The organism is Rheinheimera metallidurans, from assembly GCF_036983985.1.
Taxonomy (GTDB): Bacteria; Pseudomonadota; Gammaproteobacteria; order Enterobacterales; family Alteromonadaceae; genus Alishewanella; species Alishewanella metallidurans.
Map to the genome: position 1 here is coordinate 648,377 of NZ_JALAHQ010000001.1, position 57,671 is coordinate 706,047.

Annotated in this window: 53 protein-coding genes and 5 tRNA genes (1 of these 58 cut by a window edge); 31 read left to right on the top strand and 27 right to left on the bottom strand. The window is 43.7% G+C overall.

Annotation, left to right across the window (positions count from 1 at the left end; genetic code table 11):
* Positions 1-9: 9 nt before the first annotated feature.
* Positions 10-86: transfer RNA gene (locus MN199_RS03105), tRNA-Asp, on the top strand.
* A 41-nt stretch (positions 87-127) separates the two neighbouring features.
* Here the strand turns inward: MN199_RS03105 and MN199_RS03110 are convergent.
* From MN199_RS03110 to MN199_RS03130, 5 genes are all read right to left on the bottom strand, one after another.
* On the bottom strand, positions 128-826 hold the full coding sequence (locus MN199_RS03110) for a substrate-binding periplasmic protein (RefSeq protein WP_132582235.1): 699 nt from the start codon (positions 824-826) through the stop codon (positions 128-130).
* Between the two features lie 88 nt (positions 827-914).
* Positions 915-2,561: a phosphoethanolamine transferase gene (locus MN199_RS03115; protein ID WP_335738374.1), complete on the bottom strand. Its 1,647-nt coding sequence runs from the start codon at positions 2,559-2,561 to the stop codon at positions 915-917.
* A 73-nt stretch (positions 2,562-2,634) separates the two neighbouring features.
* Complete coding sequence (locus MN199_RS03120; RefSeq protein WP_335738375.1) at positions 2,635-4,023, bottom strand: histidine kinase dimerization/phospho-acceptor domain-containing protein; 1,389 nt, start codon at positions 4,021-4,023, stop codon at positions 2,635-2,637.
* Entirely contained in the window at positions 4,013-4,681 is a 669-nt protein-coding gene (locus MN199_RS03125) for a response regulator transcription factor (RefSeq protein ID WP_335738376.1), read from the bottom strand. The genes MN199_RS03120 and MN199_RS03125 overlap by 11 nt, the downstream gene beginning before the upstream one ends.
* A 5-nt stretch (positions 4,682-4,686) precedes the next feature.
* Positions 4,687-5,391 (bottom strand): phosphatase PAP2 family protein, encoded by a 705-nt coding sequence (locus tag MN199_RS03130; protein WP_132582243.1) that lies wholly within the window; start codon positions 5,389-5,391, stop codon positions 4,687-4,689.
* 128 nt (positions 5,392-5,519) lie between these two features.
* Between MN199_RS03130 and MN199_RS03135 the strand changes: the two genes are divergently transcribed.
* Complete coding sequence (locus MN199_RS03135) at positions 5,520-7,526, top strand: LTA synthase family protein (protein ID WP_335738377.1); 2,007 nt, start codon at positions 5,520-5,522, stop codon at positions 7,524-7,526.
* Positions 7,527-7,546: 20 nt separating this feature from the next.
* Here MN199_RS03135 and MN199_RS03140 read toward each other — a convergent pair whose 3' ends face one another.
* From MN199_RS03140 to MN199_RS03160, 5 genes are all read right to left on the bottom strand, one after another.
* Positions 7,547-10,609, bottom strand: a complete 3,063-nt coding sequence (locus tag MN199_RS03140) for an efflux RND transporter permease subunit (protein WP_335738378.1) — start codon at positions 10,607-10,609, stop codon at positions 7,547-7,549.
* Positions 10,606-11,682 carry an efflux RND transporter periplasmic adaptor subunit gene (locus MN199_RS03145; RefSeq protein WP_335738379.1) on the bottom strand — a complete coding sequence of 359 codons (1,077 nt, stop codon included), beginning with the start codon at positions 11,680-11,682 and terminating at the stop codon, positions 10,606-10,608. Before MN199_RS03145 ends, MN199_RS03140 begins: the two co-directional genes overlap by 4 nt.
* Before the next feature lie 138 nt (positions 11,683-11,820).
* On the bottom strand, positions 11,821-13,032 hold the full coding sequence (locus MN199_RS03150) for a methyl-accepting chemotaxis protein (RefSeq protein ID WP_335738380.1): 1,212 nt from the start codon (positions 13,030-13,032) through the stop codon (positions 11,821-11,823).
* A gap of 139 nt (positions 13,033-13,171) precedes the next feature.
* Entirely contained in the window at positions 13,172-13,573 is a 402-nt protein-coding gene (locus MN199_RS03155; protein ID WP_335738381.1) for a rhodanese-like domain-containing protein, read from the bottom strand.
* Between the two features lie 50 nt (positions 13,574-13,623).
* Positions 13,624-14,379 (bottom strand): sulfite exporter TauE/SafE family protein, encoded by a 756-nt coding sequence (locus MN199_RS03160; RefSeq protein WP_132582253.1) that lies wholly within the window; start codon positions 14,377-14,379, stop codon positions 13,624-13,626.
* A 114-nt stretch (positions 14,380-14,493) separates the two neighbouring features.
* Between MN199_RS03160 and MN199_RS03165 the strand changes: the two genes are divergently transcribed.
* The gene (locus MN199_RS03165) at positions 14,494-15,387 is read left to right on the top strand and encodes an MBL fold metallo-hydrolase (RefSeq protein WP_335738382.1); all 894 of its coding nucleotides are present in this window, start codon (positions 14,494-14,496) and stop codon (positions 15,385-15,387) included.
* A gap of 357 nt (positions 15,388-15,744) precedes the next feature.
* On the opposite strand, the gene MN199_RS03170 is transcribed toward MN199_RS03165, so the two are convergent.
* From MN199_RS03170 to MN199_RS03220, 11 genes are all read right to left on the bottom strand, one after another.
* Entirely contained in the window at positions 15,745-17,583 is a 1,839-nt protein-coding gene (locus MN199_RS03170; RefSeq protein WP_335738383.1) for a M2 family metallopeptidase, read from the bottom strand.
* 83 nt (positions 17,584-17,666) lie between these two features.
* The gene (locus MN199_RS03175; RefSeq protein WP_335738384.1) at positions 17,667-19,469 is read right to left on the bottom strand and encodes an ABCB family ABC transporter ATP-binding protein/permease; all 1,803 of its coding nucleotides are present in this window, start codon (positions 19,467-19,469) and stop codon (positions 17,667-17,669) included.
* Positions 19,470-19,623: 154 nt separating this feature from the next.
* A complete protein-coding gene (gene fadE, locus MN199_RS03180) occupies positions 19,624-22,101 on the bottom strand; it encodes an acyl-CoA dehydrogenase FadE (protein ID WP_335738385.1) in 2,478 nt (825 codons plus the stop codon).
* Between the two features lie 240 nt (positions 22,102-22,341).
* Complete coding sequence (locus tag MN199_RS03185) at positions 22,342-23,091, bottom strand: DUF3108 domain-containing protein (RefSeq protein ID WP_335738386.1); 750 nt, start codon at positions 23,089-23,091, stop codon at positions 22,342-22,344.
* Positions 23,075-23,722, bottom strand: coding sequence for a phosphoribosylglycinamide formyltransferase (gene purN / locus MN199_RS03190; protein ID WP_132582263.1), 648 nt, complete (start codon positions 23,720-23,722; stop codon positions 23,075-23,077). Before purN ends, MN199_RS03185 begins: the two co-directional genes overlap by 17 nt.
* 8 nt (positions 23,723-23,730) lie before the next feature.
* Positions 23,731-24,774 carry a phosphoribosylformylglycinamidine cyclo-ligase gene (gene purM / locus MN199_RS03195; RefSeq protein ID WP_335738387.1) on the bottom strand — a complete coding sequence of 348 codons (1,044 nt, stop codon included), beginning with the start codon at positions 24,772-24,774 and terminating at the stop codon, positions 23,731-23,733.
* A 78-nt stretch (positions 24,775-24,852) separates the two neighbouring features.
* Positions 24,853-25,260: a hypothetical protein gene (locus tag MN199_RS03200; RefSeq protein ID WP_335738388.1), complete on the bottom strand. Its 408-nt coding sequence runs from the start codon at positions 25,258-25,260 to the stop codon at positions 24,853-24,855.
* Positions 25,261-25,267: 7 nt separating this feature from the next.
* Positions 25,268-26,164: a LysR family transcriptional regulator gene (locus MN199_RS03205; protein ID WP_335738389.1), complete on the bottom strand. Its 897-nt coding sequence runs from the start codon at positions 26,162-26,164 to the stop codon at positions 25,268-25,270.
* A 24-nt stretch (positions 26,165-26,188) separates the two neighbouring features.
* The gene (cmoB, locus tag MN199_RS03210; protein WP_132582271.1) at positions 26,189-27,154 is read right to left on the bottom strand and encodes a tRNA 5-methoxyuridine(34)/uridine 5-oxyacetic acid(34) synthase CmoB; all 966 of its coding nucleotides are present in this window, start codon (positions 27,152-27,154) and stop codon (positions 26,189-26,191) included.
* Between the two features lie 8 nt (positions 27,155-27,162).
* Positions 27,163-27,888 (bottom strand): carboxy-S-adenosyl-L-methionine synthase CmoA, encoded by a 726-nt coding sequence (cmoA, locus tag MN199_RS03215; protein ID WP_132582273.1) that lies wholly within the window; start codon positions 27,886-27,888, stop codon positions 27,163-27,165.
* A 55-nt stretch (positions 27,889-27,943) separates the two neighbouring features.
* Positions 27,944-28,780: a DUF72 domain-containing protein gene (locus MN199_RS03220; protein ID WP_335738390.1), complete on the bottom strand. Its 837-nt coding sequence runs from the start codon at positions 28,778-28,780 to the stop codon at positions 27,944-27,946.
* A 66-nt stretch (positions 28,781-28,846) separates the two neighbouring features.
* Here MN199_RS03220 and MN199_RS03225 point away from each other — a divergent pair, with 66 nt between their 5' ends.
* From MN199_RS03225 to MN199_RS03310, 18 genes are all read left to right on the top strand, one after another.
* Positions 28,847-31,660 carry a transporter substrate-binding domain-containing protein gene (locus tag MN199_RS03225; RefSeq protein WP_335738391.1) on the top strand — a complete coding sequence of 938 codons (2,814 nt, stop codon included), beginning with the start codon at positions 28,847-28,849 and terminating at the stop codon, positions 31,658-31,660.
* A gap of 86 nt (positions 31,661-31,746) precedes the next feature.
* Complete coding sequence (gene aspS, locus MN199_RS03230) at positions 31,747-33,525, top strand: aspartate--tRNA ligase (RefSeq protein WP_335738392.1); 1,779 nt, start codon at positions 31,747-31,749, stop codon at positions 33,523-33,525.
* A gap of 67 nt (positions 33,526-33,592) precedes the next feature.
* Complete coding sequence (locus MN199_RS03235; RefSeq protein WP_335738393.1) at positions 33,593-34,336, top strand: YebC/PmpR family DNA-binding transcriptional regulator; 744 nt, start codon at positions 33,593-33,595, stop codon at positions 34,334-34,336.
* Between the two features lie 2 nt (positions 34,337-34,338).
* Positions 34,339-34,863, top strand: coding sequence for a crossover junction endodeoxyribonuclease RuvC (gene ruvC / locus MN199_RS03240; protein WP_132582283.1), 525 nt, complete (start codon positions 34,339-34,341; stop codon positions 34,861-34,863).
* A gap of 37 nt (positions 34,864-34,900) precedes the next feature.
* The gene (ruvA, locus tag MN199_RS03245) at positions 34,901-35,521 is read left to right on the top strand and encodes a Holliday junction branch migration protein RuvA (protein ID WP_132582285.1); all 621 of its coding nucleotides are present in this window, start codon (positions 34,901-34,903) and stop codon (positions 35,519-35,521) included.
* A 3-nt stretch (positions 35,522-35,524) separates the two neighbouring features.
* On the top strand, positions 35,525-36,535 hold the full coding sequence (ruvB, locus tag MN199_RS03250) for a Holliday junction branch migration DNA helicase RuvB (RefSeq protein ID WP_132582287.1): 1,011 nt from the start codon (positions 35,525-35,527) through the stop codon (positions 36,533-36,535).
* Between the two features lie 573 nt (positions 36,536-37,108).
* Positions 37,109-37,525, top strand: coding sequence for a tol-pal system-associated acyl-CoA thioesterase (gene ybgC, locus MN199_RS03255; RefSeq protein WP_418338072.1), 417 nt, complete (start codon positions 37,109-37,111; stop codon positions 37,523-37,525).
* Positions 37,515-38,204, top strand: coding sequence for a protein TolQ (tolQ, locus tag MN199_RS03260; RefSeq protein WP_472511577.1), 690 nt, complete (start codon positions 37,515-37,517; stop codon positions 38,202-38,204). The genes ybgC and tolQ overlap by 11 nt, the downstream gene beginning before the upstream one ends.
* A complete protein-coding gene (tolR, locus tag MN199_RS03265; protein ID WP_132582293.1) occupies positions 38,204-38,635 on the top strand; it encodes a protein TolR in 432 nt (143 codons plus the stop codon). The genes tolQ and tolR overlap by 1 nt, the downstream gene beginning before the upstream one ends.
* Before the next feature lies 1 nt (position 38,636).
* Entirely contained in the window at positions 38,637-39,554 is a 918-nt protein-coding gene (tolA, locus tag MN199_RS03270; protein WP_132582295.1) for a cell envelope integrity protein TolA, read from the top strand.
* Entirely contained in the window at positions 39,551-40,897 is a 1,347-nt protein-coding gene (gene tolB, locus MN199_RS03275; protein ID WP_243695562.1) for a Tol-Pal system beta propeller repeat protein TolB, read from the top strand. The genes tolA and tolB overlap by 4 nt, the downstream gene beginning before the upstream one ends.
* Before the next feature lie 44 nt (positions 40,898-40,941).
* Positions 40,942-41,460 carry a peptidoglycan-associated lipoprotein Pal gene (gene pal, locus MN199_RS03280; RefSeq protein WP_132582297.1) on the top strand — a complete coding sequence of 173 codons (519 nt, stop codon included), beginning with the start codon at positions 40,942-40,944 and terminating at the stop codon, positions 41,458-41,460.
* A gap of 27 nt (positions 41,461-41,487) precedes the next feature.
* Positions 41,488-42,285, top strand: a complete 798-nt coding sequence (gene ybgF / locus MN199_RS03285; RefSeq protein WP_335738394.1) for a tol-pal system protein YbgF — start codon at positions 41,488-41,490, stop codon at positions 42,283-42,285.
* A 146-nt stretch (positions 42,286-42,431) separates the two neighbouring features.
* A tRNA-Lys gene (locus tag MN199_RS03290) sits at positions 42,432-42,507 on the top strand.
* 26 nt (positions 42,508-42,533) lie between these two features.
* Positions 42,534-42,609: transfer RNA gene (locus MN199_RS03295), tRNA-Lys, on the top strand.
* A 17-nt stretch (positions 42,610-42,626) separates the two neighbouring features.
* Positions 42,627-42,702: transfer RNA gene (locus MN199_RS03300), tRNA-Lys, on the top strand.
* 71 nt (positions 42,703-42,773) lie between these two features.
* Positions 42,774-43,832, top strand: a complete 1,059-nt coding sequence (gene nadA / locus MN199_RS03305) for a quinolinate synthase NadA (protein WP_335738395.1) — start codon at positions 42,774-42,776, stop codon at positions 43,830-43,832.
* A 124-nt stretch (positions 43,833-43,956) separates the two neighbouring features.
* A tRNA-Ser gene (locus MN199_RS03310) sits at positions 43,957-44,046 on the top strand.
* Between the two features lie 124 nt (positions 44,047-44,170).
* Here the strand turns inward: MN199_RS03310 and MN199_RS03315 are convergent.
* Positions 44,171-44,890 (bottom strand): 2OG-Fe(II) oxygenase, encoded by a 720-nt coding sequence (locus MN199_RS03315; protein ID WP_335738396.1) that lies wholly within the window; start codon positions 44,888-44,890, stop codon positions 44,171-44,173.
* A gap of 133 nt (positions 44,891-45,023) precedes the next feature.
* Positions 45,024-45,575, bottom strand: coding sequence for a DUF3617 domain-containing protein (locus MN199_RS03320; RefSeq protein ID WP_335738397.1), 552 nt, complete (start codon positions 45,573-45,575; stop codon positions 45,024-45,026).
* A gap of 280 nt (positions 45,576-45,855) precedes the next feature.
* On the opposite strand from MN199_RS03320, the gene bdpA reads away from it, so the two are divergent.
* The 3 genes from bdpA to MN199_RS03335 all read left to right on the top strand — a co-directional run bounded on the left by bdpA (position 45,856) and on the right by MN199_RS03335 (position 48,496).
* Positions 45,856-47,352 (top strand): BAR domain-like protein A BdpA, encoded by a 1,497-nt coding sequence (bdpA, locus tag MN199_RS03325; protein ID WP_335738398.1) that lies wholly within the window; start codon positions 45,856-45,858, stop codon positions 47,350-47,352.
* Positions 47,353-47,505: 153 nt separating this feature from the next.
* Entirely contained in the window at positions 47,506-47,691 is a 186-nt protein-coding gene (locus tag MN199_RS03330; RefSeq protein WP_132582353.1) for a hypothetical protein, read from the top strand.
* A gap of 97 nt (positions 47,692-47,788) precedes the next feature.
* A complete protein-coding gene (locus MN199_RS03335; RefSeq protein WP_132582355.1) occupies positions 47,789-48,496 on the top strand; it encodes a DUF445 domain-containing protein in 708 nt (235 codons plus the stop codon).
* Between the two features lie 51 nt (positions 48,497-48,547).
* On the opposite strand, the gene MN199_RS03340 is transcribed toward MN199_RS03335, so the two are convergent.
* Positions 48,548-49,732, bottom strand: coding sequence for a dipeptidase (locus MN199_RS03340; RefSeq protein ID WP_132582357.1), 1,185 nt, complete (start codon positions 49,730-49,732; stop codon positions 48,548-48,550).
* A gap of 230 nt (positions 49,733-49,962) precedes the next feature.
* On the opposite strand from MN199_RS03340, the gene MN199_RS03345 reads away from it, so the two are divergent.
* On the top strand, positions 49,963-50,346 hold the full coding sequence (locus tag MN199_RS03345; protein WP_335738399.1) for a cytochrome b562: 384 nt from the start codon (positions 49,963-49,965) through the stop codon (positions 50,344-50,346).
* Positions 50,347-50,409: 63 nt separating this feature from the next.
* On the top strand, positions 50,410-52,602 hold the full coding sequence (locus MN199_RS03350) for a M3 family metallopeptidase (protein ID WP_335738400.1): 2,193 nt from the start codon (positions 50,410-50,412) through the stop codon (positions 52,600-52,602).
* Positions 52,603-52,685: 83 nt separating this feature from the next.
* On the opposite strand, the gene MN199_RS03355 is transcribed toward MN199_RS03350, so the two are convergent.
* The gene (locus tag MN199_RS03355; RefSeq protein ID WP_335738401.1) at positions 52,686-53,390 is read right to left on the bottom strand and encodes a YebC/PmpR family DNA-binding transcriptional regulator; all 705 of its coding nucleotides are present in this window, start codon (positions 53,388-53,390) and stop codon (positions 52,686-52,688) included.
* A 228-nt stretch (positions 53,391-53,618) separates the two neighbouring features.
* Here MN199_RS03355 and MN199_RS03360 point away from each other — a divergent pair, with 228 nt between their 5' ends.
* Genes MN199_RS03360 through MN199_RS03370 form a run of 3 tightly spaced genes read left to right on the top strand, consistent with a single transcriptional unit; the run spans position 53,619 to position 54,723 of the window.
* Entirely contained in the window at positions 53,619-53,873 is a 255-nt protein-coding gene (locus tag MN199_RS03360; RefSeq protein ID WP_335738402.1) for a hypothetical protein, read from the top strand.
* 44 nt (positions 53,874-53,917) lie between these two features.
* The gene (locus MN199_RS03365) at positions 53,918-54,436 is read left to right on the top strand and encodes a hypothetical protein (protein ID WP_335738403.1); all 519 of its coding nucleotides are present in this window, start codon (positions 53,918-53,920) and stop codon (positions 54,434-54,436) included.
* The gene (locus tag MN199_RS03370; protein WP_335738404.1) at positions 54,433-54,723 is read left to right on the top strand and encodes a hypothetical protein; all 291 of its coding nucleotides are present in this window, start codon (positions 54,433-54,435) and stop codon (positions 54,721-54,723) included. Before MN199_RS03365 ends, MN199_RS03370 begins: the two co-directional genes overlap by 4 nt.
* On the opposite strand, the gene MN199_RS03375 is transcribed toward MN199_RS03370, so the two are convergent.
* Positions 54,720-55,058: an MGMT family protein gene (locus tag MN199_RS03375; protein WP_335738405.1), complete on the bottom strand. Its 339-nt coding sequence runs from the start codon at positions 55,056-55,058 to the stop codon at positions 54,720-54,722. The two genes, MN199_RS03370 and MN199_RS03375, sit on opposite strands and share 4 nt — an antisense overlap.
* Before the next feature lie 173 nt (positions 55,059-55,231).
* Between MN199_RS03375 and MN199_RS03380 the strand changes: the two genes are divergently transcribed.
* On the top strand, positions 55,232-55,819 hold the full coding sequence (locus MN199_RS03380; RefSeq protein WP_335738406.1) for an HAD family hydrolase: 588 nt from the start codon (positions 55,232-55,234) through the stop codon (positions 55,817-55,819).
* 102 nt (positions 55,820-55,921) lie between these two features.
* Positions 55,922-56,911 carry a GGDEF domain-containing protein gene (locus MN199_RS03385; protein ID WP_132582375.1) on the top strand — a complete coding sequence of 330 codons (990 nt, stop codon included), beginning with the start codon at positions 55,922-55,924 and terminating at the stop codon, positions 56,909-56,911.
* On the opposite strand, the gene MN199_RS03390 is transcribed toward MN199_RS03385, so the two are convergent.
* Positions 56,908-57,671: the final stretch of a transglycosylase domain-containing protein gene (locus tag MN199_RS03390; protein ID WP_335738407.1), read on the bottom strand. Its footprint extends 2,308 nt past the window's final position; only the last 764 of its 3,072 coding nucleotides appear in the window; its start codon lies off the right edge, out of view; it ends in the stop codon at positions 56,908-56,910. The two genes, MN199_RS03385 and MN199_RS03390, sit on opposite strands and share 4 nt — an antisense overlap.

A 57,671-nucleotide genomic window follows, 5' to 3' on the forward strand; every position in this document is an offset into this window, starting at 1 on the left:
GTGTACAGCGGAGTGGTAGTTCAGTCGGTTAGAATACCGGCCTGTCACGCCGGGGGTCGCGGGTTCGAGTCCCGTCCGCTCCGCCATTTCACTTTGTTTTACTCACTTTTCTAATATTAAAAACTATTTAATCAGCTAGATAGCTTAGCTGTCTGTCACTCGCGTAGCGTTGCAGAGTTTCGCTAATATAGGCTTTATATGGCGAGTGGTCTGATACTACATAGTGGCCATTAATAGTCTCTAATAATTGACGTTTATAATGTTTAGTCGATGCTAAATTATGTTGCTGTAAATAATAATTAAAGGGTGCCTCGTAGGTAATTAGCGCACTGCTGCGCCCTTTTAAGAACATTTCTACAGCGCTAATGCTATCGGGCAAGTCAATAAAGTTATACCCCTGATTCTGCAATATTTGTCGTTGACCGTGGTAATCAAAGCTACGAATTGCCGCTATCGTTGGCTGTGGCTCACGCATAACAGATACAGCCTGTGTCAGTAAAACTAAGTTCATTCTTGCGTAGGGTGGTTCGATAAAGCTTACGTTTTCCGGTAACGCTAACGTATATTTAATATTGATGGTTAAATCTATTTCACCAGTTTCTAGCATTTTATAAAGCCGCGCAGGAGTAGCGCACACAGTAGTAACTTGTATATTTTTGTTTTGTAAAATATCTCGGGTTAAGTCAACTGCACTACCGTTGCAAATAGCGGCTGAAGCGCTAATAAAATAAGGCGGGAAATGATGAACACCCATACGAATTTCATTATCTGCCGCAATAGTAGTAAAGCTTGCGAGTAATAGTAGTAATATCAGTGTTATGCGCATAGCTATTTATCATACTGTGAGATATTAAGCATAGTAGCTTACCGTTGCCAATTGACAACGGTTCTGCATAATTTTTGTCTAATATATGTTAAGCGGTACTATAACAACCATGAAAAATATTCTGCGTCGGTCTTATTGCACCAGATTCTATGCGCAACCAGCTAAGTACTGAGTCAAATACCATATCGTGGCTGCCTGCTTGTGCCGCATTTTGTTGTAGGCAATCTGTTTTTAGCGCCGTGTTTTTAATTGTTTCAGCTGAAAACCACATTAGTAACGGTACCTTAGTTTGCGCTTCTGGTGCCATCCAGTAGGGTAAGCCGTGTAAGTAAACACCGTTCTCACCAAGCGATTCTCCGTGATCTGAAACATACAGCATAGATGTATCAAACTCAGTTGAAAGCTCTTTTAGTAGCTCAATAGTGGCGTTTAGTAAGTCATCGGTAGCTAAAATGGCATTGTCGTACGCATTAATAATATGCTCGGTTTGGCACTGATTCAGTAGGTTGCTTTCGCATTCAGGTGCAAATTGCTTTTGCGTTGCTGTACTGCGTTTATAGTATTCTGGGCCATGGTTGCCTTGCTGATGCAGAACAATAAATATCGGGGTAGCCGCTGATTTTTCCGCTAGTAACTTCTGTTTTAAGCCATTTAACAACACCAAATCAGAGCATTCGCCAGCCGTACAGTTTGCATCACGGGCAAAGCTTTGATCTTGCTCTACCCGGTCACACATGCTTTTGCAGCCGGAATTGTTGTTACGCCACATTACCTTTACGCCGCTACGTTTTAGAATGTCGAGTAAGTTGTCTGAGTTTTTTGCCAATGCTTCGTTATAGTTTTCGCGGTTAAGATAACTAAACATACAAGGCACAGATACGGCGGTGGCTGTACCGCAGGAATCAATAGCGCCGAAATTGACAATGTTTTGTTTAGCAATACGTGGTGTAGTGCTGCGTGAGTAGCCGTTAATGCCTAGATGATCTGCCCGTACTGTTTCGCCTAACACCATAATAACTAGCTGTGGTTTACCGGTGCCGAGAATAACTTGCGCATCTTCGCCATGGTGTACGAAGCTTTGGCTGGTTGGTACTGCTGTTTTATCATGAAGAGTGCCAATAACCGCATTAAGGATATTAAAGGGTACGGCTTGATGCTTAAGGTAACGGTGCTCTCTAAATAATGAAGAAAAGCTTTGATACTGCGTTATTACTAAAACAGCAATCATTGCGACAATACTTAACATTGCCAGACTGTAGCGCAGCACTGTGCGTTTAGACCCGACTTTGTGGTGCTTAGTCCAGATAATGAGTAAAGAGGGGAGAACAAAATAACCGGTAAAATAAGGCAGCATTGCCCAGTTAAATAAACCGTAGGCTTCATGGCTATCGGTTTCTAAGGCATTTAGTAACATGCTTTTATCCATTAACATGCCGTATTGCAGCATAAAATACTGGCAGCCAGTGGAAAGTAAGAGTAAGCCGATTAGCCAAGTTTTTTGTAATCGACCAACGCCAAATAATTGGCAAATGAATAGATTTAATAAAAACAGTAGGCTTACCAATACTAATGTGAGCGAGCTATCACCTAGTGGCCAAATGCTGTGTATAAAGCTTTGATTAAAAGCCAGAGTGAGTAACGCAGCAACAGCGATATTAGTTAATAACGATGATACTACTGGCCTCTTATATGGCCGAGCCGGGGCGGTTGTTACTGATAGCGTATCTGCTGACATGGGATCACTGCATATAAAACCTGTAATATATGTAGTGTAAAAGCGGTTTCTTAAGAGGGTCTTAACTCAGTAACTAACTACAGAGCGTAATAGGCAGACGCAGCATAATACTGACTTCGCTCTGGTGTGAAGTATCAAAGGCTATACTGCCACCATGCAACTCCATAATACGTTTTACAATAGATAGCCCAAGGCCTGAACCATCGATATGTTGATGGCTTTGGTGGCGGAAAAAACGATTGCCCATGTTCTGTAAATCAGGTGCTACTGAGCAGGGGTTTTTTACGGTAATAGCTAAAATGTTGGCTAGCGCTATGTTTGCTGATATTGCTACGCTGGCATTGTGTTCAGAATATTTGCTCGCATTATCAAATAGATTACGCAGTGCCGATTGCAGCAGTATGGTGTCGCCGCTAATGACTAACTCGGGTTTAATATCAATATGCCAACTTACTTTTTCCAGTAACGGTAGCCGCATTTGTGATAACGCATCTTGCACTAATGTTATTAGTGGTGTGGTCGCGCGATGAATGTCTTGTATCCGTTCTAATCGGCTAAGTGTTAATAATTGGTGTACTAGATGAGTCATGCGTTTGCTACCATCGACAATAGCGCTAGCTGCTTCAGTGATCTGCTCAGGTGTTGCCGCGTTTTGCAAATTTTGTGCGTGTAGCTGCAAGATGCTTAGCGGCGTTCTTAGCTCGTGTGCGGCGTCAGCAACAAAATGTTTTTCCTGTTGTATGTAGTGTTTAACGCGTGCGATAAGTTGGTTGATAGCGTGTTGGATCGGTTGCAGTTCTACCGGCTGCTTTAATGTAATTTCAGTAAGCTTTTCGGCGTGCTTTTCGGCTACGCTTTGTTGTAAGCGATTTAACGGATAAAGTATCAGCTTAACCACAAGATAGATAAGAACGCTCAGCGGCAGAATCATCACCAATATTGGTCTAATTTGCGCCAATGCAATATGTTCGCTCATTTCTTGGCGCACATCTTCACGTTGAGCGGTAAATACCCATAAATCGGGTTGCTGTAACAAACTAAAGCTAATCCAATGAACGCCTTGCTCAACCAGTTCGTGGTAGCCTTGCTCCGTTTGCGGTTCGGGAAACTGCGATACGTTTTCTGATGCCATAATAAGCCGGTCAGCTTGCCATACTTGAAACGCAATTTTACGTTCATATTTATGGCCGGTTTGACGCCGCTCTTGCGCTGAGGTTAGGTTCTCACCGGTATCGGTAAATTCGGGTACGGTAATAATCAGTGGCGTGTCAGTTGAAAACTCAGGCATTGCAGTTAACATGGTGCTGACTAATCTTGCGTTGCGCGCTAGCTGAGCATCATAAATTTCATCCAGTTCATGCATAGCGTCGTTATAGGACACCAACGCGGTGAAGCTAAGACTACTAATCATAATTAGATTAATAACAATAATTAGCCAAACTTTAATACTATTAATCTGCATAATGACTATTAAGCATGTAACCAACACCTCGGATGGTTTTTATTAGTTGCGGGTCTAACTTTTTGCGCAAACTATGAATATGCACTTCTATAGCATTACTTTCAGTTTCACCATCCCAGCCATGGCATAGCTCTTCTAACTGCCTGCGAGATAATATTCGGTCTGGTTGCAGCATAAAATCTTTTAGTAACATACATTCGCGCCGGGTTAACATAACATGCTGGCCGCGGTGTAAACATTGTAAATTGCCAAGGTCTAAACTGACATCCGCGACAGTTAATAAATCATCTCGGCGCACCGCGTTACGGCGGCTTAATACTCTAATTCGTGCCTCTAGCTCTAACACATCAACCGGCTTTACTACGTAGTCATCAGCGCCATTGTTAAACGCGGCTAGTTTAGTTTCCACTTCGTCTTGCGCGGTTAGCACCAATACTGGCAAAGTATGTCCAGCTTTGCGCAGCGTTTTTAATACGTCTATCGCAAAACCATCTGGCAAGCCTAAGTCTAAAATTAGCAACGAAAAGTTACTGTCTGCAAGGGCCAGCAATGCTTGTTTACCATTGATACAATGTTCTGGTTGATAACCCATATGCTTTAAACTGGTTATCATGCCCTTGGCTAAGGCTATATCATCTTCAACCAATAAAATTCGCATTAGTGTTATTTGCCTATTACCGCACTGGGTGTACTGCAAACTAGCTTAAAGCACAGCTTAGCGCAAAGCAAACACAGGATAAACGTAGTGATGTCGTGTGATAAAAAATGCGCGCCGCGTAACTGCTGAGCTATACCTAATATTAAGCCGAACACTAAGCCTACCGCTAAACCTAAATAGCGCCAACGCGGTAGTTGTTGCTGAAAAAAGAAAAATAATGCAACCCAAGCATAGCCTACACTGGCATGGCCAGCCGGAAAGCACTGCTGGTATGAAAGATAATTCGGGCGGTGCTGAAATAAGTGGATATAGGGTTCGGTGCCACCGAACAGTGCCAAATCCCACGGACAAGCAATATTGGTAATGGCTTTTAGATAAGCGACTAAAGCGAATGAGCCGATAAGCGACAAGCTTAGTGCGATATAACTACGTACGGTTTTTGTATTACTCGGCACGCGATTGATAAGGTGGTACAGCGTTAATAGCAGCACCACCGCACAAAATATATAGTTAAGTTTACGCGCACCTCTATGCAATACATTTTCGGTTAACCAGTGATGTTGCAATGCCCAGTGCTGCCCTTGCAAGATGTAAAGTTTGTTAGCTAACCAAATATCGCCACCGCCACTATCTAGTAGCAACAAGGCTAAAATATATAGCAACAAAATTAACAGTACCTTGCGGTCAGTGATAAAAGATCGAATTACCATAATGGTATAAACTCAGGCAGTTATTATGTGTGCACAGTATTAAAATAGTGTAAATCAGTAATCTTAAGATGGGCTTAAGTAAAAGTTTTTAGTATATTAAAAAAAACTATACTGAAGTATTTATTACTGTGACCAAAACAATATTAACGCGTGTGTTGGGCCCCTATTATCAGTTGTTTATCATGCTGTTACTGATGGTATTACTGTTAACTTTTAGTCGAGTTGGCTTGTTTATTTGGCAGTTTGACCGAGTTAGTGCAACCGGCGCAATATGGCCACTGTTGCTACAAGGTGTGCGAGCCGACCTTATTCTAGTGGGCTTGTGGTTAGTTATACCGGTGCTGTTAGCGCCAGTTTGGGGCAGAGCCGCAAGCTTTGTTAGCTGGCGTAGCTTTTGCCATATTTGGGCCTTACTTGGCTTACTGACTGTAATTTTTATCGAAATATCTACACCGCAATTTATTCTGCAATACGATATTCGTCCTAACCGCTTATATATTGAGTATTTAAAATATCCTAAAGAAGTATTTAGTACGTTATGGCATGGTTTTAGAACTATGTTGCTAGCGGGTATTGCGGTTACTGCACTATTACTCTGGCTAGCAAATAAAGTATTACTTAACGCTAAACGTAGTGTCGCACCTTATAACAACAAAACCTTATGGCTTAGTTGGCCATTAGTGGTGTTTGTGGTGTTTGCCATGGTGCGTTCAAGTACCGAGCACCGACCTGCCAATCCAGCTTTATTTGCCGTTACCGGTGATGCACTGGTTAATTCGTTGGTGATCAGTTCGCCTTACTCGGTGCTGTATGCCATATACAGCTTAAAGCATGAAGCTAGCGCTAGTGAAATATACGGCAAGCTAGAGCAAAAACAAATGCTAACGTTAGCGCTAGACTGGCCATGGCTAAAGCAAGCAGAGTTTGATCGTCAGCATCCTACCTCGCATTTTCGTCAGGCAAGTACAGCGCCAACGCGACCGCTAAATTTGGTGATTATTTTAGAGGAAAGTTTAGGTGCTACCTTTGTTAAGTCGTTAGGTGGTGTACCAGTAACGCCAGAGCTTGAACAGTTAAAATCGGAGGGGTGGTGGTTTGAAAACTTGTACGCTACCGGCACACGTTCGGTGCGTGGCATTGAGGCGGTAATTAGTGGCTTTATGCCAACCCCAGCCCAAAGCGTGGTGAAATTATCGTTAGCGCAGCAGAATTTTTATACGCTTGCCTCTACGTTGTCAGAGCAGGGCTACCAGACTAGCTTTGTTTATGGTGGCGAAGCTCATTTTGATAATATGCGTTCATTTTTTACCGGTAATGGCTTTGCTGAAGTTATTGACCAGCAAAAAATTGATAACCCAGTATTTGTTGGTAGTTGGGGCGCCAGTGATGAAGATTTATTTCGCGCCGCGCATCAACACTTTACAAAAATGCACCAGCAAGGCCAAGTATTTTTCAGTTTAGTGTTTAGCTCGTCAAATCATGAACCCTTTGAGTTTCCTGATGGCCGTATTAGTTTGTACGAACAACCAAAAAATACCGTTAATAACGCGGTTAAATATGCCGATTATGCGATGGGGCAGTTTATTGCACAGGCGAAACAATCCGCTTACTGGCAGGATACGGTGTTTTTGATTGTTGCAGACCATGATAATCGCGTGTACGGCAGTAATTTAGTGCCGGTAGAAAAGTTTCATATTCCAGGTTTAATTTTAGGTGCGGGTATTACGCCTAAACGTATAACGCCAGTTGCCAGCCAAATTGATTTGGCGCCAACATTACTTTCACTTTTGGGTATATCAGCAGAAACACCCCTAATTGGTCGTGACTTTAGCAAAGACGATACAAGCCCCGGGCGCGCATTGTTGCAGTTTGATCAGTACTTTGCGCTGATGGAAGAAAACAACTTAACCATACTGCGCCCAGAAAAAACGCCAATTGCAGCGAGTTATGACCCAATAACAAAGCGCTTAACGGCTACTGCTCAGCCGGTTAGTGACGCGCAGCATAACAAAACCTTAGCTCAAGTATTACTGCCGTCGTTTTTATACCGGCAGCAGCTATATCGCAGTGCTAAGCCACTTGTTAATAAAAAAGAAAGTATCGTTATTGCGGAAAATACCCCTACGGCTAACTAGCCTTAGGGGTAAGTTGTTACTTAGTTAACACCGCGCTTTAGTAGCTTTTCACCTAGCACTAGCATGCATGGCGTTAAAAACAGCGTTAATACAGTAGCAAAGGTTAAGCCTCCGGCAATAGCGCTGGATAGCTGTGTCCACCACTGGGTAGACGGTGCACCAAAGCCAAGGCTTGGCTCTAATAGGTTAACGTTTACTGCTAACACCATTGGCAGTAAACCTAGCACCGTGGTAATCGAAGTTAGTAATACTGGGCGTAAACGCAGGCAGCCGGTTTCAAGCGCGGCATTCACCGCAGATAAGCCGGTGCCACGCAGCTGGTTATAGGTATCAATAAGCACAATATTATTATTTACCACTATACCGGCTAGGCCAATAATGCCCATACCCACCATAACAATACCGAAGCTTTGGCCATTAATCAGTAAGCCCAGTAACACGCCGGCAGTAGAGAAAACAATGGCTGATAAAATTAATATTGTTTGATACCAGCTATTAAACTGCACTAATAAAATCATCAACATCATAAAAATAGCAGTGGCAAAAGCGCCAAGTAGAAACACCATAGATTCTTGCTGATCGGCACTTTCGCCAGCTGTTTTTATATGCACATTATCGGGCACCTTCATATCACTGGCTAGTAAGGCTTTTAAGCGCTCAGTAACTTGTGCACCCGGTGCTAAATCCGCTTTGATGGTTACGGCACGATTACCATCGATACGTTTAACCACACTGGTTTTTGGTGCTGGGACTAAGGTAACAAAATTACTTAGCGGTACTAAGCCACGCGGTGTTTGAATAGTTAAACGGCCAAGTTGATCGAGTGAGCGCCAGCTTTGGGGAAAACGTACCCGAATATCCACTTCGTCTCTGGCATATTCCGGGCGAAATTTTGCCAGCAATAAGCCGTTACTCACCATTTGTACTGCATTACCCACGCTTAACACATCGGCACCAAAACGGGCTGCAGCGGCGCGGTCAACCTCTAATCGCCATTCAATGCCGGGTAAGCTGCGGTCGTCTTCAATATCAACAAAGCCGCCCAATTGCGCCATCTTACTGGTGAGCTCACTAACAACCCGTTCGGTAGCCGCAGGGTCTAAGCTGCTAACTTGTAGCTCAATCGGTTTGCCTCCTGATGGCCCTTCTTGTTGCTGGCGAAACTCGAGTATTACGCCCGGAATGTCGGCGGTAAGAGTGCGCATTTCATTTAGGATCTGCGCCGCTTTTCGCCGTTCGTGCCAGTCAATAAACTGAAACTGTAATGTGCCAACCACGTCAGCGGCCAGTTCGCCGCCACTGCTACTGGCTAATGAGCGAGCGTAGAGTGCTTTTACTTCAGATAAACCCAGCAGACGCTGCTCTACTTTTTTTAGCAGGGCGTCTTTTTCATAAATAGACATATCACCGCGGGCGCGCACCCATACTTGGGCTGATTCTGGCTCTACTGAAGGGAAGAACTCTACGCCATAGTTATATTTACCATAGGCAACAAAAATTAATGCCATCGCTACCAGTAAACCGGTAAAGGTAAGCCCAGGACGGCGTAGCAAACGGCTTAATAAGCCGCGATACGCTTTACCTGCTCGACTCTGCTCTACTTGATGTTGAGGTGGTTGCGCCTTACTTAAGCCACCCATCACAGGTAGAAAAATAAGTGCCATAAATAGCGAGGCAATTAAGCACAAAATAACGGTAGCCGGTAAGTACTTCATAAACTGACCGACGACACCCGGCCAGAATAACAACGGCATAAATACCACTACGGTGGTGGCGGTTGAGGCAATAATGGGCCAAGCCATACGGCTAGCTGCATTAGCCCACGCTTGTTTCGGTTTTTGCCCTTCAGCTAAATTACGGTCAGCCAGTTCACTTACGACAATAGCGCCGTCAACTAGCATGCCTGCAACTAAAATTAGCGCAAATAATACGATAATATTCATGGTGTAGCCCAGCGCAGCAATCATTAAAATACCGGCAAAGAACGCACCTGGAATAGTAATACCTACCAACACCGCTGAACGCACACCCATGGTGGCGATAATTAAAATGAGTACCAGTACTACTGCAGTTAACACGTTGTTCAGTAAATCTGACAGCATGTTTTCTACTTCTTTAGACTGGTCCATAATGTAGTCAACTTGCATGCCGCTGGGAAACAGGCTGCTGGCTTGCTCAATGAGGGCTTTAGTTTGTTCGATAGTGGAAATAATATTGGCGCCACTGCGTTTTTTGACTTCTAACACCACGGCGGGCTGGCCATTAATGCGGGCAAAGCCCTGAGGGTCTTTAAAGCTGCGGCTAATGGTTGCAACATCGGCAAAGGTAATAACGGTATCGCCGTCTACTTTAATAGGCATTGACAGTACGTCATCTAAATTTTCAATAACGCCTGGTACTTTCATTGCCATACGACCCGCTCCGTTATCTAAGCTGCCAGCAGCCACCAAACGGTTATTGTTTGATACCAAACGAAATAATTGCTGGTAATCAAGGCCGTAGCCTTCTAATGCTTGCGGGTCGACGACAATCTCAAGTAAGTCTTCGCGGTCACCGCCAATGTCTACTTCTAATACTTCAGGTATGGCTTCAATATTTTCCTGCAATTGCCGAGCAATAAATACCAATTGTTGCTCAGAAATTGGCCCTGATAAACCCACCGATAATACCGGAAATAAGCCGACGTTAATTTCGTTTACAGTTGGCTCTTCCGCCTCACTTGGCAGCTTTGCCCGTGCAGCATCTACCTTTACCCGCACATCTGCTAGCGCTTTATCGGCATCAAAACCGGCATCAAATTCAAGCATAACGGACGCATGGCCTTCGCTTGAGGTTGAAGTCATCTTTTTAATACCTTCTAACGAGCGTAGTTCGTGCTCCATTGGCCGAACTAATAAACGCTCGCCATCTTCTGGGCTAATACCATCTAATGACATGGAGACATACATCATTGGAATAGCAACGTCGGGGTTAGCTTCTTTGGGGATAGATTGATAAGCACTGATGCCAGCAATAAACAGAAATATTAGTAACATTATGCTGGCACGGCTGCGCTGAATAGCCGCTTGAATAATGCTGCTCATGGTTTGGCTCCAGCAACACGCACGGTGCTACCTGGCTGCACAAAACCGGCACCTTGGGTAATAATTTGTACCCGTTGTGGCAGGCCGCTAACCCAAGCACCATCGTTATCAGCACTTAGTAATGTAACTGAATAAAATTTTACCTGTTGTTGCTCATTAACAGCAGAAATGCCTAATTGGCCGCTGGCATTTAAACTGAGTAACGCCGGAGATATTCGATGCGCTGCTATGTCGCCAAGCTGGACTTCTACTGTGACGCTAACACCAGCAATGCGCAGTAGCTCTGGGTTATTAACCGTTACTTCAATATAAAAGCTGCGGGTGGCGTTATCAGCGGCATAGCTAATAAAACTAAGGGTGCCATTTAGTGTTCTACCGTCGAGCAAACGTAGGGTTACGTTTTGCCCTACCGACAGCGCTGCTATATCTTGCTGCGCAATTTGTGCTGTTACTTTTAGCTGATCAATTTGCACTAGCTGCATTAATTCGCTACCTACTTGCACCAAATCGCCTACTTCAATATGCCTGCGGTCAACAATACCGTTAAACGGCGCTTCGGGCGAACGTTGGCTAATAGCGAGTTCAGCAGTAATAAGCTCAGCTTGGGCTTTGGCTTGCTCGCTTTGCAGTCGAGTTAGTTCGGTTGCTGATAAAAACTTGGCTTTACCTAAGGCTTTAGCGCTGTCTAATTCGCTATTACGTAGGGTTAAGTTTGCTTTGGCTTGTGCCAGCAAAGCGCTGCGGCCTTCATTCGATAATTGCAGTAATTTGTCGCCTTGTTTTACGGCATCGCCTTGTTGTTTTAATACTGCCTCTACTGTGCCTGCTTGCTGCGATTTAATACTGACACTGCGCCAAGGTAATATTTGCCCCTGTGCTACCTGTGTTGCTTGATAAGGCTGAGCATCTGACCACCGCGTTTCAACCAGAGCTAACTGCTGTTGCGGCAGTTTCTGCGCTTCGGGCGCCTCATTTTTTGCGCCGTAGTTATCGCCGCTAAATAGCCAAAGCAGCAGCACAAAGCTTAATATCACAGCAATAATAACCGGTGAAAGAGATAGCTTTTTTAACATCAGATAATCCTTGGCGGTGACACACGAATACGAGAATAAACAGTATGAAATATACTGGTAGTGGTGCGGATCAGCAACCTGATAACTGTAAGTAAATATGGCCAATATCAGGCACTGACGCTGATATTAGCCATAGTTTTAGTGTCTGGCGAAACGGCCCAGTTGCTGTTGGGTATGCGCTGTGCCGGTAAGTAAATCTTTAGCGGCATTATCTATCGCTGACATTTGCTTATAGGCATCGCTGGTCACTTGTTCGATGGCTGACAAGTGCTGATGGGTTTGCTGGTAATGTTGTTCTAATTCATTAACCGTTTGGTTAATACTTTGAATACCACTTTTCGCTTGCTGTAACTCATCACGTAGCTGACTAAACTCCGCACTGGTGCTGTCTATTTGTTGCTGCGCCTGTTGTGCCTGCTGGTTTAAACTGTGCGATTCGCTGCGTGTTTCGCCAACCAATTGTTCCATCTCGTTTAAAAAGCCAGATATTTGCTTGGTGGCATCATTTACTTTGGCGGCCAGTGTACGCACTTCGTCGGCTACTACAGCAAAACCACGGCCAGCATCGCCAGCTCGCGCCGCTTCAATTGCCGCATTAAGGGCTAATAGGTTAGTTTGATCGGAAAACGTTTCTACCATCACCAGTATTTGTCGTACGTTTTCAGAGTTTTTGTGCAAGCCGTTTATCGTCGCACCAAAGCTATCCAGCAGTTTAACAATACCAGAAAGCTGACGTGTTACTTGCTGCATTTGGCCGCTCGCTGCGCTGGCTTTATCTACTGCTAAATTAGATACCTGACCTACTTGGTCGCCATGTTGCACTATATTGGCTAAATACTGTAAAACTCGATCGCTTTCGCCACGAATTTGGCCACTGCGCTGCTCGGTATCTTGTAAATGACTACGGGTACTTTTTACCGCCACCGATACTTGTTCATTAACCTGATGGGTTTCATGTGCTTGTTGATGAATATCGCCAAGTAGTACACCCAGTTGTGAAACAAACTGGTTATATTCTTCTGACAAGGTGCGAAATTCGTCAAAGGTAAAGGCGGGTAGCCGATGCTGTAAGTCTGTGCCTTTACGGTTAGTATCCTGTAGTGCTGATACCAATGCTTTTACCGGACGCACAAATAAGTAATGCATGTAACCAATGGTAAAGACAAAGGCGCCAATACCAAGGATTAACAGCAACCACCATTGCGTAGTTGCGCCGCTTACAGGGTAGGCAAGATAGAGCGCAAGCAAAAAAAACATGGCTAAAAAACTAATATTGCCAATTATTTTTCGGTTTAAGCTGCCAAAGAAGGTGCGTTCAATAAACAGGTAAAGAGACGTAAAACCAGCCATAAATTCGCAAATCCTACTAGTAGAGTATGAATTTGAGCATAACATAGCCGCAAACACGCTGCGACCTTGTTATGTTAACGGATATTGATCTGCCACAACTGCAAATTAAATAGCCGAGTATCCATTCTTCGCGCTTAAATTATTGTTTTACCGCTAAACCTGCATCTAGCCACGCCTGCATGCCGCCAACTACTGAGTAGACTTGGCTAAAGCCCATACGTTGTAGCGATTCTGTCGCTAAAGTTGAGCGCGCGCCAGAGCGGCAAATAATATACATCGGGTTACTGGCTAATTGCGTTAATGCCATTTGTGGTTCGCAACCGCTAGCGGCCACTTTGGGGTGGTTATGAATATTCATTTCTAGCACACCACGCGGGTAGTTTACCGCACCAATAATATGCTGTTGCACGTATTCAGCTGGCTCGCGCACATCAATTAATATGGCTTCAGCATCTTTTTGTAATGCATTGGCCAAGTCTTGAATACTTACTTCTTTAATCGCTGTTTTGGCTTCAGCTACTAACTGTTGTGCTGTTTTCATTTGTTGCTCCTGTTTAGCTATAACAAAATGGCGTATTGTATAATTGAGAATTATAAAACCGACTGATAAATAACTATCGCGGCCATAATGACTAAAAATACTGCAAAAGCTTTTTGTAACCGCTGTTTAGGTAGTTTTTTACCTACGGCCGCACCAATAAAGCTGCCGACAATACCGGCGATAATCATTAAACCAATAGTTTGCCAGTCAAAGCTGATGCCTTGCTCGCTCATCACCATAAAATATTTGCCAAAGCCAACAAAAGACTTCATGGCAATAATAACTAAACTGGTCGCAATACCCACTGGCATGCTTAGGCCGCCCATTAAAACCAACGCGGGTACAATTAAAAAGCCGCCACCCACACCAACAAAGCCAGTAATAACACCGACCACTAAGCCGTCGAACACAATTTTAGCTGGTTTAAAGGTTTTGGTTTCGCTATTCGCTATATTTTTACTGCTGTTGCGCCACATCATTGCCGCAGCAACTAACATCAGTAGCGAAAACACCAATAACTGCCAACGCGTATCTACTAATGTGCCAAGCCAAGCGCCACCATAGGTGCCAAGCATACCAGGAATACCAAACCATAAAACATGGCGCCAACTGATTAAACCCTGTAAGCCATTACGTACTGAACCAAATAAACTAATGCCAGCGACAATAAGCAACGACGAGGCTATAGCCAACTGCGGAGGCATATGTAATAAATATAATAATACCGGTACGGTAAGGATAGAACCGCCAGAGCCGAATAAGCCAAGGCTTAAACCAATGACAATTGCGCCAAGTAAAGCTAGCATGGTACATTTACCTTATATAACAAAACGAAATATGCTTATAGCGAAATTGCATCTTAGACTGCTTTTCGCTATGCTGCAATTGAAATTTAGTAAGTTCTAATTTACGAGGCTTTTATGGTTGCTGATCAGGCAGATACTGAAAATACTGTTCAGGTTGAAATGTTTTTTGACAAAGAGAGCTCAACCTTTAGTTATGTTGTTGCCGACATCAGCACCAAGCGTGCGGTGATTATTGACCCTGTGTTAGATTATGATGCCGCAGCGGGTACTGTAGCCACTAAACAAGCTGATACCATATTGGCTTATGTAGCAAAACAACAACTGAGTATAGATTTAATCTTAGAAACGCACGCCCATGCCGATCATCTGTCTGCTGCGCATTATTTAAAACAAAAAACCGGTGCGCCAATCTGTATTGGCGAAGGAATTAAACAGGTGCAGCAAACCTTTAAGCTGGTTTTTAATTTAGGCGACGATGAGCTGTTAGCAAAGGGGGACTACTTTGATAAGTTATTTGCCGACAATGAGACCTTTAAAGTAGGCAGCATCACCGCAAAAGTGCTGAATACGCCAGGCCATACCAATGACAGTGTTAGCTATTTAATTGCCGGTCATTTGTTTGTTGGAGACTCATTATTTATGCCTGATTCTGGCACTGCGCGTTGCGATTTCCCAGGTGGCGATGCCCACGTATTATTTAAATCGATTCAGCGTATTTACCAGTTGCCAGATACTACCGCAATTTATATGTGTCATGATTACCAACCTGGCGGTCGTGAATTACGTTATCGTACTAGCGTAGCTGAGCAAAAAGCAGAGAATATTCACGTTAGAGCTGATACAGCAGAGCAAGAGTTTGTGCAAAAGCGTGAAACCCGAGACAAAACACTTTCCGTACCACGATTAATTTACCCTGCAGTACAAGTTAATATTCGTGCGGGGCAGCTGCCAAAAGCCGAAGCTAACGGCGTTAGCTATATCAAAGTTCCGCTTACGATTAAAGCCTAGCCGTGGCCTATGCTGGTCAGTCAGTAATATCAACGAACCGGTTTGCTCACACCAACACGCCGTAAACCCATCCATGGGGGCTCGTTTCAGGCATCCATGCCTTCAGCGGTTGGCTTAGAGCAAAGCCGTTCTCGCATAAATGATCAGCATTAAGCCGTGGCCTAGGTATTTAATAATAAAAAAGGCCAGTCAGAAGGTTGGGGTTTCTGACCGGCCGGCAAAAAAACATCTTAGCGCATACCAAGCAATATACTTCAATAAACGCTGTGTTGTTTTGATGTAGCTCAATCTTAGCGCTGAGTATCGTTTTTACCCAGCACCAAAATGTAAGCGAATATTAAATACGGCACAAATACGTTACCAACCGCATTGTTTACCTTTATTCTGCTGGTCTAAATAAGCTTGTAACGGAGCAAAATAATCTAACATAGTGGAAGCATCCATTTCTGGTTTGCCGGTAACCACTTGCAGCGCTTGTTGCCAGCTTTCGCTTGAACCCATTTCTAGCATTTCATTTAACTTAGCGCCGGCTGCTTTGCTGTTGTAAATTGAGCAGCGATGCACCGCACCTTCGTTACCGGCAATATCACACAGTGCCTTATGAAACTGAAACTGTAAGATATGGGCTAAGAAATAACGGGTATAGGGCACATTACCTGGTACGTGGTATTTAGCACCTGGGTCAAAGTCAGCTTCAGTACGAGCCACTGGTGCTGATATACCTTGGTATTTTTCGCGTAGCTGCCACCAAGCTTCGTTATAGTGATCCGGTGTAATTTCGCCGTTAAATACTTGCCAGCGCCATTGATCTACCATTAAACCAAAGGGCACAAAGGCAATTTTGTCTAGCGCCATTTTCATTAGTAACCCCAGATCTTTCGACTCGTCGGGCACTTTGTCTAATAAGCCAATTTGCTTTAAATAGCCGGGTGTTACTGACAATGCGATGGTATCGCCGATAGCTTCATGGAAACCATCATTAGCGCTTTCTTGAAAATAGACCGACTGATCTTTATAGGCGCGTTGATAAAAATTGTGACCAAGTTCGTGGTGTATAACAGAGAAGTCTTCACCGGTGCGTTGAATACACATTTTAATGCGTAAATCATCTTTCGCATCCAGATCCCAAGCTGAGGCGTGGCACTCTACGTCACGATCACGTGGTTTAACAAATAACGAACGCTGATAAAAGCTCTCCGGTAGCGGGTTAAAACCTAATGAGGTAAAGAAACCTTCGGCACCTTTAACCATTTTTATTTCATCGTAGTTATGTTTTGCTAGTAATTCGGTAACGTCATACCCTGGATCAGCGTCTTTAGGTGCAACCAAGTCATAGATGTTACCCCAGCTTTGCGCCCACATATTGCCTAATAAGTGTGCTGGAATTGGCTTGTCTTGCGGCACTTTGTCGGCACCATATTGCTCGGCTAATTTACTGCGTACATGACAATGCAATGCTTCATACAGCGGCTTTACTTGACCCCATACTCGGTCAAGCTCTTTGGCAAAATCGTCCGCCGGCATATCGTATTTTGACCGCCACATAGCGCCGGTATCGGCATAGCCTAGTTCTTTAGCACCTTCGTTGGTTAGCTCAATTAAACGTTGATACAGTGGGCGCATTGGCTTGCTTACTTCACGCCATGCTTGCCACATTTCTAGCTGCTCATCGTAGTTGCGGCTGCTAGCCATGATGGTTGACATGTCACCTAGCGATAAACAGTTACCATCAGCTTTGCAGTATTTGCCTTTGCCATAAATGCCACCTAGCTCGGCGACGATTTTCGCCATTTCGGCAGTTTTGGCGGCATCTTGTGGTGCCGGTAAAGTAAGAGCCAGTTTAAGTTTATCCAGCTTACGGCGATTTACATCTGATAATTTAACCTGATCAAATTTAGCTGCTGCTGTCGCTAGGTTTACCATTTCGATGGTCAGCTTTTCGTTAACATCTGCAGCTAATGACGCGGTATCTTCGGTAATAAAGTTAGAGTAAATCCATTCCGCACGATTGGCTTCTAAGCCTAGCTGCTCTAGCTTTTTTTCTGTTTGTGCAAGGAAGTCGACTGCATTGGCTTCAGTTAGCGCTGTTTGCTCGGCCTGTACCTGCGTGTTTGCTTGTTGTTCTGGGCCACAAGCGCTAAGTAGCAGGGCTGAGCCAACCAGAAACGCGGTAGCCGAGAGTTTAAATGTCTTCATAAAATAACCTTTGCCTGTTGTTATGATTTTGAGCACGTCCAGTATAAACAGGCGCTAGCACATAATGCCAGCGCAAGGGCGCGTTAGTTTTGTTGTTTTTGCTGCAATTGCCACATCCGGGCGTATTCGCCGCCGGCAGCGAGCAAGCTGTCGTGACTACCTTGCTCGGCAAGCTGGCCATGCTTTAACACAATAATATTATCAGCATCGGTAATAGTAGATAATCGATGAGCAATAACAAGGCTGGTGTGATTTCGTGCCACTTCGCGCATGGCTTTTAATATAGCTTGCTCAGAGCTAGAGTCTAACGCCGACGTCGCTTCATCAAATATGAGTATTGGCGAGCGTTTGAGTATGGCGCGGGCAATAGCTATGCGTTGTTTTTCGCCGCCCGACACTTTTAAACCTCGCTCGCCAACTAAAGTAGCATCGCCTTGAGGCAAACTAGTAATAAAATCAGTTAGATAAGCAAGGCTAATGGCGTGATCAATGTCAGCCTCACTGGCATCGGGGCGGCCATAACGAATATTGTCGCGAATACTGCTATTAAATAGCACAGTATCTTGCGGTACTATGGCAATAGAGCGGCGCAGACTGTCTAGCGTGACTTGACTGATGTCTTGGCCATCTATGGTTATGTTACCGCTATTGAGATTATAAAACCGGTATAACAACCTAGCTATAGTGCTTTTACCGGCACCGCTGGCGCCAACTATCGCCACCTTACTGCCGGCGGGTATAGTGAAACTTAGCTGTTGCAGAATTGGTCGCTGTTGTTGGTAATTAAAACTTACTTGGTTAAAACTAATTTCGCCTTGTGTAAGCTGTAATAGTTGAGCGTCAGCGGTGTCGCTAATTAACGGTTTGCGTTTGAATAAGCCAAGCATATTTTCTAAATCGGTTAGTGCACGACGAATCTCACGATAGACAAAGCCAAGAAAGTTTAACGGTAGAAATAGCTGGATCATATACGCATTTACCATTACCAGATCGCCCAGTGTCAGTTGCTTATTGACTACCTCAGTAGATGCCAACCACATTAATAATGTAATAGCGCCAGCAATAATAAAGGCTTGCCCCGAGTTTAACGCCAATAGGCTAAGGCGATTTTTCAGCCTTGCTTGTTCCCATTTGGCTAAAAAACTGTCGTAGGTTTGTGCTTCGTACTGCTCATTATTAAAATACTTTACCGTTTCATAGTTTAACAAGCTATCAATGGCGCGGCTGTTAGTGGTGTTGTCGGCCTGATTAGCCTCGCGGGTATATTTATTGCGCCACTCAGTAATAACCACAGTAAAAAAGATATAAACAGATACCGCTATGAGGGTAATTAGTGAATATAACGGCGAGAACAGGGTGGCAAAAATAACCGTAACCGCCACTATTTCAAACAGCGTAGGCACGATATTAAACATTAAAAAGCGCATTAAAAAACTTAGGCCATTAGTGCCGCGTTCAATATCACGGCTAATGCCACCGGTTTGCCGGTCTAAATGAAAAGCTAATTCTAAGCTATGTAGATGTTGAAATACCCGCAAGCCAAGCTGGCGCATGGCGTGCTCGGTAACTCGGCCGAATAAGGCGTCACGTACCTCACCTAAAAATACCCCTGCAAAGCGCAAACCGCCGTATAACAGCAATAGCACAACAGGTACCATAAGTAGTTGGTGCCGGTTGCCATCAAGGGCATCAATAATGTATTTAAGCGCCAGTGGCATTAATAGCGTGGCTGCCTTAGCGGCGATTAATGCAAGCAGTGCCAGTAATACCCGGTATTTAAATTGCCACAAATACGGCCACAGCATTGCCAGTGTTTGCTTTAAGTTAGTGGCGTCATTGCGCTTAGTGGGTTCAGGTTGTTTTGCTGCAGAGCGCATGCCGCGCATGACATTTTCCTTGTTAACAAAGCTTAGCTGCAAAGGTACGCTGTATCAGCGCTAACCTGCAACTTAAACTCTGCATAAATACTTATTACTACGTTAGAAATAAAAACGCCGGCGATTAAACCGGCGTTTTTCTAAGTTTAGCTAGAGCGCCTAATTAAGCGGCGTGCTCTTTTTTATCTTTGGCTAATGCACCTGGGCCTTGTTGCGGCAGGGTTTTATCGGCAGCAATATACTCAGAGTCAAAGTCATCAACGTTAATGGCAAATAACCGACCTTTTTCTGCTATACGCAGCTGGTTAGCTTCCGCTTCGGTAATTACCTTTAACTCTAAGCCTAAATCGGCTACTTCGTTTAAGCGATAAAACGGTAGGCGCTTTTTCGCAGCATGGCTTACTTTGTCAAAGATGGGTTCAGCAAGAAGAATATCTTTTAACGCTTGCTCCATCATACCTAACTGATTTAATGGCTCGTTTTTTAGATACAGATAGTGACCTAAGCGTGAACGTGAATCACTGGGTGTTTGCATAATACGGGCAACTTTGTGCTCGGTAATATCCGACGCTTTACGTAAGGTGCGGCCCCACGGAAACACGATGCGCTTTAAGACAACCCCTACAATGCGGTTCGGGAAGTTATTAAATAACTCGTCCATTGCTAACTGAGCTTTGGCCATATTGTCTTCACAGCCCCACTGTACTAGTGGTAAATCATCCACTTTACGACCTTCATCGTTATAGCGTTTCAGTATGGCTGAGGTTAAATACAGCATACTTAAAATATCGCCTAAACGTGCTGATATACGTTCACGGCGTTTTAAATCACCACCTAGAGTGCCCATGGCAACATCAGACATTAGCGCAAGAGATGCACTAAAGCGGTTCATTTGACGGTAGTACTTTGCTGTAGCATCGTTGTAGGGCGCGTTACTAAAGATACCGCCAGTTAACGATAACCAGAAAGTACGGAAGAAATTACTAATAGCAAAACCAATATGGCCAAATAGCGCTTTATCAAACGCGGTTACGGCTGCGCGCTCGTCGTCTATTTGTGCGGCTTGTAGTTCTGCCAGTACATAAGGATGACAACGAATAGCACCTTGACCATAAATAATCATATTACGGGTTAAAATATTGGCACCTTCTACCGTAATGGCTACTGGCGCACCCTGATAACCGCGGGCTAAATAGTTATTTGGCCCCATACAAATACCCTTACCACCATGAATATCCATGGCATCAGTAATGGCTTGGCGCATGCGTTCAGTCATATGGTATTTAGTAATGGCAGAAATAACCGATGGTTTTTCGCCTAGGTCGATAGCACCAACCGACATAGTCGTTGACGCATCAGCCATATAAGCATAACCACCTACGCGAGCCATGGCTTCTTCTACGCCTTCCATTTTACCGATAGGTAATCTGAATTGGCGGCGAATACGCGCATAAGCACCCGTTGCCATAGCGACAGCTTTAATGCCGCCAGTACTGTTTGACGGTAATGTAATAGCACGACCAACTGATAAACACTCAACTAGCATACGCCAGCCTTGGCCAGCCATACTTACACCACCAATAATGTAATCTAGTGGGACAAAGATATCTTTACCCTGAGTAGGACCGTTTTGAAATGGCACGTTTAGCGGGAAATGGCGACGGCCAATTTTAACCCCTGGCGTGGTTACAGGGATCAGCGCACAGGTAATGCCTAAGTCTTTGTTATCGCCAATTAGGCCTTCAGGATCGTACAGTTTAAACGCCAAACCTAATACGGTGGCAATAGGTGCTAAGGTGATATAACGCTTGTCCCAGGTTAGGCGCATACCAATAACTTCTTGGCCTTCCCACTCACCTTTACAAATAATACCGGTATCGGGAATAGCACCCGCATCTGAACCTGCTTCTGGGCTGGTTAGGGCAAAGCAGGGCACTTCTATACCTTTGGCTAAGCGAGGCAGGTAATGCGCTTTTTGTTCGTCAGTACCATAGTGTTGTAATAGCTCACCTGGGCCTAACGAGTTAGGTACGCCAACGATGCTTGATAACACCATGCTTTTGCTGGTTAACTTTTGTAATACACAAGACTGGGCATAAGCGGAAAATTCTAAACCGCCATATTGCTTTTTAATGATCATGGCAAAGAAGCCGTGATCTTTTAAGTATTGATACACTTCTGGTGTTAAATCGGCACGCTCATGAGTAATATGCCAGTCATCAACCATAGCTAGCAGCTCTTCAACTGGGCCATCAAGGAAGGCTTGTTCCTCAGTGCTTAAGCGTGGTGCAGGAATGTTATGTAATTTATGCCAATCCGGATTGCCGCGAAATAAATCAGCTTCCCACCAAGTGGTACCTGCATCAATTGCTTCTTTTTCGGTAGTGGACATTTCTGGCATAATTTTGCGATACAGCTTTAATAACGGTTTAGTTAAAGACTGCTGGCGCACTGAGGCGATATTGAGCGGTAATGCCACTATTAAGAATATTATCCAGCTTAACGTGCCGACAATATGTAGCGCTGTGGCAATAGCTAAGACAACAGTAACTGCTGCCGTAAACATAGTTAGGCTGGCACGGCTATAAGCCAATACCGCTAAGGTGCTTATAAGCACGATCCAGAATATTAGTATTTCCATTTATTGCTCCAATTAGAGGTCAGACCACTGTGCTGCTAGAGTAGAACGCTTTAGCAAAAGTTGCAAGCTTCAAACGCAGAGTTAAACAAAGTGATGGCAAAGCCAGATAGCGTTTATACGTTACAGCATAGACCTTTGGCTTAGAATAGCTGACAAAATAGTTACAGATAGGGGATAGAATTTAAACATAACCGCCGTTCAAAAAGGCGGTTATGTACTAAATCGAGCAGTATTACGCTGTTATGGTGCGTCGTTAGTTTGCATGGTTGGCGTTAACGCTAACTTGTGTAGCTGAACATCGAACTGTTCAACATTGTCTTCACCGCTCCATAATCTTACTAACATATAATCGAGTTCAGGTGCGACCCATGCATAAATTTGTTTGTTGCTGTTCTGCTCTGTACGCACAATACGTAAGGTTTTAGTATTACCATAGGGCAGTGCTAGCATTTCTTCCGCTACTACTTTGTAGTGGTATGTTTTGCTATTACCACTGCGATTAAGCACGTTGTAGTGAAACTCAGTTTTACCTGCTTTTAAATCTAATACCAATTGCAGCTGATAACTTATTGGGTCTAGCCAGTCTTCTTGCCATTTTATTGCTTTTGTTTTACGCGCCTTACCTTCTGTTACCACTTTGGTTTCTGGGTTTAGGTTAAGTTCATAATATCTATTCGGGCCAGTACCTGAGCGCTGCATGGTATAGCGCAGCGGCTTAATACTTCCATTTTCGATAATAAAATTAGAGGTTTCTTGGCGTTTATCAGAGAAAATCATCCAGCTGATGTCGCTGCTATAACCTAGTTCATAACCTTGTTCGGTATGGGTTAGATATCGGTGTGCTGTGCCGTGACTTTTACCCGCACGATAAACAATATAGTCAGCTTCAAAGCTGGTTAATGGTGTGGTGTCGGCATAAGTTGCGCTTGAGAACAGCGCGGTTAACATAATAAAAGACGTATATAAACGCCATTTAGTCTTCATCATCATTCGCATAACCATTGGCAGCTAATACATTACCATCTAACCATGCCTGATCTGCCCGCTGTTGTAAACGATTTTGGCAAAACCAGCGCACTACCAGCGGATAGATTTGATGCTCTTGCTCGTGCACGCGTTCAGCTAACGAGGCTACATCGTCATCACTAAACAGCGGTACCTTAGCTTGCAAAATAACGGGGCCACCATCAAGTTGTTCGGTAACAAAATGTACACTACAACCGTGTTCAGTATCTTTGGCATCAATTGCCCGTTGGTAGGTGTTAAGCCCCTGATATTTAGGAAGTAAAGAGGGATGAATATTCAGTAAACGCCCAGAGTAATGCTGCACAAACGCAGGTGTTAGTATGCGCATAAAACCAGCTAGTACCACTAAGTCCGGTTGATACTGATCAATAGCGTCAATTAAAGCTAAATCGTAGCTATCGCGGTCTTGGTACGCTTTATGGCTTAATACCTGAGTGCTAATGCCAGCTTCGCTGGCCCGAACTAAGCCATAAGCATCAGCTTTATTCGCAATAACAGCGTTAACTTTGCCCGGTATGGCGCCACTATTGCAGGCATCTATAATCGCCTGCAAGTTAGAGCCACTACCGGAAATCAATACAACAATAGATTTCATCACCGGCCTTATTCGTTAATGATAACCTGTTCGTCGCTTTGACCCGCTGCCTGAATTTCGCCTAAGTGCCATGCCGTTTCGCCCGCAGCTTTAAGAAAATCCAGTGCCGTATTTAATTGTTCTTTTGGCAGCACAATAAGCATGCCTACACCACAGTTAAAAGTGCGGTACATCTCATGGCGACTAATATTGCCTTGCTGCTGTAACCAGTTAAATATTGCCGGCCACTGCCAGCTTTTACCATCAATAACAGCTTTTGCATTATCAGGCAGAACGCGAGGAATATTTTCCCAGAAACCACCGCCGGTAATATGACATAGCGCATGTACAGGGACGCGCTTAAATAAATTAAGCAGATTTTTTACATAAATGCGGGTTGGTTCTAGTAGGTGGTCGGCAATAGATTTACCTTCCAACATGCTGTCTGGGTTTTGGCCACTTACTTCTAATACTTTACGTACTAAAGAGAAACCGTTTGAGTGCGGGCCGGATGAAGCTAATGCAATGAGTTGATCACCCGGTTGTACTTTGCTGCCATCAATGATGTTGGCTTTTTCTACTACACCAACGCAAAAACCGGCGATATCGTAGTCTTCACCGTGGTACATGCCCGGCATTTCTGCGGTTTCGCCACCTACCAGTGCACAACCTGCTTGCACACAACCTTCGGCTATACCGTGCACTACTGCTGACGCGGTATCAACGTCTAGCTTACCGGTAGCGTAATAATCTAAGAAAAATAATGGCTCGGCACCTTGTACCACTAAGTCGTTTACGCACATAGCTACTAAGTCAATGCCGACACCGTCATGGCGTTTTAGATCCATGGCTAAACGTAATTTTGTACCCACACCGTCAGTACCAGATACTAATACCGGCTCTTTATAGCCGGCAGGGATCTGGCATAGGGCGCCAAAACCACCTAATCCGCCCATAACCTCTGGTCGACGCGTGCGTTTTACGGCACCTTTAATACGTTCAACTAACGCGTTACCGGCGTCAATATCTACACCGGCGTCTTTGTAGCTTAAAGATGTTTTCTGCTCGCTCACGACTATCCTCGAATGGCTGAAAGTGGAAAGGCTTAAAATTGGCTGCATTTTACCTGTTTAACGCCGCAGACAAAAGCCTTACTGCATAGCATTTGCCATTGCTTGCTTAACATAGTCATGTAGGCTAATGCTGTTATCACGGGTAATTTTATGGTAACACACTGATGCAAATGGGAATTCTTTATCATTAAACTGTACAAAAATAAAGGGAGCAGCAGTATCAGTCTGATTGTGCTGCCACTGTCCGCCAACGTTAGCAATAAACACTTCACCAACGTACGCGCCTAAAATATTGCTTAATGTAAATACGAGTTCGGTAGAGTGGCGTTGTTGTTTTTCTAGCTGATGCAGTTCAGATATCAGGTTGTCTAGCTGTTCTAAACTAGCAATACTGTTATTTAGCGCTATTTTATGTTGTTCTTTGGCGTAAGACACCGCGTCGGTGGCGCTATCGTGCATTAGTTTATTTAGTTCTTGTTGTTGCATAATTGCCTCAAGTTTGCTGGTGTGCTGCCAAAATAAGTTGGCGTAGTATTTTACTGCCGGGGCCTAATGTTTCTTCTTTGGGCGTAACTAATGATATTGCTGCAATGCGTTCACTGCATTGTTTAAGGTTTAGCTGCACTAACGTGCCCTGTGCTAGCTGACGTTCAATTAAGAAGTCGGGCAACCAACAAAAACCTAAGCCAGTAACGAGTATGTTAATAGCTTCAAAAAAATTATCTAACGTCCAACGTTGCTCTGCGCGAAGCCAGCCCGCATTATCTAACGGTTTTTGTGCTGTATCACGGATCACCAGTTGCAAATGTTGGCTTAGTTCGTCTTGGTCAATATCGCTGATTTGCGCAAGCGGATTATTACTGCCGGTAACGGGAATAAAGCGTGTGATACACAGTGGCTCGCCAAGATGGCCTTTAGGAATAACGGATGATGCAGCGATAACTAAGTCTGCACGTTTTTGTTGAATGATTTCTGCACTACCGGTGATCACACTATCAATTAGCTGAATACGGCTGCCACGACTTAAAGGATAAAATTCGGCTAAAGCTTGGTTTAAAAAATGCCGAGGGTAGGCTAACTCAACCGCAATTTTAATTTCCGGCTCCCAACCTTGGTCAAGATTGGTTGCTAATAACTCTAAGTCTTCAACCTGTTGCGTTAGCACCCGCGAGCGGCGCAGCATTACCTCGCCAGCATCGGTTAAATAGGCTTTACGACCACGCACTTCCAATAATTCTACACCCAGTTGGCTTTGTAACTTAGCAACGGCATGATTAAGCGAAGATTGGCTTTTATTAAGTAGCTCAGCGGCTTGTGAATAGCCGCCAGCATCTACAACGGCCTGTAAAATGCGCCATTGCTCTAATGTTGAACGCGGACGATATGGCATAACTGTGGCAGCGCTCCTTGCGGGTTAATTAGTGGCAATGATTACCGCGCGTAATGGGGCAGGATAACCTTCAATGGTTTTACTATGATCAGTTGCATCAAGAAAATCAATTAAACTTTCGTTTTCCATCCAATCGGTTTTACGTTGTTCTTCAAGTGAGGTGCGATTTAAATCTGCAAGACGCACATTATTAAAGCCCAAACGTTGTAACCAGTGCGTAAGTGCAGCAACACTAGGAATAAACCATACGTTACGCATTTTGGCATAGCGCTCGCCTGGCACCAGCACCGTATGTTCATCGCCTTCAACTACCAGCGTTTCAAGAATAAGCTCGCCGCCTGGGCGTAGCTGGTTTTTTAGTTGCTGTAAAAAATCTAATGGTGAGCGCCTATGGTAAAGCACACCCATAGAAAATACCGTATCAAACTGTTTTAACGCTGGCATATCATCAATGCCAACGGGTAATAGGTTTACCGCTGGATCAGGATTAAAATGTTTAATGGCTTGAAACTGAGCATAAAACAGTTGTGAAGGGTCAATACCAACGACAAACTCAGCGCCTTCGCCGCGCATACGCCACAAGTGATAACCGCTACCGCAGCCGACATCGAGCACAAATCTATTCTGCAGTGGCGCGATATGTGGCAGCACCCGGTCCCATTTAAAGTCTGAACGCCATTCGGTATCAATATCGATACCATGAATATTGAACGGGCCTTTGCGCCAAGGTTTTAACTGCTGCAATAAATACTGAATTTGCTGCGCTGTACCTGGGCCAATATCATTGGCACTGCCAAACTGTACTGCAGGTTTTAATTCGATATGGCTATTTTGGCTGGCAGGCAAGTTAGCAATCACTTTTTGCCACTGTTTAAAGTCGCCATGCAGTGCGTCTTTGCTCCATGCCGCCAGTTGTGCCGGCAGCGTTTCTAACCACTTATGCAGTTTGTTGCCAGCAAGTAGGCCATAAAACGGCGTAAAATCGAGCATAATAAACCTTATTTAATCGCCAACATTGAACAGAAATTAAAGCATTGAAACCATAGCGTTTGGCTGCTAAACCCTGCGTCCTGTATTCGCTGCTGGTGTTCAACTAAGGTATCGGGTTTCATCACGTTTTCTAGAGCACTGCGTTTTTGGCTAATTTCTAGTTCGCTGTAACCATTAGCCCGTTTAAAGTCATAGTGCAGATCGATTAATAGCTCATTCGCAGTAGGGTCATTACTAATAAATTTTTCCGATAAAATAAGTAAGCCACCTGGCTTTAAACCCTGATAAATGCGCTGTATTAGCGCGCTACGATCGGCTTGAGGTAAAAACTGCAGCGTAAAATTAATAACCACAATGGCGGCGTTTTCTATTGGCTGTTGACGAATATCCGCCAGTTTAACTTGTACCGGTACATCAGAGCGAAATGTCTGCAAATGCCGCTCACAGCGCTCAACCATAGCTTTACTATTATCCACGGCAATAATGTTGCTGTTGGTGACGCTAATATTGCGTCGCATTGCCAGTGTCGCTGCGCCTAACGAGCAACCAAGGTCGTAATAATTACTATTAGCTTGCTGAAAGCGACTGGTTAATTTACCAATAGTTTGAATAATAGTGTGATAGCCCGGCACTGAGCGTTGGATCATATCCGGGAATACGTCAGCTACCTGATCATCAAAACTAAAATCAGGCACTTGCAGCAAGGGTTCAGCAAAAATATCGTCTTTTGGCATAATATAAATAGCAGCAGTAAAAAGTGGCGCTAGTTTAGCGCAAAATTGTTAAACACTACAGTAAGCTAAACTGTTGTTCACTTGGCCAGGGTGTTAAGCAACTATGCTGATAGTGTAAGTCTTCAGCGAACTGCCGACAGAGTTCTGGTGCCAGAGTGTTGTCTGGGGTATGAAAAAAGCAGAACGGACTTTTACCTTCGTCTAACCATTGCTGTACTTTTTTTAGCCAGGGTTGATAGAGCTGACGGTTTACCGCCATATTATCACTGCCAATAAAGCGCAGCATTGGAGTAGAGCTAAAGCTTATGGCATGTACCGGCAGGCGCGGCTTTTTTGCTTGCGCATCTAATAGCGCCGCGGTGTTCGCGGCAACCGAGAATAATGCTCGACTATCAAACACCACTCGTTCGGCGCCTAGGCGCTGTAATTGCTTATGTAGTAGTGTTTCATGTTGGCCTTTATCAAAAAATGCCAGATGACGCACCTCTAGCGCACAGCGCTGAGTTTGGCTAATTTGTTCAACCAGCGAAAGAATGCGTGTTAATTGTGCCGGCCCCAATTGCGCGGGTAGTTGTAAATGCACTATGGCAAGTTTTTCGCCTAATAGCGCCATACGGCCGAGCCAAGCGCTAAGTTGGTTTGTGTTGTCTGTGTTATCGGCATGGCTAATACGCTGCGGCACCTTTAATACAAAGCGGTAGTGCGGTGGTGTATCTTGCTGCCAACGCTGTAAAGTCTCATCGGATGGATCAGCATAAAAGGTGGTATTGCCTTCGGCCGTATTAAAAATATTCGCGTATTGTGGCAGAAAGTCGTTAGCTTTAGCATCGGCGGTGAAAATGGTGCTTTTCCATTTTGGGTTTGCCCACACTGGGCAGCCAAGATATAGCATCGGCAGCTTGACCTTCTTATAGTGGCAGCGTAAAACTAAGTAATGTCATTCAGGAAGCATAACATAATGATATTCCGGTTATTAGTCTGTTTACTTGTTTTGGGAACGTGCTTTACCCAGCTTTCTGCGGCAACACTACCAAACCCATTAAAAATCGTTATTAGTAACGACACTTTTCCTTATATGTTTACTGATGAAAACGGGCAGGCAGCAGGCTTGGTCGTTGATTACTGGCAAGAAATTGCTAAACAACAACAAATACGCGTTGAATTTGTTGCAGCAGACTGGCCGCTGACATTGCCGATATTACAACGTGGCGAAGTGCATATTCATGGTGGTGTTGCAAAAACCGCAGAGCGTGAACTCAGCTATCAATTAGGCGACACAGGTATTGATATATACAGTAATGTGTTTGTGCAAAGAGACCTGCCAGCGATTACTAAACTTACCGATTTGACGCCTTATGTTATTGGTGTAGTAGAAACCTCTGGGCATATAGAAGGCTTATATAAGTCAATACCTAGCGTAACGCTAAGAACCTATTCCACATCTACTGCGCTATATGATGCGGCCTTAAGTGGGCAAATTAATGCGTTAGCGGCACTCGATCGTTTAGCACCGCGTTATGCGCACTATTCCGAGCTAGCACAGCAATTTCCCATGTACCGTAAAATACCGCTGCGTACTTTGCATTTAAGTTATGCCGTAACACAAAACAACCCGTTGTTTGCCCAACTACAACAAGCGACGAGTAAGATAGACCGCGCATTTCTCGACCGTTTAGAACGACACTGGTTAGGTGACAGCACCGATGAAAACACACTGGTTTTAGGTTTGGCGATAGATAACCCGCCTTATATGCATGTCTCACTGCAAGGCGAAGCGCAGGGCTTATTTGTCGATTTATGGCGACAGTGGGCGGAACAAACGGGTATCAAAATTGCTTTTGTACCAGACTCATCGTTTCAAAACTTACAAAATTTAAAAAAAGGCCGGATAGATGCGCTGATCGCCTTTCCTGATAATAATTTACAGCAAGACGGGCTGATGTCGGCTTATCAGATTTATGGCTTTAAATCGCGTTTCTATTCAGCAAAGCATAATGTCACTACGCCACTCTCCTCATCGGCATCACTAAAAGTAGCAGTATTTGAAAATGCGCCCTATATCGCAGAGCTAGAGTTACGTTATCCAAAGGCGGAGTTTATTCGTTATCGTTATTTACCCGATATTATTAAAGACGTAATCAACAACAAGTTGGCCGGTTTTTATGGTGCCGCAGCAGTTATTCCGTTGCGTTTACAACAGCTAAATTATACTGACTTATTTATTGAACAAGCTGATTCAGAGATTATTTCTCCGATGTATACCTTAGTACGCGAGGCTGATAGCGAATTAGCCGAAAAAATTAGGCGCGGCTTTGCAAAACTGCCCTTCGACACCTTGCTACAGGTAGAAAAAAATTGGGTGCCACAAACCGATTTACGTTATTTCCCGCAATTTTTTACTCAGGTACCGTTAACACCGGCCGAGCAAGGTTGGGTGAGCGAGCATCCTGTATTACGTATTGGCATGTTAAATAATTGGCCACCAATGGAGTTTATAGACACTGATGGCAACCCAGCTGGCGTAACAGTTGATTTGATTAGCTTATTGGGGCAGCGCATTAATGTGCGTTTTGATATTGAGCTGTACGCAAATTTTGACGTGATGCTAGAAGATTTAAAACTAAAAAAACTAGATTTGGTTGCTAACACCTCAGATCAGGACGACCGACACAGCTATGCACGGTTTACCGATGAGTTTTGGCCAGCAAAATGGGTGCTAATTAGTAATGATAATCGCGATTTAGTTGTAAGTGCCACTGAGCTTGATGGCAAGCGAATTGCTATTTATAAAGACTATCAAATGGCAAAGCGAATTAATGAGGTCTATCCGCTGATTGATGTCATTCCAGTAAATTCATTACGTGCAGGTTTAGAGCTTATGCAACAGCATAAAGTCGATTTTGTTATGGACTCAGTGGAAACCACCAGTGAAATATTGCGTGAAGCTGGCTATATGTATTTGCGCCTGCAAGTATTGGACGATTTGCCTAGCTACCCATCACTTATTGCAGTGCGTGAAGATTACGCGCCGCTAGTTACGATGCTCAATAAAGGTTTGCGCAGTATTACGGCTGAAGATCGTCAGCTACTTTACCAAAAATGGTTTAATTTCCAGATTAATCAAGGCATTAATAAGGCCCAGTTGCATCAGCTAATGTGGCAAATTGGTGGCGCCGCCGCATTATTAATTGCCGTAGTGTTAGGTTGGAACTTATCGCTACGTAGCGAAGTGTTATTACGTCGTCAAGCCGAACAAAAAATGCGTTTTATGGCAACGCATGATGATCTTACCAAGATACCTAATCGCAGCCTGATTAAAGAGAGAATTGAACAAGCGTTGCTGCAGCATGCACGACACAATGAAATATTGGCATTATTATTTTTAGATCTTGATGGATTTAAAGAGGTTAACGATCAGTATGGCCATGATATTGGTGATGAGTTATTACTCAAGTTAGCCGGTATCTTAGGCGAGGCGGTAAGAAAAAGTGATACTGTAGCTCGTTTTGGTGGCGATGAATTTGCTATTTTATTAACCGGTTTACTAAGCCGCGATGATGCCGCAATTGTCGCTGAAAAAATATTGCATCAACTGGCAATGCCATTTGCGCTGTCGGTTGGCGAAGTACAAATAAGTGCCAGTATTGGTATTGCTATTTATCCTGACGATGGCACTGATTGTGCGAAGCTACTTAAAGTTGCCGATAGCCTGATGTATCGGGTTAAGCAGCAGGGGAAAAATCAATATTGTTTTTCTAAAGCTGTGATTTAGTGAACTGACAGTGACATTAAGCGCCATTTCTATATAATTAGCCGTCATTTTAGTACCGCTGATTAGCAAGGTAGAGGGAAGGTTTAATGCGTAGTCATTATTGCGGTTTATTAACCGCACAGCATGTTGAGCAACAGGTATCTTTATGCGGTTGGGTTAATCGCCGTCGCGATCTGGGTGGGTTAATATTTTTAGACGTACGTGACCGTGAAGGTATGGTTCAAGTGGTCTGTGATCCAGAACTAAAAGATCTGTTTGACGTGGCCTACACCTTGCGTAATGAATTTTGTATTCAAATTAAAGGCCAAGTTCGGGCGCGCCCTGCTTCACAAATTAATAAAGACATGGCAACCGGCGAAGTAGAAGTGTATGCCAGTGAGTTAATCATTTTAAATAAAGCTGCGCCGTTGCCTTTAGACTCTAACCAAAACAACAGTGAAGAGCAGCGTTTAAAGTACCGTTATCTTGATTTACGTCGGCCAATGATGACCGAACGGTTAAAGTTTCGTGCCAAAGTAACCAGCTTTGTACGTAACTTTATGGATAGTAACGGTTTTATGGATGTGGAAACGCCTATTCTAACTAAGGCTACCCCCGAAGGTGCCCGTGATTATTTAGTACCTAGCCGTACTCATAAGGGCCAGTTTTTTGCACTGCCACAGTCACCACAGCTGTTTAAACAACTGTTAATGATGTCAGGGTTAGATCGCTACTATCAAATTGTTAAGTGTTTTCGCGATGAAGACTTAAGAGCTGATCGCCAGCCTGAATTTACCCAAATTGATATTGAAACCTCGTTTATGTCCTCAGAGCAGGTAATGACTATTACCGAGCAGATGGTACATAGCATGTTTAAGCAATTGTTAGATATCGATTTAGGTCAGTTTCCGCGAATGACCTACTTTGAAGCTATGCGCTTATACGGCTCAGATAAGCCAGACTTACGTAACCCAATGCAGTTTGTTGATGTTGCCGATATACTTAAAGACGTTGAGTTTAAAGTGTTCTCCGGCCCAGCTAACGATGCCAAAGGCCGTGTTGTAGCACTTAAAGTACCTGGTGCGGCAGAAAAGCTATCACGTAAAGATATTGATAATTACACTAGTTTTGTTGGTATCTATGGCGCTAAAGGCTTAGCTTGGATGAAAGTTAACGACATTGCGGCAGGCAGCGAAGGTGTACAGTCACCGGTTGCGAAGTTTTTAACGCCAGATATTATCGCCACTATTATTGCTCGCACCGATGCTAAAAATGGTGATTTAATCTTCTTTGCTGCAGATACCTACAAAGTAGTGTGCGAAGCTATGGGCGCACTACGCTTAAAGCTAGGTGAAGATTTAGCTATTACCCAAGACAGCTGGAAGCCACTTTGGGTAGTCGATTTCCCAATGTTTGAAGAAAACGATGATGGCAGCTTTTCTGCAGTACACCATCCATTTACCTCTCCACTTGATACTGCAGCATTTTTAACTACTGCTAACAATGAGTTAGACTTAGGCAAGTTATTATCTAATGCCTATGATATGGTGTTAAATGGCACCGAGTTAGGCGGTGGTTCGGTACGTATTCATACTGCTGAAGTACAAGCTAAAGTGTTCACCTTGCTTGGCATTAGTGATGAAGAGGCTAACGAAAAATTTGGTTTCTTACTCGAAGCGCTAAGATATGGTGCGCCGCCGCATGCTGGTTTAGCCTTTGGTTTAGACCGTTTGGTTATGCTAATGACCGGTGCAACTTCTATTCGTGATGTAATGGCATTTCCTAAAACAGCTAGTGCAGCATGTCCACTTACCGACGCACCAGGTGCCGCTAACCCAGCACAATTAGCCGAGTTGGGTATTAGTGTAGTAGCTAAACCGCAGTAATTATTCGTATTGTTTTACCCGCGTAGCCGTGGCAGCAATCTAGCTGCCACAATTTAAGGAGTAAATAATGGCCGGCCATAGTAAATGGGCGAACATGAAGCATCGTAAAGCACGTCAGGATGCTAAAAAAAGTAAAATTTTCACAAAAATTATCCGCGAGCTTACGGTTGCTGCAAGGCAAAACCCCGATGTCACTATGAACCCTCGTCTGCGCTTAGCCGTAGATAAAGCCTTATCTGAAAACATGACGCGTGACACCATTGACCGAGCGGTAAAGCGCGGTGCTGGCGCTAGTGAAGGTGAGAACTACGAAGAGCTGGTTTATGAAGGCTATGGTCCAAATGGTGTCGCCGTAATTGTTGAAACCATGACCGATAATCATAAGCGTACCGTAGCTGATGTGCGTCACGCGTTTACTAAACACGGTGGCAGTTTAGGTACGTCTGGCTCAGTAGCTTATTTATTTACCCGACGAGGTATATTGGTATTTGCGCCAGACACGGATGAAGATGCCTTAATGGAAGTCGCATTAAATGCCGGCGCTGAAGATATTGTCAGTGATGCTGATGGCAGTATTGAGGTATTTACCACGGTAGATACCTTCACCGATGTTAAAGATGCACTGTCTGCTGCTGGTTTTAATGCCGATAGTAGTGACGTTACCTTGGTACCTGCAACCCGAGCAGAAGTGGATGCTGAACATGTTACGGCATTTTTTAAGTTGCTTGATCAACTTGAAGATTCGGATGACGTGCAAAACGTTTACCACAATGCCGAGATCAGTGATGAGCTGATGGCAGAGCATAGTTAAGCGTGAATATTATTCTGGGTATTGACCCAGGCAGCCGATTAACCGGTTATGGTGTAGTGCGCCAAAATGGTTCTAAATTTGAATACGTTGCCAGTGGCTGTATTCGCCTAAACACTGCCGATTTTCTACCTGAACGGCTGCTTGATATCTTTAATGGTGTTAGTGAAATTATTGCGCAAACCCAACCGACTATTTTTGCCATTGAACAAGTGTTTATGGCGCGCAACCCTGACTCAGCACTAAAGTTAGGTCAGGCTCGTGGTGCAGCAATAGTTGCGGCAAAAAATGCGGGGCTAGAGGTGTATGAATACTCAGCGCGGCAGGTTAAACAGTCGGTAGTAGGCACCGGCGCAGCTGATAAAGCGCAGGTGCAACATATGGTGCGCACACTACTAAAGCTGCCGGCTAACCCACAGGCTGACGCTGCCGATGCGCTTGCAGTAGCACTTTGTCATGGGCATACTCAGCAAAGTTTAATTAGCCTAGCCGGCCAAGCGCGTAAAACCGTGCGTGGTCGTTTACGCTAGCATTGGTATTTACTGGGTAGAACCCTAAGCAGACCCTATGATTGGACGTTTACGCGGCATCTTGCTAGAAAAGCAGGCCCCTGATTTATTAATAGAAGTAGCCGGCGTTGGTTATGAAGTGCAGCTGCCACTTACCAGTTTTTATAAGTTACCGGCGACAGGCGAAGAAGCCATAATTTATATCCACTTTGTGGTGCGTGAAGACGCGCAGTTGCTTTATGGTTTCGTCAATCAGAACGAACGGGCGCTGTTTCGCCAACTGATCAAAGCCAATGGTGTTGGCCCAAAATTAGCGCTAACAATATTATCTGGCATGACAGCACAGCAGTTTGTGCACTGTGTACAGCAAAGTGATGTTAGTACCTTAGTAAAATTACCTGGTGTCGGCAAAAAAACCGCAGAGCGCTTAGTGGTAGAAATGCGTGACAGGTTAAAAGACTGGGGCGTAGCGCCTAATACGCCAGTAACCGATGGCATGCTATTGCAAGATGATGAAGCCATATTTAGCCCTGTAGCAACTGCAGAGCAGGACGCAGTAAGTGCTTTAGTTTCATTAGGCTACAGCCAGTTACAGGCTGATAAAGCGGTGCGGAAAATTAAACAAAACGATATGAGCAGTGAGCAGCTAATTAAGGCCGCACTGCGGAGCATGATGTAAACCATGATAGAAGCCGATCGTTTAATTCAAACCAGTGCCACGCGTGAAGACGAAGTTATTGACCGCGCTATTCGGCCAAAAACGCTTGCCGATTACACTGGGCAAGAACACGTTTGCCAGCAAATGGCTATTTTTATTGAAGCCGCAAGAAGGCGGGGTGATCCGCTAGATCATCTCTTGATATTTGGCCCGCCAGGCTTGGGTAAAACTACGCTAGCCATGATTGTCGCCAACGAAATGGGCGTAAACATAAAAAGCACTTCCGGCCCAGTATTAGAAAAAGCGGGCGATTTAGCGGCACTGTTAACTAACCTTGAACCGAATGATGTGTTATTTATTGACGAAATTCATCGCTTAAGCCCGATAGTTGAAGAAATTCTTTATCCCGCGATGGAAGACTATCAGCTAGATATTATGATTGGCGAAGGTCCTGCTGCGCGCTCTATCAAGCTCGACTTGCCGCCGTTTACCTTAGTAGGTGCGACCACTAGAGCTGGGGCGTTAACCTCGCCATTGCGAGACCGCTTTGGCATTGTGCAGCGTTTAGAATTTTATAAAGTAGAAGAGCTTACGCAAATTATTATGCGTTCAGCGCACTTTCTTAATTTAGTATTAGACGAAGCAGGCGCTTCTGAAATTGCCAAGCGCTCGCGCGGCACGCCGCGTATTGCTAATCGGTTATTACGTCGGGTGCGCGATTACGCCCAAGTTAAAGCTGACGGTCAAGTGACGGTGGCGGTGGCCGCAGAAGCTTTACAAATGGTTGATGTTGACGCCGAAGGTTTTGATTACATGGATCGCAAGTTAATACTGGCCATTATTGAAAAATTTATGGGAGGGCCAGTGGGTCTAGATAACCTTGCCGCGGCTATAGGCGAAGAAAAAGACACCATCGAAGATGTGATCGAACCCTTTTTAATTCAGCAAGGTTTTATTCAGCGCACACCTCGAGGCCGTATTGCTTCACCTCGTGCGTATTTACACTTTGGTTTTGATTTGCCAAAAACAGAATAAAAAAAAGCCCACTCAGTGAGTGGGCAAAGCAACAAGTTGAAGACGAGCTTCAAAAATCCAGGGAACATGTTAAAACAGCAACAAAATTTGGTGAAAACACAAACCTTATTACCAAGTGATCTTTACTAAGATTCAGCAGAAGCTCTGCTGTTTCTTTGCGCTAGCTCAGAACACATGCGTATGATAGTTACTTAGAGTAATAACTTCAAACGAGAAAAATTAGCTCTTTGCCATTAAAAAAACTAATGAATTCTTGTGCTGATTAAAGGTAAATTTAAATAGGGCAGTGATACGGCCAGCTTTAGAGCCGTCTATTCATGCAAGGTTAATTTAAAACGCGGATTATAGGACGCATTACTTTTTATTAATGTAGTTCAGTATTGTCTGTTCGTCGCTCTAAACTGTGTTTTGGTCGGCAAGATGAAAATAGTGAAACTAATTGTGTAAATAGTAGTCAACAGAAACGCTATAAAAATACAAGTAGCCGTGAAAGAAAAATATAGTTAGGTTTCGCTTGCACAAGTGATTGAGTTACTACCTTGGCGCATTTATCATATACAACAATTAAAGCGAATAGTCATGTCTGAAACAATCTTTACATTCCCCGTACGCGTGTACTACGAAGATACCGATGCTGGTGGGATTGTTTACTACGCAAATTATTTAAAATTTTTTGAAAGAGCGCGCACCGAATGGCTGCGCGCCCTAGGTGTTGAGCAAGATTTGTTATTGTCAAAAAATATTGCTTTTGTTGTTACGCAAGTTTTAATGGATTATAAAAAGCCGGCAAAATTTAATGATTTATTGACGGTTTCTAGTCAAATCAGTACTTTAAAACAAGTCAGTATGGTTTTTGCGCAAAATGTGTACAATAGTAACGGCGAACTACATTGCTCGGCACAAATTAAAGTAGCCTGTGTTGAAGTACAAGAAATGAAAGCTAGGGCAATTCCAGCAGAAGTATTAGAGGTGTTAAAACGTGGCAGGTAAAATTTCGATTTTAAGTTTACTTATAGAAGCCAGCTTTGTAGTGCAATTGGTGATGTTAATTTTGCTGGCAATGTCGGTAATGTCGTGGACCATGATTTTTCGCCGTCGTAAGGCCTTAAGTGATGCTGTGACTGAAGCGAAAAAATTTGAAGACAAGTTTTGGTCAGGTATTGATTTATCTAAGTTATATAACGAAGTTAGCGCGCGCAATAATAATCATGGTTTAGAAACCCTGTTTAAGTCAGGCTTTAAAGAGTTTGCCCGCTTGCATAAAACCAACAGTCGTCAACCTGCCGCAGTAATGGAAGGCACGCAGCGCGCGATGCGGGTTGGTTTGTCTCGCGAAGTCGAGCGACTAGAAATGCATTTGCCGTTTTTAGCTACTGTAGGCTCGATTAGTCCCTATATCGGTTTATTTGGTACGGTATGGGGCATCATGAATTCATTTATTGCGCTAGGTGCGGTAGAGCAAGCCACATTATCTATGGTAGCACCAGGTATTGCTGAGGCGCTTATTGCTACCGCTATTGGTTTATTTGCCGCAATACCCGCTGTTATTGCTTACAATAAGTTTTCGCATCAGGTCGAATCATTAGAAAGCAGCTATGCCAACTTTGTTGAAGAATTTGCAAATATTTTGCATCGTCAAGCTGTGTCTAGCAGTGGAGATGCGGCCTAATGTATGTACGGAAGAAGCGACGATTAAAGGCAGAAATTAACGTCGTGCCTTACATTGACGTTATGTTAGTGCTGTTGGTCATATTTATGATTACCACACCACTGATTACCCAAGGGGTAAAAGTGGAATTACCTAAATCTGACGCTCAGCCTATAAAGCAGATGCAAGATGGTAAAACACCCTTAGTGGCGACGGTAGATCAAGATGGGCTGTATTACTTTGAAAAAGACAGTAAACAGCAAGGCCCGTTTACCGCTGCTGAGTTAACGGTAGAAGTAGCCAGCTGGTTGAAAATTGAGCCTGGCACTCAAGTAATTGTTAAAGGTGATGGCAGAGTAACCTACGACGCCATTATCCGCTTAATTAATGTATTAAAAGGCGCCGGTGCACCTGCAGTTGGTTTAATGACCGATAACCTGGACTCGAAGTGATATGTCAGTGAAAGTTGACCCGCCACTAGCAAAATCGTTTGGGCTGCATTTAGTTATTCTGCTGTTATTAGTTTTTGGTGCTGATTTTTCCAGTACGCCAGAAATGGTTACGGTAAGTTTAGAGTCTGAAGGCAAAGCACCAATAGAAGCGGTAGCGGTAGATGAAAAGGCACTGAATGAACGCGTGCAGCAAATGCAAAAAGAACGTGATTCAGTTAAAGCAGCCGAAGAAAAGCGTATTCGTGATTTAGAGCGACGTGCTGAGCAGGCAGAAAAAAATCGTACCGCTGAAGAGCAGCGTCTAAAGCGCGTAGCGGAAGAAAAACGCCAAGCAGACGCCGAGGCTAAGCAAGCTAAAGCTGCTGCTGCAGATGCAAAAAAACTGCAACAGCAAGAAAACGCCAAGGCAAAACAAGCTGAAGAAGCGCGTAAAGCTAAAGAGCAAGAACGTAAACAAGCCGAAGATGCAGCCAAAGCAGCCGAGCAAAAGCGTAAAGCTGAGCAAGATGCAGCAGAAAAGGCTAAAGCAGAGCGTGAACGCCAAGCGGCCGAAGCTAAGCAAAAAGCTGAGCAAGAACGTTCAATGCAAGAACAAATGGAAAAAGAAGCCCAAGCACGCTCAGCTGCGCGCTCAAAGCAAGCAGCAACAGAAGTGCAACGTTACATTGCCTTGATTTCTGATGCAGTTGACCGGGCGTTGTACAAAGACGAGAGTATGCGTGGCAAGTCATGTTCAGTGAACATTCGTTTGGCAACAACAGGTTTTGTTACTAATGTTAAGGTGCTTGGTGGTGATAGTAACGTATGTGATTCAGCAGTACGTGCCATTAATCGTATCGGCAGTATGCCAATGTCATCAGAACCAGATGTGTATGAAAAGTTGAAAGACATAACATTTAGGGTGGAGCCAAAGTTTTGAATATAGTTAAGTTATTGAGTGTTTTATTCGTTGCATTATTGTTTAGTGTAAAAGTGCAAGCATCGTTAGAGATCGTCATTACTGGTGGTGTTGATTCAGGCCGGCCAATTGCAATAGTGCCATTTACGTTTAAAGGTGCAACTTTGCCTAATCAGCGGCTGGACGAAATTGTTGCTGCCGACTTAATGCGCAGTGGCAAGTTTAGCCCGTTGACCAGTATTAAAATGCCACAGCGGCCACAAAATGCCGCACAGGTAGACTTTGCCGCATGGGCAAAAGAAGGCGTTGAAGCCATAGTTGTAGGCCAAATTACCGAAGTTGGTATTGATCGTTACTCAGTAAGCTTTGAGCTAATAGACATATTAAAAGGCAGTAGCGGTGCTAATAGGCAAGCATTAAATGCTGGACGTATAGTTAGTAGTGGCGATTTTATTTTAGATAGTCGCGAAACAACAATAAATGGCAGCCAGTTTCGCCAGTACGCACATCGCATTAGTGACATAGTATACGAGAAGTTAACCGGTGAACGCGGTGCATTTTTAACAAAAATTGCTTATGTCTTGGTAAACCGCAAATTAGAGTTCTCGCATCAGTTGGTGGTTGCTGATTATGACGGTGCTAACGAGCAAGTGTTGTTGCGCTCAAAAGAGCCATTAATGTCGCCAAGTTGGTCGCCGGATGGCACTAAGCTGGCGTATGTCACTTTTGAAAAGCGTCAATCACAAATTTATATACAAGATATTTATACTGGCCGTCGTTCAATGTTAAGTAGTACGCCTGGTATTAATGGTGCGCCAGTATGGTCACCGGATGGTAAAAAGATGGCCATGGTGTTGTCAAAAGATGGCAATACTGAAATCTATACTATGGACGTTAACAGCAAAGCCTTAACTCGGTTAACTAACCATAGGGCAATTGATACTGAGCCATCTTGGTCGCCAGATGGTAAGGAGCTGTTGTTCAGTTCTGAGCGCGGTGGCAATCCACAACTTTATAGCGTAAATTTATTAACAGGAGCGACCAAACGTTTGACCTTTGAAGGTGAAATGAATTTGGCTGGCTCTTATACACCGGATGGTAATTCGGTGGTGATGGTTAACCGTATTCGGGGGCAGTATAATATTGCAAAAATGGACCGTAAAACCCACTTTTTGCAAGTATTAACCAAAACTACTCTGGATGAGTCACCTAGCGTGGCACCAAACGGTTCAATGATCATTTACAGCACTATGCATGGTTCTATGCAAGTGTTAGCACTGGTTTCTATGGATGGTCGTTTTAAAGCACGACTACCGGCGGTTGAAGGACAAGTTAAATCGCCGGCTTGGTCGCCGTTTTTATAGAAAAACAAGATAGTTATTACATTAAAATACTAAGGACAAAAGTCATGAAATTAAATAAAGTGTTAAAAGGTTTATTGATCGCATTACCAGTGCTAGCTTTAGCTGCTTGTAGCTCTACATCTTCTACTGATCAGTCAGATTCGGATATGGCAGGCCAAGGCAATACAGTTCAAGTTGAAACTGTATCTCAAGGCATGAGCCCAGCAGAACAAATGCGCCAGAAATTAGAAACGTTGCGTCAAGAAAACACCATCTATTTCGATTTTGATAAAGCTACTGTTCGCTCTGAGTTTATTGAAACTCTGCAAGCTCACGGTGCTTTCTTAACTGCTAACCCAAGCGTACGTATTACTGTTGAAGGCCACTCAGATGAGCGCGGCACACCAGAATATAACATCGCATTAGGCGAGCGTCGTGCACAGGCAGTAGTACAGTATTTACAAAACCTGGGCGTAACATCTGGTCAGATTTCAACGGTAAGCTACGGTGAAGAGAAGCCAGTTGATATGTCACGTTCAGAAGCAGGCTTTGCCAAGAACCGTCGTGCAGTGTTAGTCTACTAATCTAGACTAATTACTACATAGATACGCATGACTGTGAAATATACTCTGCTTGCAGCAATAACACTGGTTCATACCAGTGTTATTGCCAACCCCGCACCTGTTACGGATATTAATCGTAGTAGGCCGTCTGCTAATGTCACTAACGCTACCGCGCCAACTGGCACGATAGAACAGCGGCTAGCAACACTTGAACGTGTTGTTGAAGCCCGAACCGAAGCTCAACTTCGTATGGCGCAACAGCTACAAACGTTGTTAGACGAAGTAAGTGAGTTACGGGGAGTAACAGAAACACATTCGTATCAGTTAGAAGAAATTCTGCAGCGCCAGCGTGATCTGTATCAGGAAATAGACCGCCGAGTTAATGCCATTCAGACGCCTAGTGGCAATAACAGCCCAGCTGTTATGCCAGTGGAGCCGCCGGCATCTAACACAAGCTATTCTACCGATGGATCGGAAAACGACGCGTACGATAAAGCTGTTAACATGGTGCTTAAAGAACGGCGCTATGATGCGGCAATACCGGAATTTGAGAAGTTTATTCAAAACTACCCTAATTCAAGTTATGCACCTAATGCTCACTACTGGCTTGGTCAGTTATTATTTAATAACAACGAGCTGGCAAAAGCCAAAACGCATTTTGAACGGGTAGTTAATAATTTCTCTCAGTCAAATAAAGTCGCCGACGCCTTGTTAAAACTAGGGCAGGTGGCCGAGCGCGAGAACAAAAAAGACGAAGCGAAACGGTATTACCGTCAGCTGGTTGAAAAGCATTCAACAGCAACGTCAGCGAAACTAGCGCAAGACAGAATAGACGCACTAAAATAACCAAACCCGGCACTCGCCGGGTTTTTTATGTGCACAATATGTTGCCAAGCGCTGGCATTTTGACCAAACAGACCAATCCAAACGAGTTTTTTATAGTTTTTTCTTGCACTAAGGTCGTAAATCAGTAAGATATGCCTCCGCGGTGAGGGTCATTAGCTCAGTTGGTAGAGCAGTGGACTTTTAATCCATTGGTCGATGGTTCGAATCCATCATGACCCACCAAACCGCACAAACAAAAATATCGAAAAGGGTCATTAGCTCAGTTGGTAGAGCAGTGGACTTTTAATCCATTGGTCGATGGTTCGAATCCATCATGACCCACCAATTCGATAGCCCTGTTTGGGTCATTAGCTCAGCTGGTAGAGCAGTGGACTTTTAATCCATTGGTCGATGGTTCGAATCCATCATGACCCACCACATTCTGCTACTGTATTTTCTTTAAACGCACGCTATAATAGCCGCCATTTTAACACCAGCAGGTGAGCCCTATGGAACAAACGCTGTATTTCACAGAGCAAGACTTTGCTTTTCCGCAAAAACCGATACCGCTAAGTAATGACGATAAAGCTGCCTATAAAAGTCGCATTAAAACATTGCTGCAGCAAAAAGACGCCGTGCTGGTTGCGCACTATTACACCGATCCAGAAATTCAGGCTCTAGCTGAAGAAACCGGCGGTTGCGTATCTGATTCATTAGAAATGGCCCGTTTTGGTAATGAGCACCCCGCAAAAACGTTAATTGTGGCTGGTGTTAAGTTTATGGGCGAAACCGCGAAAATACTTACACCAAATAAAACCGTGTTAATGCCAACGTTAGAAGCCACCTGCTCACTAGACTTAGGTTGCCCGGCGCAGCCGTTTTCAGACTTTTGTGATCAACACCCCGACCGCGTAGTAGTGGTTTATGCCAATACCTCTGCCGCAGTTAAAGCCCGAGCCGACTGGATAGTTACCTCATCTATCGCCTTAGAAATTGTTGAGCACCTAGACAGCCAAGGCAAAAAAATTCTGTGGGGTCCAGATAAGCATTTAGGTCACTATATTCAAAAGCAAACCGGTGCCGACATGATCATGTGGAATGCCGCCTGCATCGTGCATGACGAATTCAAAGCCAACGCGCTTATAGAGCTGAAAAAGCAATATCCTAACGCTGCAGTACTCGTACACCCAGAATCGCCTGACAGTGTGGTACAGCTCGCTGATGCGGTAGGCTCAACCAGTCAGTTAATTAAAGCCAGCCAAACATTGCCGAACGACATGTTTATTGTTGCTACTGACAAAGGCATTTTTTACAAAATGCAGCAGCTGATGCCACATAAGACCTTCATTGAAGCCCCAACCGGCGGCAACGGTGCAACCTGTCGCAGCTGTGCGCATTGCCCTTGGATGGCAATGAATGGCTTAAAAGCGATTGAGGAAGCTCTCACTGACACAGCCGGCCATGAAATATTTGTTGACGCTGATGTTCGTGAAAAAGCCTTAATACCGTTAAACCGTATGCTTAATTTTGCCCGTGATTTAAAAATGCAGGTAAAAGGCAACGCTTAAGTTAAAATCGCGGTAACTGCTGAAAAAGCCAGCAACAGCGCGCTTTATCAGCAGTGGATACCGGATAAGAGTTGCAGCAAAGGCATAATTTCACTAGTATAGTGCCGCTTGCAATGCAAGCACCGGAGAGATGGCTGAGTGGCTGAAGGCGCACGCCTGGAAAGTGTGTTTAGGGTAAAACCTAACGAGGGTTCGAATCCCTCTCTCTCCGCCAGATAAACATAAAAAGGCCCATGCAATTAGCATGGGCCTTTTTATGTTTATCTCGAATAATGCGAACGCAATTTTCTGGTTTTAATTCGCGAGCATATTTTGAATATTATCTAGGTAGCTGCACATTATAGTGACCAATACCAACTAGTGACGTTGTAGCGGTATTTTTGGGTGTTTTCAGTTGTCATGGCGTTTACCCAATGCTCGGCTCCGGCAGAGGATGGGTCAAACAACACACAGCGGTTGTACAACGGCGCGATCTTAATAGGGCAGTTATTCGTGCCTTTGAAAACCAATTCGCCACCGTTATTTTCTAGGTTGCTGTGCCAGTGTTTATTTAAATACAACAGCATACACACTTCTCTGCCTGGCGAGTCATCAGCGTGTAAATTAACAAAGTCGGGAGCCGCTAAGCGAAAATAATTGGTATTAATAGCGGGGTTCGCCACATTAATGTCGGTTAAATACACTTTAAAAATTTTTGATAACAACGCTATAAATTCAGCACTACGTAAATATGCTAAAAATTCACTGGCGCTATTGTTTAACGCGATAGCCGCAGAAGTGTTATCAGAACTTGGCACAGTGCGTTGCCAAATATCTCGCTGGACAAAACGTTGCTTTTTACTGGTTTTTTGCCATTTAGCGTTATCGACATATAAAGCAGAGTAGCTGTGCTTTTGAGTGTGCCAGTTGTTATCTAGCAGTAACGTGCTAATAACGTTATTGAGTTCAGTGTCATTAAATAAATGATCAATAACCACAAAATTGGGGTTTGCATGCAATAGCGCTTGGCGATAACTACGTATTGCCGCGTTGGTAGTTTTTTCTTTATTTAGCCACACCGAAACACCTCACTTCTACGGGTAGGTAATGTTGAAATGCCAAAAGTTAGATATGAGTTAGAGTTTATCTAGAATTTAACTAAAAATCCCACGCCATTGCGTGGGATTTTTCTATAGCAGCACCTACTTAGGATTAATTGCAATTAGCTTTAAGCCATTTACCACTTTGTTGCATGGTCATTTGCTCGGTTTTGCCTTTAAGTTGGGTAGTAAAGCTGGCATTACCGGTATAGGCTTTACGGCCATCAAAGGTCATAACCCCACTGCCGCTACTAGGTGGGTTGGTGTTGCAAGAAAAGGTAAAGCTATAGCTGCTGTCACCTGTTTGATTAACTTGTTGGGTACAACCATCTTGTTGCGGCAGTTGGCCGCGCTCGATATCTTGCTGAGTCAGGCACACCTGCACTGAATTATCTTTAAAATCGAATGACACACCCTGACTAGCCATCATTTTAGCCATCATATCGCGTTGCGCAGCCGGTATACTGGCTAATGTTTTTTCCAATTGCTCCATGGCACGTTCTAGCTCGCCACTGGCGGTTTTAATACTGAAACTGTGTTGCCATAAGCCTGGCTCAATATTTAATTTTACTGTTTCAGCATTAGTGGTAAAACTGAGTGTTAAAGCAGTGATACATGCGGCGCTAGTAAAAGCTAACTTAGGTAGTATTTTATTAAATTGCATAACGTGCCTCCTTGGCGTTTAAATAAAGCAGAGCAAACAATGGCCAAGCATAGGCGTTAATAGGCAAAATCGCAAAATCGCAAAATCGCAAAATCGCAAAATCGCAAAATCGCAAAATCGCAAAATCGCCCGTATTGACTCTAGTTAGTTTGCTATTAACTCAAGCTTATATAATAAAAGTAACAAGCCCTTTCGTTAAAGACTTATCTACTGCTAAAATGGCGCTGCTTTTCTACCCGCTAGCCGGCGGCATATAACCTATCTTTGATCCGGAGTTACGATGCGTAATTTTATTGCGTTATTGTTTACTGTTTGGCTACCAACTGTATTGGCTCAGGCTTCTTCTGTGGTATTTATTGATGGCTTTGAACGCGCAGATACCGACATTTGGCGTCAGCTTGGCGATTGCCGCGCGTTAATGGGGGTACCGCACTCTGGCGAATTAGCGCTGCGCTGTAAACCGGGTAGTAGTGTGTTATTTAGTAAAGACACTATTGCCGAAATGGGCGTATTAGAATTGTGGGTTAAGCCCGATACCACTATTACTGGCTATCGCATTCAAGTATTGGTATCAGACTTACCGTCTATTAATGCGCTGTGGCAACCGGTAGCATTAATAGAGCAGAGTGCTGGCGATACTAATTATACCGCACACCGAGTTTCTATCGATGACCCAGCAAAGCGATATTTAAGGCTTGATATTGAAGCAATAAATGGCGTAATTAATATTGATGATATTCAAATTGAACGCATCTTATTGGCTACCGCCTTGCAGAAAAACGAGCAACGTATTGTTAGTGGTATTTTAGATAAGCTGCGCCAAGATCAGAATATTGAGCTGCAAGCCGAGTCATTTCGCACCTTGGGCGTAAATTATGCGGCGCAGTTAGATCTGCAGCGGCAATACTTAGAATATGCCAACGGTTTACACTCAGGCATTGCATTAGCCCTTGCGGGCTCTGAGCGTAATAAAATGGCTAACCCCATGGCTTATGCCAGTTTTCGAAATATTATTACCGATACCAAACGGGTAACTACGCCCTTGCAGCAAGCACGTTTAAGCTCAATGTTAAAGCCGTTTGGCGATTTAACTACTGCGACATTAAATGTAATGAGTGGTGGTGTGTACTCTGCATTTGCCGAACCTTTTAAATCGTTTTTAGCGGCAAGTTTTGATAAATCAAGTTATAACGATGCTGATTTGAGCCGTTCCGACCGTAAATTTGCTGAAAAAAATGGCCTGAAAATCTACCAAGAAGCTGAGCGTTTTCTTGCAGAGCTAGAAAAAGAGCTAGTGCAAGTGGGCGGCTTAGATGCAGAGCTGCTAAGTATTCAAAAAAATATTGAAGGTTTTCGGCGAAACCTCGATAAACAGCTGCGAGATACCTTGCAGCACGCCAGTATGGCACGCTCACAAGAAACGGTTAGCCGAGCACTAAGCAAAGATGACGTTGTGCGACAAAAACTAATGCAAGAGGTTGCCGGTAACATAAGCTTGAAAGCCAACAGCTATCTTGCCGAGGGAAACAGCACAGAGTTAGTGCGTTTTGTCTTAAAAACCTCTGAACAGTTAGAGCAAACCCAGAGTTATAAAGACCAGTTTAATCAAATTACTTCAGCGATGCTAACCTATTACGACCGTTTTGAGCGTTCGATAAATAGCAGTCAAAACCCGTTTACCGATGCCAATGATAAACAAGCCTGGGATACACATGCGCAAAAAGCGCGGGTTTATTTGCAGCAGTCAAAAGAGTCGTTTAATCGCGCCTACCTTTAAAGCGGAATCGCGTAGCTATCAGCAGTAACTGAATTATATTGCTTAATTCAGTTACTGCTCAGTTTCAACCAACTAAGCTGAAGCCATAAAGTTAATTGGGTTGTTGATAGTAAGCACTGACCCATAGCACTTAGCTAAATGCCGGAGGCCGCCATGAGCGCAATAAAACAAAATAATGATACGCAACATTTTTTCTTTCAACAGCAAAAAACTGTCGATTTAACCCAGCAAGAACGTAACGCATTAAGCTTGGTTTGGTCTGATAATGAAGCAGATAATAAACCTGCTGCACGCTATGAGGTTGATACTGCGCACTGTGCCATATTAGGTTACAACTAAGTATTACGTGTGATAATAAAACAGATGCTTGCCCCAGTGTTAACTGCTGATTAGAATTGGCGCCTTTGATGATATATCAGCAGTTTTGGGGCACAAAATGAATAAAAATGTTATTACTAATGGTGTAGCTGCAGTATTGGCAATAGTCGGTTGGTACTATCAGCAACCATTACTGTTTAGTGTAGGGTTGTTTGCCTTATCTGGCGCACTAACTAATGCGCTTGCCATTCATATGCTTTTCGAAAAGGTACCTCTGCTGTATGGCTCGGGAGTTATTCCTGCGCGATTTGAACAATTTAAAGACGGTATCTATCAGCTAGTAATGACTCAGTTTTTTAGTTCAGGCAACATTGAGCGCTTTTTAGCAGGCAAGCAGCAAAGCCACAGCCAAGCTTTTAATTTTCAGCCAGTGATTGAACAAACTGATTTATCGCCCACCTTTGATTCATTGCTCAGCGTTGTTGAACAGTCATCTTTTGGCGGCATGTTAGGCATGTTTGGTGGTACTGCGGCGCTAATGCCATTAAAAGAGCCGTTTATTGGCAAGTTAAAGCAGGCATTGGTTGAGGTATCGCAATCTGACGAGTTTAACCAGTTAGTGCTGGCTCAGCTTGATAAGCCCGAGCAGCTAGATAGCATGCGAGCTCAAGTTGAAACTATAGTGCAGCAACGTTTAAGTGAGTTAACCCCTGCGTTAGTTAAAGATATTATTCAGCAAATGATTCGTCAGCATTTAGGCTGGTTGGTGGTGTGGGGCGGTGTATTTGGCGGGCTTATCGGTTTAATAGCCGGTGTGTTGCAATAATAAGTGCTAACAGAGAAAATAGCAGTAGCGCCAAGGCGCTACTGCTTTCATTTAGCCTTTTTGTTTAGCTGCGTAAGCTTCAACTTCTTGCCAAACTCTTAGTAAGTTACCAGAAAGAATTTTTTCAATATCAGCTTCGCTATAACCGCGCTTAAGTAAACCAGCAATCAGGTTAGGGTAACTAGCAACGTCTTTTAAATCGGTAGGTAAAGAGTCGCCCACACCGTCGTAATCAGAACCAATGCCAACGTGATTAATTCCCACTAGTTTTACCACCCGATCAATGTGATCTAATACGTTATCTAAGCTAGCAAACGGATATGGGTTGGTTTTACGAAACTCTAGCTCAAAGTTATCATCATCAGTTACGCCAGCCTTTTTAGCCGCTGCGCTTTGCAATGAGCCGTACTTATTTGCGTGTTCGGTAACAAAAGATGAACCAAAGTTTATTTGAATTACGCCGCCATTTTTTGCTAAGGCTTCTACCATCTTATCGTCCATATTACGCTCAAAACCTGGCGTATAATGACGCATTGACGAATGTGAAGCGATAACCGGCACTTTGCTAATTGCCACTGCTTGATAAAATGCCTCGTCAGATACGTGCGAGATATCAACCATCATGCCGATGTTGTTCATGGCGACTACTAGCTCTTTACCAAACGGGCTTAAGCCATTCCACTGATGGTTTGAGTCGTAGCTTGAGTCGGCAATGTGGTTGCTTTTAGAGTGAGCTAATGTGATGTAGCGTATGCCGCGCTGGTAGAAATGCGTTAGGTTTTCCAGCTTCCCTTCAATCGGTGTGCCGTTTTCCATGCCTAGTGCTAGCGATATTTTACCGCTACCAAATTGTGCCCTTACATCTTTCGTATTGGGTGCCATAGCAAATTTGTCTGGTGCACGACCAACTAGGGCTTCCATGCTATCAATTAGTTGGTTTGCCAGCTCGAAGCTACCGCCGCTTTGCTCATAAGATGCCGGAATGTAAATCGACATAAAGGGTACGTTTAGGCCACCTTGTTTAGCACGGGGAAAGTCAAATTCACCAAGCTCGGTTGCTTCGGTTATATCTTCCCATTTGTCACGTAAGCGGTAAGGTACGTCGATATGGGTATCAATAATAATGTACTTTTGCGCAAGTTGCTGCGCCTTGGCACTAAAGTCAGTATTAGCAGCGCTAGCGCCAAAGCCGGTAGCACATAAGAGCGCAATTGCGAGGGGTGTTAGTTTTTTCATGTAGTTTGTCCCTAGTCGATTTAGGCGCTTATCAAAACAGCTTTAGGGTAAAACGGCAAGAACTGTAAGGCTAGTTGGCTAATTTTAGCGTTGAGGTTAATTGCACTGCATTATTTACACATTTAAGTTTAATGCCTAATTTTTATAGTTAAGTGTGCTTACAACCGTAAACTGAGGTTAGTACAATGGAGCAATGTTAAGGCAGCTGTTTTAATCTTGAGTTGGTAAATATGCGAGTTTTTTGCTTATGTTTGTTGTTTTTCAGTGCGTCAGTATTTGCTGACACTAAGATAGATTTAGAAAAAACCATGAAAAACATGGCGTTTCACTATAAGCAGGCTTACGACACACAGCAAACTGCTGACTTAGTACCTATATTAACTGAGCTTATTACGTTAACACAGCAAGCATTAAACGCGGAATTTGCGCCAGATAAAGCGGAGCAGTTTAAGCAAGGGCTTGATAAAGTGTTAGCTGAATTACAGTTGGCTAAACTGGCCGCCGAGCAAGACGACCTTGCTGAGACAAAAAGCCATTTGCGTAAAGTTGATGCGCTGCGCAAAGACTATCATAAGCTGCGTAAAGTCAGCATTTGGGATTTACTATTTGGTTAGGGTTTTATGCCATGATAAGTTGCAGCCCTAGGCTGTTAATAATTTAATGCTTCGGAGACATGCATGAAATCACTACCTCTTTGGGTTGGCACCGCGTTGGTGTCGGTTAGTTTGTTGGGTTGTAACGATACTTCTACCCCGACAACGCAAGGTAATACAAATACAGCAGAGCAAGCGGCAGTAACTGCTGCGGTAACGCAAACTAACCCATTATTAAAACCTTGGGCGGGGCCTTATCAAGGCGTTCCTGCATTTGATCAGATGCATCTAGCTGATTTAAAAGCGGCGTTAGAGCAAGGTATGGCTGAGCACTTAGCTGATATAGATAAAATAACCAGTAACCCAGAACCTGCAACCTTTGACAATACCATTGTGGCATTAGAAAAAGTGGGCCCAGCATTAGATCGCGTATTTACTTATTACGGTATTTGGAGTGGCAATAAATCATCTGAAGAGTTTCGTGCTATTCAACGTGAAATGGCACCTAAATTGTCTGAGTTTTCGTCAAAGGTGACACAAAACGAAGCTTTATTTAAGCGAGTTGCTGCCGTGCACCAGCCGGAGCAGATGAGTAAATTAACACCAGAGCAGCAGCGCTTAACGCATTTAGTGTATTTGGGCTTTGCTAATAACGGTGCAACGCTAAATGCCGAGCAGAAAAAGCGTTATGCCGATATTAATCAGCGTTTAGCTCAGTTATACACGCAGTTTTCTAATAACGTGCTGGCAGATGAAGAAAACCATGTCCTGTATTTAACTAAAGATCAGTTGGGTGGTTTATCTGACTCATTCATAAAGGCGTCTGCCGCTGCGGCACAAAGCCGTGGCAAAGAGGGTATGTACGCTATTACCAATACCCGCTCGTCAATGGACCCATTTTTAACTTATTCAACAGAACGTGAGTTGCGAGAAAAAGTATGGACTACCTACTATAGTCGTGGCGATAATGCTGATCAGTATGATAATAACGCGTTAATCACGGAAATTTTACAGCTTAGGGATGAACGTGTTGGCTTATTAGGCTTTGATAATTATGCGACCTGGCGCTTACAAGACCGCATGGCGCAAACCCCTCAGCGCGCGATGGATTTAATGATGTCAGTATGGCCAGCAGCGATTGCCCGGGTTGCTGAGGAAGTAGCCGATATGCAAGCCTTAGCCACTAAGCTGGGCGATAATATAAAAATTGCCGGGTGGGATTATCGCTACTACTCCGAAAAAGTACGTAAAGAAAAGTACGATTTAGATTCAAACGAAGTAAAACAATATCTGCAGCTAGATAAGCTACGTGAAGCAATGTTTTATGTGGCTGGTCGCTTATTTAACTTCAATTTTGCGCCCGTTCCAGAGGGTTCAGTGCCGGTATTTGACGCTGACGTTAAGGTGTGGGAAGTAACGGACAAAACCACGGGGCAACATATTGGCCTGTGGTATTTAGACCCATTCGCACGTCAGGGTAAGCGTTCAGGCGCCTGGGCAACGAGTTACCGTGGTTACAGTACCTTTGATGGTACTAAAAATGTACTGTCGTCTAATAATTCTAACTTTATTAAAGGTGCACCGGGCGAACCGGTATTAATTTCATGGGACGATGCAGTTACTTATTTCCATGAGTTTGGCCATGCATTGCACTCATTGTCGTCTAAGGTTACTTACCCAACGCTTAATGGCGGCGTGCGTGATTACACTGAGTTTCAATCACAGCTGTTAGAGCGTTGGTTATTAACGGATGAGGTCATTAACCAGTTTTTAGTCCACAGTGAAACTGGTAAGCCAATGCCAAAAGAGCTGGTAGATAAAATTAAAACAGCATCTACTTTTAACTCGGGCTTTAAAACTACCGAATATTTAGCTTCAGCTATTATCGATTTAAAGCTGCATATGTTGGATGACCCTAAAGGTATAGATCCAGATGCATTTGAGCGTGATACGTTAACGGGTATGGGCATGCCAACTGAGCTTGTAATGCGCCACCGCACACCGCAATTTGGCCATGTGTTTTCTGGTGAAGGTTATGCTGCAGCTTATTACGGTTATATGTGGGCTGAAGTATTAACTTCTGATGCAGCGGAAGCATTTGCTGAAGCACCTGGTGGTTTTTACGATAAAGCGGTTGCTGATAAATTAGTGGAACATTTATTTAGCGTGCGTAACGCGGTAGACCCAGCTGAAGCGTACCGTGCGTTTCGTGGCCGTGATGCGAAAATTGATGCGTTAATGCGTGATCGTGGTTTTCCTTTACCGCCGGCAAAATAATATTGCTAATAAATAACATCTGCTGAAAACAAAAAGGGAGCTAACAACTAGCTCCCTTTTTAAGGCGAGATAATTAGATTTAATTAACCAGCGATACCGGCATACACGTGTTGTACGTCATCATCGGCATCAATAGCATCCAAAAAGGCTTCTACTTCGGCTAATGCGGTTTCATCGGCTAAGGTTACTGGATTATTAGCGCGATATACTAAACGCGCGGTGTTTACGCTAAAACCGAACTCAGGTAGTGCTTTGGCGACTAAATCAAGATCGGTAGCCTCAGTTAAAAACACCACTTCGTTATCTTCGCCTAGTTCAAAATCTTGCGCTCCAGCTTCAATGGCTGCGAGCTCTGCATCAGCGTCGGCGGTAATGGCTTCGGCCTCAATTTGGCCAAGGTGTTTAAAATCCCATGATACAGCACCTGAAGTTGCCAACTGACCTTTACGAAACAGCATGCGAATACTCATCGCGCTGCGGTTTTTATTGTCGGTTAAACACTCAACAATTATAGGTACTTGGTGTGGTGCAAAGCCTTCGTAAACTACTGTTTCATAGTTTGCCGGGCCATCAAGTAAGCCTGCACCTTTTTTAATGGCGCGCTCTAAGGTGTCTTTTGGCATTGAGGCTTTTTTTGCTAGCTCAATAACAGAACGCAGCTTGGCATTCATGTCAGGGTCGGCACCATTACGTGCGGCTACCGCTATTTCTTTGGCTAGTTTAGTAAAAATGCGACCCTTGGCATTAGCTGCATCGGTTTTGTGTTTGGCTTTCCACTGTGCGCCCATTATCGCTTTCCTGTATGTTTAACGAATAAATCGAATAGGCTGCTAGTCTAGCGAATAGCAGGCTTTTAACGCAACAAAAGCTAATATATTTCCTGCATGTTTTGCGGTAGTTGGTTAAAAAATGCAAATATCAGATCTTTGTCAGATTATTAAGAGTATTTTCACTAGAAAAACACAGTGTTTAAATTTAGTATCAGCTATTCAGTTATCGTTAATAAAAGGTGATTTATGTCAGTAAATAATATTAATAATAGCGCTGCTCAACTTCAGCTTTATGCGCAAAATAAAACTACAGCTGTGGCGCCTAAGCAGCAAGACTTAACAGCAGAAGCCAAGCCGATTACAAGTACTGCTGATACAGTGCAAATTAGTACGCAAGCTAAAATGCTTTTAAAAGATGAGTCGTCTATGGGAAGCGCATCTTTGTTAACTAATGGGATGGGGATAGAGCCACCAAAAGATAAAGAAGTAGCCAAAAAATAAAGCAGATAGTGCAAAATAGAGAAGGCCTACGCTAGGGATAAGCTATGGATTTTAGTTACATACAAAACGTTTTGTTTGAAATGGGAAAGTTTGTTTTTATATCCAATTTTATTTTACTGCTAATTGCGGTGATGTTTGAACGTAAAGTATCGTCCGTGGTAATTAGTCTTATCGTGCTGGCGTTAGCAAGTGGTGTAATGTCAGCTGCTACGCCTATGCTTTATAGCTGGTCAATAAAGCCAGGTATCTTAAATAAATTTGCTTGGTACGGCAGCTTTGCTTTTGTCGATTGTATGGCACTGTATTTACTATTTAAATTTCACAAATTACTCAAGCAGCACGTTAGTAAAGTCGCACAGGTAGTTGCAGGTACATTTTTAATCTTTACCGTGCTACAAAGCGCCCGTTTTATTGATCGTTATATATTTAATACCGATTTTTTATCTACCATTTACCACAATGCTATACCTGCGCTAAATTTAGTGTTAGTGCCAGTGATTATTTTCTTTTGGTTGAGTGAGTGCAGAGTAAAAAAAACTATTATGACTGAGGCGATGCAATGATAATTCTGTATGTTTCGATAATACTCTTGCTTAATATGGTCGCAGTGATGAGTTATCGAAAACTTTTTCGGTTAAGCTCAATAAGCCAAATCCAAGCTGAAGTTGAACTAGAAATGCATAATCGGGCACATCAGTTATTAGTGCAGCGCGACCGACTTGAAGTGGGTATGTTAAAAGAACAGACAGATGCCGCTGATGAACAATGGAAATGCGATCTAGCTGAATATATGGAAGAGTTTGAACAAGAAGCCATATACCGTGCTAAAAGTCGCTTAAATCGAGTCTAATAGTGCAGCTTAAATAGTAATTCGGCTAAATCGGGTTGCCAGATATCTTGTGGCAAAGCTCGATAATTTTTTAGTATTACACCTTCATTTAACAAGCATAAGCGCTGCTCTTCTGCCGTGATAGAACCGGCAGCAAAGGCAAGGCGACGGTCACTGCGTAATACCCTAAACCAAGGCACGGCTAATTCTTTTGGTGCATAACCTAATGCTTTACCAACTAGCCTTGCTCGGCCGGGTAAGCCGGCAAGATCGGCAACTTGGCCATAGCTGGCTACTTTGCCCATTGGAATTTGTAACACGGTGTGCCAAATGCGCTGATACTTAGTGTCATTCATGCGTTATTCTTACTGCGCTTTGCCAATACTTTGGACTATTTCGTTTTGACCGACGTATAACTTACACTATTTTTAATCGTAACCAAGGCAAATACGACTATTTTGTTGCAGTTTGCTTAGGCCTCTGTTCCACTATTCAGTAATAAAAGTTGCAATCCTTTAGGAGTGTCGGTGTGGTATTAAGCGCAGTAAAAGCTGTGGTGTTTGACTTAGATGGCACCTTAGTAGATTCAGCGTTAGATTTTGCCAGTATGTGTGACGACATTGGCTGGCCGCGAGGCAGTGCTTTACTAGAGCAGTTAGCCTTGGTTGAGGATGCAGCTGAACATCAGCGAATTACACAAATTATTTGTCATCATGAAATGCAAGGTGCGAAATACGCCAGCTGGATGCCAGGTGCGCGTGAGTGTTTACAGCGGTTAAATGAGCTTAAGATGCCGCTAGCAATATTAACGCGTAATATGCGCTCAGCCACACAGCTAACTATCGAGCGCTTAAAAATACCAGTACAGCGTGTTATTACTCGTGAAGACTGTGCGGCAAAGCCTGATCCTGAAGGTTTGTTGTTACTAGCAAACGAGCTAAAATTGCCAGTGCAAAATATGCTGTATGTTGGCGACTATATTTATGATCTGCAAGCGGCGAGCAATGCGGGTATGCCGTCATGTTTGTATTTAAATGAATATAATACCCATTTCTCTGCACACGCCAGTTGGACTTTTCACCATTTTGATGAGCTTACTGCTGCATTAATGTTGTAGTTGTTGTTTGTTAATATCTATTTTAGCGTTCTAATTAGGTTATACCTTAATTATGCTTCTATATTAAGTAGCATAATCGAACCTATCCTTAGGATATTCTTAGTGTTAAAGCGTTTTAAAACAGATTTTTATCTTGCCATGTTAACACTGGTAACAACCCTGATCGTGCTTTGTATTCTACCGTACGCTGTTTATCGATTGTATACGGGCAATTATCTTGTTGGTTTTGCTGATTTGGTTGTTGTGCTTTCTTCTCTTATCGCCACTACCGTGGCGTGGCGCAGCGGCGATACGGTTAAACCCGGTGTATTTATGGCGGCAGTGTTTTGTATCGGTGTGTTAGTGATCTGTTTTGCCTTGGGTATTGATGGGCTATTTTGGGTGTACCCTTTTATGGTGTTCATTTTCTTTTTGGTTTCGCCATTTCGCGCTTTTATATTGCTATTACTATTACTTATATCGTTATTTGTTATGGCTAACGTGTTTCCAAACCGAGTGTTTTCTAGCCAATTCCAGATGATGGCATTTTTTGTTACCACCGGGGTAACCAGTATATTTGCTTTTATTTTTGCTTACAGAGCGCAAGTTCAACGCTTTGAACTACATCGGTTAGCCACTACTGATGGTTTAACCGGTGCGGCTAATCGGCGAACATTAAATGATAGGTTGGCAATAGCGGTGCTTGAAATGAGTAAACTAGAGCGTCCATACGGTTTGTTATTACTAGACTTAGATCATTTCAAACAGATAAATGACAATCATGGTCATAAACAGGGTGATGAAATACTCGTTAAATTAGTGCCAGTATTACAATCTTTGTTGCGCCAGAGCGATCAGGTATTTCGCTTTGGGGGTGAAGAGTTCGTCGTGCTGATTTCTGATGTTAAACCGGCGATGCTTCTTGTTTTGGCTGAGAAGTTACGAGCTGGAGTGCAGCAACAAATGGTGTTACCTAACGGCAGTTATATGACTACCTCTATAGGAGGTGCAATGTTAAAACCAGATGAAGAATGGGAATCATGGTTACATCGGGCTGATATGGCCTTGTATCAAGCTAAGCATCAAGGCCGTAATCAGGTTGTTATTGTCTAGTTACACATGCTGTTACTATCAAGATAAGGCTGCAATAACGGCGCCATGCTGTTCATTACTTGCAGTGGCAATGCAGAGGTAAAGCTAAACTGTTCTGCATCTGAGTCAGGCACATAAGCAGTTAACACACCAAAATGTTGCAAACCAAGATAGAAAGTAAAGGTTGCCGTGCGGTTTAATGCTTTAGAGCTCACATGCTGGCCTTTAGCGTTTAACTGCACTAAGCGGTTATCACCGGTACCCGTTTTACCACCAATTATTAAGTTTGAACTAGCATAAGCTTGATTTAGTCTGCGGCCTGTACCTAATGACACCACCTGCTGTAATGCGTTGCGCAAAGCCGCTGCCACTTCAGGTTCAAGCACTTGTTGCACTTGCGGTTGGCTACGCTCAAAATAGGTTTGGTAGGGTGTGTTGCTGGCAAAGTTAAGTTTATCAATACGCACGCTAGGTAAGCGTTTGCCATTATTAATAATAATACCAACCAGTTCAGCTAAAGCTGCTGGCCTATCACCTGAGCTGCCAAGTGCCGTCGCCAATGAGGGCACTAAGTAGTCAAATGGATAACCCAGCTGCTGCCAGCGTTGATGTAAATCCCAAAATGCTTCAATTTCTAGCATATTGCGAATGCGGTTGTCGCGTGCACTACGAAACCGAGTTTTAAATAGCCATTTATATACTTCTTGGCGTACATCGCTGCTATCGGCAATGGCGGCTTGTAAACTAGCCTCAGGTTTTTGTTGCAAGTAGGCTAGTAGCC

Bases quoted from the DNA above. Each gene is read 5' to 3' on its own strand.
- MN199_RS03110 (WP_132582235.1), bottom strand. From the start codon at position 826: ATGCGCATAACACTGATATTACTACTATTACTCGCAAGCTTTACTACT.
- MN199_RS03115 (WP_335738374.1), bottom strand. From the start codon at position 2,561: ATGTCAGCAGATACGCTATCAGTAACAACCGCCCCGGCTCGGCCATAT.
- MN199_RS03120 (WP_335738375.1), bottom strand. From the start codon at position 4,023: ATGCAGATTAATAGTATTAAAGTTTGGCTAATTATTGTTATTAATCTA.
- MN199_RS03125 (WP_335738376.1), bottom strand. From the start codon at position 4,681: ATGCGAATTTTATTGGTTGAAGATGATATAGCCTTAGCCAAGGGCATG.
- MN199_RS03130 (WP_132582243.1), bottom strand. From the start codon at position 5,391: ATGGTAATTCGATCTTTTATCACTGACCGCAAGGTACTGTTAATTTTG.
- MN199_RS03140 (WP_335738378.1), bottom strand. From the start codon at position 10,609: ATGAGCAGCATTATTCAAGCGGCTATTCAGCGCAGCCGTGCCAGCATA.
- MN199_RS03145 (WP_335738379.1), bottom strand. From the start codon at position 11,682: ATGTTAAAAAAGCTATCTCTTTCACCGGTTATTATTGCTGTGATATTA.
- MN199_RS03150 (WP_335738380.1), bottom strand. From the start codon at position 13,032: ATGGCTGGTTTTACGTCTCTTTACCTGTTTATTGAACGCACCTTCTTT.
- MN199_RS03155 (WP_335738381.1), bottom strand. From the start codon at position 13,573: ATGAAAACAGCACAACAGTTAGTAGCTGAAGCCAAAACAGCGATTAAA.
- MN199_RS03160 (WP_132582253.1), bottom strand. From the start codon at position 14,379: ATGCTAGCTTTACTTGGCGCAATTGTCATTGGTTTAAGCCTTGGCTTA.
- MN199_RS03165 (WP_335738382.1), top strand. From the start codon at position 14,494: ATGGTTGCTGATCAGGCAGATACTGAAAATACTGTTCAGGTTGAAATG.
- MN199_RS03170 (WP_335738383.1), bottom strand. From the start codon at position 17,583: ATGAAGACATTTAAACTCTCGGCTACCGCGTTTCTGGTTGGCTCAGCC.
- MN199_RS03175 (WP_335738384.1), bottom strand. From the start codon at position 19,469: ATGCGCGGCATGCGCTCTGCAGCAAAACAACCTGAACCCACTAAGCGC.
- fadE (WP_335738385.1), bottom strand. From the start codon at position 22,101: ATGGAAATACTAATATTCTGGATCGTGCTTATAAGCACCTTAGCGGTA.
- MN199_RS03185 (WP_335738386.1), bottom strand. From the start codon at position 23,091: ATGATGATGAAGACTAAATGGCGTTTATATACGTCTTTTATTATGTTA.
- purN (WP_132582263.1), bottom strand. From the start codon at position 23,722: ATGAAATCTATTGTTGTATTGATTTCCGGTAGTGGCTCTAACTTGCAG.
- MN199_RS03200 (WP_335738388.1), bottom strand. From the start codon at position 25,260: ATGCAACAACAAGAACTAAATAAACTAATGCACGATAGCGCCACCGAC.
- MN199_RS03205 (WP_335738389.1), bottom strand. From the start codon at position 26,164: ATGCCATATCGTCCGCGTTCAACATTAGAGCAATGGCGCATTTTACAG.
- cmoB (WP_132582271.1), bottom strand. From the start codon at position 27,154: ATGCTCGATTTTACGCCGTTTTATGGCCTACTTGCTGGCAACAAACTG.
- cmoA (WP_132582273.1), bottom strand. From the start codon at position 27,888: ATGCCAAAAGACGATATTTTTGCTGAACCCTTGCTGCAAGTGCCTGAT.
- MN199_RS03220 (WP_335738390.1), bottom strand. From the start codon at position 28,780: ATGCTATATCTTGGCTGCCCAGTGTGGGCAAACCCAAAATGGAAAAGC.
- MN199_RS03225 (WP_335738391.1), top strand. From the start codon at position 28,847: ATGATATTCCGGTTATTAGTCTGTTTACTTGTTTTGGGAACGTGCTTT.
- aspS (WP_335738392.1), top strand. From the start codon at position 31,747: ATGCGTAGTCATTATTGCGGTTTATTAACCGCACAGCATGTTGAGCAA.
- MN199_RS03235 (WP_335738393.1), top strand. From the start codon at position 33,593: ATGGCCGGCCATAGTAAATGGGCGAACATGAAGCATCGTAAAGCACGT.
- ruvA (WP_132582285.1), top strand. From the start codon at position 34,901: ATGATTGGACGTTTACGCGGCATCTTGCTAGAAAAGCAGGCCCCTGAT.
- ruvB (WP_132582287.1), top strand. From the start codon at position 35,525: ATGATAGAAGCCGATCGTTTAATTCAAACCAGTGCCACGCGTGAAGAC.
- tolR (WP_132582293.1), top strand. From the start codon at position 38,204: ATGTATGTACGGAAGAAGCGACGATTAAAGGCAGAAATTAACGTCGTG.
- tolA (WP_132582295.1), top strand. From the start codon at position 38,637: ATGTCAGTGAAAGTTGACCCGCCACTAGCAAAATCGTTTGGGCTGCAT.
- pal (WP_132582297.1), top strand. From the start codon at position 40,942: ATGAAATTAAATAAAGTGTTAAAAGGTTTATTGATCGCATTACCAGTG.
- ybgF (WP_335738394.1), top strand. From the start codon at position 41,488: ATGACTGTGAAATATACTCTGCTTGCAGCAATAACACTGGTTCATACC.
- nadA (WP_335738395.1), top strand. From the start codon at position 42,774: ATGGAACAAACGCTGTATTTCACAGAGCAAGACTTTGCTTTTCCGCAA.
- MN199_RS03320 (WP_335738397.1), bottom strand. From the start codon at position 45,575: ATGCAATTTAATAAAATACTACCTAAGTTAGCTTTTACTAGCGCCGCA.
- bdpA (WP_335738398.1), top strand. From the start codon at position 45,856: ATGCGTAATTTTATTGCGTTATTGTTTACTGTTTGGCTACCAACTGTA.
- MN199_RS03330 (WP_132582353.1), top strand. From the start codon at position 47,506: ATGAGCGCAATAAAACAAAATAATGATACGCAACATTTTTTCTTTCAA.
- MN199_RS03335 (WP_132582355.1), top strand. From the start codon at position 47,789: ATGAATAAAAATGTTATTACTAATGGTGTAGCTGCAGTATTGGCAATA.
- MN199_RS03340 (WP_132582357.1), bottom strand. From the start codon at position 49,732: ATGAAAAAACTAACACCCCTCGCAATTGCGCTCTTATGTGCTACCGGC.
- MN199_RS03345 (WP_335738399.1), top strand. From the start codon at position 49,963: ATGCGAGTTTTTTGCTTATGTTTGTTGTTTTTCAGTGCGTCAGTATTT.
- MN199_RS03350 (WP_335738400.1), top strand. From the start codon at position 50,410: ATGAAATCACTACCTCTTTGGGTTGGCACCGCGTTGGTGTCGGTTAGT.
- MN199_RS03355 (WP_335738401.1), bottom strand. From the start codon at position 53,390: ATGGGCGCACAGTGGAAAGCCAAACACAAAACCGATGCAGCTAATGCC.
- MN199_RS03360 (WP_335738402.1), top strand. From the start codon at position 53,619: ATGTCAGTAAATAATATTAATAATAGCGCTGCTCAACTTCAGCTTTAT.
- MN199_RS03365 (WP_335738403.1), top strand. From the start codon at position 53,918: ATGGATTTTAGTTACATACAAAACGTTTTGTTTGAAATGGGAAAGTTT.
- MN199_RS03370 (WP_335738404.1), top strand. From the start codon at position 54,433: ATGATAATTCTGTATGTTTCGATAATACTCTTGCTTAATATGGTCGCA.
- MN199_RS03375 (WP_335738405.1), bottom strand. From the start codon at position 55,058: ATGAATGACACTAAGTATCAGCGCATTTGGCACACCGTGTTACAAATT.